This window comes from Lachnotalea glycerini (assembly GCF_003201285.1).
Classification (GTDB): domain Bacteria; phylum Bacillota; class Clostridia; order Lachnospirales; family Lachnospiraceae; genus Lachnotalea; species Lachnotalea glycerini.
In genome coordinates this window covers 1-57671 of record NZ_QICS01000014.1, presented here as the reverse complement: position 1 = coordinate 57671, position 57671 = coordinate 1, and the positions used below count along the sequence as shown (strand labels likewise).

Genomic DNA, 57671 nt, shown 5'->3' with positions numbered 1-57671 from the left:
TTTTTAAGACAGAAATTACGTACTTATTATTTGTTTTATCCTTTATCGTAAGTATTATTAACTCCTTTACTTTATTAAGTATTTGGCAATTTGTGCATTCGATTTTTGCAATATTTTTTATTTTCACTTCCTTATTTTCTATTTTGATACTTCTTTCTGCTTTTAAGTACAAAATATCACTCATAAATCATTCCAACTTCCCAAATCTGATTTTTAACCAGCGTTCCATCAGTAATCGTTGTCTCGCTATTTAAAAAGTATACGTAGTAAACTGAAATTGCTATTAGTGATATAATAAGTGTACAAATCAGCCATTTTCTTAATTTTTCATATTCCATAAAATCACTTTCCTTTACTATGTTTACCATTAGTATTACTTACACTAAATAAAATATACATAGTTTTAAAAAATAGTTTTATGCTTAAATCAACAGCGTCTGCCTCATTCTAAGCAATATTTTTTTCTCCATTCTACTAACCTGCACTTGACTGATTCCAAGTACCTTTGCTACCTCCATCTGTGTTTTATCCTGATAATATCTCAGTATGATTAGTTTTTTTTCTTTTTCATCCAATATTTCTAATAATTGTTCCAACAGCATATGGTCTAATAGCTTCTCCTGCTCATCATTTTTTTCTTCCAACTTGTCTACCAGACTAATCTGAGTGCCCTCACCCTGATAAACTGTTTTGTATATGGATTCTACCTCCACACTTGCATCCATAGCCATAACAATATCTTCTGCCGATAGTTCTGTAGCTGCTGCCAATTCTTCAATTGTAGCTTCTCTTCCCATTTCATGTGATATACTTTGCGTTGCTTGTCTTATTTTATAACCATTTTCCTTTAATGACCTTGATACCTTAACCATCCCATCATCTCTTAAAAAGCGTTTTATTTCTCCGCTAATCATTGGAACCGCATAGGTAGAAAATTTTACTTCATATGATGTATCAAATTTATCAATAGCTTTAATTAAACCAATGCTTCCAATCTGAAACAAATCTTCTTGTTCATGTCCACGCCCTACGAAACGTTTTACAATGCTCCATACAAGGCCCATGTTTTCCTCTACCAGCATATCTCTCGCCTTTTTATCCCCTTGGTGTGATTTCTCAATTAGCGCGATTGTATGCTCCATTTATATTCTTTCACATCCTATCCGTTTCTTCATGATTACAGTAGTACCTTCACCGACCAACGATTTAACATCTACTTCGTCCATAAAAGCCTGCATAAACATAAAACCCATCCCTGAATGTTCATTCTCAGACTTAGTTGTAAAGAGTGGCTCCATTGCCTTATTTACATCTTCTATTCCTTTTCCTTTATCCACAATGGTAATAGTAATTGTATCCTCCTCCAAAACGCTGGTTAGCTCTATATAACCTGCAAGCTTGTCATATCCATGAATTACTGCATTGGTAACAGCTTCCGACACTGCAGTTTTTACATCTGCAACCTCTTCAAGTGTCGGATTAAGTTGAGTAAGAAAAGCAGCCACGGAAACCCTGGCAAACCCAATATTATTGGTATTACTATCGAATTCAATCTTCATTTTATTCGTACTCTTCATTATGTTGTCCCCCTATTTAACTGGCATTTTTAATCCAGATACTTCATTTATGCTAATCAGCTTATGTATACCTGAAAGTGTTAACATCTTCTCTATCGTGGAATTTACATTTACTGCCGACACATTCCCACCCACTAATTTTATATTTTTATATCTGCCCATTATAACCCCGATTCCTGTACTATCCATAAAGTTAGTATTTTTAAAATCAAATATAATATTTTTAATATTTTCATTTTCCATTATTTTGTCCGATTCATTTCTGATTTTTGCAGCATTTTTACAGTCTAAATCCTCTGGTAATTTTACAAACATGCACGTTCCTTTTACAATGAAATTTTGATCCATTTTCTTAGCCCCCTTATTTTATATGTGAATAAAGATTTACGTTAAGATAGGTAACTTATATGTAAAAAAAGATATTCCTAAACTAATGTTAAGAATATCTTTTACTACCTGAGTAGTTTTACAATATTTCATTTATCGGTTGTAAATTACTAATGTTTATTAATCTTAGCATTTGCTGCCATTTCCGTATTTGGAAATTTCTCAATTACCTGTTCAAAATACTGATTTGCTGTTTCCTGATCTCCATTCTTTTGATAAGATCTTGCTAAAATATATAAAGCATTACCATTTGTCTCGTCCATTTGAACTACTTTAAGCAGATTTTCAATTGCTGTATCATAATCACCTGATTGATAAGCTTTCTTACCAGCATCATAAAAAGTCGTAGCCGCTGTGGTTGAAACATTACTGTATAGTGATTCATATATACTCAAACTTTCATCCTTTAAGGCAGAAGAATCAATCCCTGATAATGCATCGTAAGCCGTTAACTTATCATTATCATTGTAAGCTTTCTGTGCTATCAGCAACTTTTGATAAACTTCCACCACACCTGTATCTCCCACATATTGCTCCAATTCTTTCGACTTTTCATCTAGTTGCGAATTAGCGGTATCTAACTGTGCTTGCAAATCAGTGATGGTTGCAGTTTTTGCAGATATCTGATTACTATAATCAATAACAGACTGCTGTGCTTCACTTTGCATGGACTGAATTTTAGCCGGTAATATTAAAAATGCAGTTAGCGCCGCGCCAATTGCAAGACCAATGATTACATTAATCACAGTTGATATACCATTATTCTCTTTATACACAGTCGGTTGTATAATTGTCTCATTACCGCTAGTATAGCTTATTCTTTCTTCTCTTTGCTTAGCTTTTTGTGCATTATTGACAACAGGTTTTTCTACCATAAGCTCAATCTCACGCATATAACGTAACGTTGTTGTATTGGTAGTATCAATTTTAAGCGCTTTCTTTAATTCCCTGCCAGCTTTCTCATATTCATCATGTTTCATATATAATAGTGCTATCAACTGATGTCCTGCAACTAAATTAGGATTTAGCGACAGCACCTTTTTAAGTTGTATGATAGCCAAATCTTCACTTTCCTGCTTGCAATATAACAAAGCCTGATTATATTTCTTAATTGTCTGATTAATTGTCTCTAAACGGTTTGGATTCGATTGAATGGCTCTTATATAATCACCTGCAATATTTTTACTGCTCTCTAAATTCTTACTGATTACCCATTCACTTAAAGCACCAACTACTTCACCCATTTCATAATATACAAGCCCTAATAGATTTCTTGCCTGAGTATTGTTTTTATTCAACTTTAAGCTTTGACGAAGACTAATTACAGCACCTGATAAATCTCGTACATCCGCCTTTGCCAAACCATCATTATAATGCATATTTGAAATTTTAATAATTTTTTTAAATACCCTTACATCTTCACCGCAGCTTGTACAAAAATCTTTATCTGACAGCTCACAGCCACATTTAAAACATTTCATTTTTTCTCCACCTAACCTTGTTATTCACATACATCTATCTGTTACTGTCTGTTACTATCTTTTACTTCCTCTAACATAATTTTCAGAATATCTGTCATATCGGTTAAATCGTGGTTATATATTGCATCCTCAGCGTCTTCTACTTCCAAGCTTGGATGAAATTTTTTTAATTCTTCTTCAAAGTTAATCATAATTCATTCTCCTTACAATCTCTTTAATTTCTCCTACTAAATATAGTGAGCCAGCGCAAAATGCTATTTTATTCTGACTCTTTAGCTCTAGCAACTTGTTAAAAGCCTCTTCTATATCTTTTATCGCAAATACCTTGCATTTTGTGTGCTTTTCAAATTCTAACTGTAAATATTTTACTGGTATAGCCCTTTTATTATTCAGTAATGTTACTATGATAAAATCAAACTGCAACTCTTTACATAGCTTTTCTATCATTCGTTCATAATCTTTTTCAACTAATGCTGAAAATAATAAAACCTTTCCTACCTTTTTAAAGTGCCTCACTGTATTTATGAATTCCTGTATCCCATTTTCATTATGTGCTCCATCCAGATAAACATTTGGCAAAAGTTGTTCCATTCTGCCCGGCCACTTCGTCTGTTTTATGCCTTTTAAGATTGTTTCATTCTCAATACCTTCATCCAGAAGTTGTATTGCCCTGATTGCCAGTGAAGCATTTTTCATCTGGTAATCCCCAATCATACCAATCAAAACTCTAATACAACCATAATACCCATATTTAAGTAAAAAATCAATATTTTTATCACTAAATTCTTTCATTTTGTAACAAAACTCATTCTCATTTACATTTTGGTCGATAAAATGAACTAATTTATAATATTTGCATCTTTTTTTACTGGCAATTTCCTCAATGACTCGGCTGGCAGCTTCATTTGTCCCATCAAACACAACAACTACATTAGACTTAATGATACCTGCCTTTTCTTTTGCAATCTCTTCTATTGTATCTCCCAATATCTGCATATGATCCAAAGCGATTGTTGTAATAATAGTCATTACTGGCTTATCTATTACATTGGTAGCATCCAATCTGCCTCCCATACCTGTTTCTAAGATAGCATATTCTACTTTTGCTCTTTTAAAAATAACCATTGCCATTGCAAATAAAAATTCAAAAAATGTAGGGTGAGAGTATCCCTCTTCTATCATTTGATTTACACCATTTATAACTATATGAAAGGTTTCGGTAAACACTTCATTGGTCACTTTTTTTCCATTGATTTCGAATCTCTCATTTATTTCAATCAGATGCGGCGAAGTAAACATTGCATTGGTCTTACCTGCTTGTCTTAATATACTTGCCAAAAAAGCGCAAACAGAACCTTTTCCATTTGTTCCTGCTACATGTATCACTTTCATACTCTCTTCGGGATTACCTAATTTTTTCATTAATGTTTTAATATTATCCATTGGATTTTTTTTAGTAAACTTTGGTATATTAAGTATGTACTCTACTGCCTCTTCGTAATTCAATCGTTTCACTCCGTAACAATAATTTTATAGCTTGATACTCTATTATAGTATAAGTCTATTTATCATTATAATATACTGTTCACAATATGCAAGATAATTATGTCGCATTTATTAGCAAATTTCGTTTTTTTAATATATAATATTTAAAAAAGTATTAGATATGCTTAAACTTTCCTGTCAAATCTTCTTTTTACTTTCGTACGCACCGTGTTTTTATTTCAGGAATCAATACTTTTTTACGTTACCAAAGGTCTTTCCTATGATACAAAAAAAGAAAGCATTGCTGCTTTCTCATATTTCCGAATTCAACTTATCATAAATATCATACATCGCCACTTCTCCGCCCTCATAACGATATCTCATAGCATACTGCTTTTCCTGAATATGCATTCTGGCTGAATTAACTTTAATTGTAACACCTGGATATATGTACTTATTAATTTCGATAATAGCGCCTTTAGCCTTTTGATTCTTTTCCTCTAGCTCGGCTAACTCGTTTCTAAATTCTTCTCTGTCAGAAATGTATTTTATCTTTATTCTTAACAGTTCCATTGTCTTTTGCTTTACTCTTTCCCGGGCAAACTGTGGTCCTTCATTTTTCTTACTATCAAGCGCTATAAATTCTATGTTCATATTATTTAATTTACTATCAATTATTTGTATTGCAGTCTTAAGTTTAGAGATCCTCTCTTTCACAGCTTCGTCAACTCCTACAGCCAAAACAGTAGTAATTTCAGCAACATTGCCAACGATCGGAGCTTCAATACTTGCAACTGCCTTTACTGTACCACCAATAATAGTAGCCTTCTTACCGGAAATCGTTATACTTTCACCGGCAGATACCACACAATTCATCAAAACATCCGCTTGGATACTGCCCTTTGCATCAACTTTACTACCTTCGATAAACTTTGCGAATATGTTGCCTCCTGCCTTTAGAATGGCCTTTCCTCCGCCTTGCATCCCTTTTCTTAAGATAACATCCTTTTTTGCTTCTATACTAGTAGCTTCAACGCTTCCATCAATGGTAACGCTTCCCCCTGACTTAATATAACTCCCGCACTCAACATCACCATGTATGACTACATCTCCTCTAAAATCTATTCTACCATTGTTAAAATCCAAATCGCTACTAATTTCAAGCAAATTCGTAATCATGATTCTATTATTCTGAAATTCTACTTTCCCATCCATAGCAGAAATATAAGTAATCCTGTCTTCCGCACAAAAAAATCCTTTTCCTTTAAGTGGAAGTAAATCTTTTCCCCTTTTTGGTTCAAGCACTTTACCTGTTACTGTTTTTCCCTGAATTCCTAAAGTAGGTGGAGTATATACTGCTATTATGTCCCCTTCTGCCACTGTTTGAACAGCAAATACACTCCAATAATCAACTGACCCATCTTCTCTTATTGCTGGTTTTCCTGAAGGATTGGTATTAAAATTAAAGCTATAACGCCCTTCTACTCCATCTACTTGCTTATTCCCTTTTGCAATTAGAATTTCTCTATCATAAATTCTTTTTTTTACTATTTCTTCAAGCCTTCTATGAAATATTCCATATGTAATCTTATTTTCTTCCAGTAAATTAAGGAGCTCGGTTATTGAATAATTATGACCATCTTCAGGACATGTTAAATATAAATAAGCTTCCAACTCATCTTTACTGATTCTAACATATGTCTTCTCCGAAGTCTTATCAGTCATTTAACCACTCCCTCTCATTATTTTGCACATTTTACCATTTACCGACATTATACCATTTTTGTCTTTTTTTTCAACCAATTTCAATAAAAAAATATAAATTTTTTATTATTTTTCAGAAATGTAGATATTTGATGTACTAAGGCTGCCGTATGTACTGTTAATCTGACGGACTTTTATAACATCTCCCATCACTAAATTAAAATCATCGACTCTTAATGTATTACTGTCTATCATTGTTGTATCCTGTTCTTCATCATTAATATAAACCTTACTTGCTTTTGTAAAATTCTGACCTGTTATATAAACACTATTATTTAAACATGATACATTCGTAATTAGTATTTGCTTCACTCCCATTTTAAGGTCAACAGGTGCAACTGGCAGCTCACCCCCATAAATATACTTTTCACCATAAAGCATATCATACTGAAGTGCATCCAAATCAGCCAGATAATTAGAAGTTCCAATTCTATTTTGGTGAAACTTTATTAAAGTTCCTTCATGTATTCCAACACGGTCAAAAACAGATGCAGACAACTGATACGCAGTAATTCCCTTATCAACAACATCCAGTCCCATATTATCCCATATTACATATTCTGTCTGAAACAGAGAATGATTGACAAGTTGGGATGCTTCTAATCCCAACGTTGGAAGATGATCTCCATACATAACCAAAACAGTTGGTTCCTCTCTAGAAGACAGCTCCTCCACCAAATCCTTTACAAATTCATCCATCTCATGTATTTGATTAATATAATAAGTAAAGGAATTTTTTTCTTCCTCACTTCGACATCCATAAACTTCAATTTGAGGATTTGATAAAACCGGTTCATCTGGATATCCACCGTGTCCTTGTACAGAAATGGTATAAATATAATCCTTTTCCTCGGTTGAATCCAAGGCATCTGTAATCTGCTCAATCAAACAATCATCTTTCGCCCAGCCCATTGGGGTATAATCTTTTATATTCATATATTCCTCTGAGGTAAAGGTATCGTATCCCAAGTTAGCAAATACTGTTTTTCTGTCATAGAAGCTAGCCTCATTGTTGTGAATTGCATGTGTTTTGTAGCCTAATGACTTCAGGCTATACGCAGCACTTTCGCAAGGTGTAGACTTTAAGACCGTCTTATATGGATATTCGCCAGGTCCAAAATATCTAAGACTCATACCAGTCATAATTTCAAATTCTGTATTTGCCGTTCCTGCTCCAACTGATGGCACCGTTAAAAAGCCTGAGGAGTATTCCTCCTGAAGCTTTCTGAAATTAGGAATCGGATCTTCTGAAAATTTTAAATATTTTATGAGTTCAGGATCACAAAAAGATTCAAGCTGTAAAAATATTATATTTGGATTATCACTCGTATTTTGGTTTGTATCAGTGTCATTATCATTTGAATATGATTTTTTGATTTCTTGCATCAGCTCATCGGAATATTCATTAGGACAGTCAATTCCTGTAGCAAACACACTCATAGAAAAACAATAGGGAAAACCATAATCTTCATAAGCAAATGCTATATTTCCGAAATAGGTTGCTAAAATTCTTGTTGTCACATTCACCTTGGTAAATACAACTAACAAGGCTGCACTTGCTACGATTATCCCAATACTTTTTTTATAATTAATTTTCGTCGCATGCTTTGGCAGCTTGAACCATGCATAGGCTATGAACAGCAATACAATAACTGCAATAACCAAAATTAAAATCATTTGTTCCACTGAAAGATAGGCATTAATTAGGGATAGAGCATTTGCGGCCATGGTCAAATCGGTACCCGTAAATGGCGTTACACGAAGAGATAGTATAACGCCGTTTGCTATTCCCATTGAAAGCCATATTGTTGCAATTACTGTTGTCGCAAAAAGACGCCTTTTAAATAGGTATGCAATTGTAAATGTAGTAAAAATCATAAAAGCATTATAAAAGAATATAAGCGGACTTTTGGTCATAAACAAAAAAGCTTCCAAAAATGAATGCCTTGAAAAGGTTTCAATCAAGAAATAAACTCCAATTGAAAAAAGGCCATATGCAACCAGTGTAAATTTTTTTAATAAATTAAAAGCCTTCATAAAATATACATTTTTTTTAATAATTTCTTTAATTCTGTTCACTTTTTTACCTCGAATTAGTAAATACCTCTTTCTTAAAAAGAGGCACAAAACAGAATATTGTCTATTTCATGCCCCCTATTTATTTACACAAAAACACAGCACTTTCGTTTGATAACTATTTTTCCAGCTGCTCCAAACGAATCTTAACCTGTTCCATCATCTGAGTGTATTTTACTAATTTTTCTTTTTCTTCAATAATTTTTTCTTCAGGAGCCTTACTTACAAATCTCTCATTGCCAAGCATTCCATTTACTCTTTCCAGCTCCTTCTTTAAATGGTTTTCTTCCTTTTTCAATCGTTCTATTTCCTTTTCGATATCAATCAGTTCCGCAAATGGCATATAGATAACGGCATCAGGTATGACGGTTGAAACTGCATCCTCACTTATTCCTGTTTTATTGCTTTGCACTAAAACCTCACTTGCATAGCCTAAGGAAGCAAAAAACACCTTGCCATTTTCAAATGTTGAACGTATTATTTCACTTTCTGACACTACGAAAACCTTGGCTTTCTTGCTTGGAGGTACATTCATCTCTGAGCGGACATTTCGTATTCCCCTTACTGCCGCTTTAATCAACTCAACTTCATTTTCCTCTGTTTCAAAATTCCATACTTCATTATATTCCGGCCAAGAAGAAATCATAATCGATTCTTCCTCTTCTTGTATTGTTACAAATATTTCTTCTGTAATAAATGGCATAAATGGATGTAAAAGCTTCAAAGATTGAATCAGTACTGTTCTAAGCGTCCAAAGAGCTGCTTTTTTTGTCCTATCCTCATCATTATATAACCTTGGCTTCACCATTTCAATATACCAATCGCAAAATTCTTCCCATATAAAATCATAAAGTTTTTGAACTGCAATACCAAGCTCATATTTATCCATATTGGCTGTTACCTCTGCGGCAAGCTTATTCACTTTAGATAAAATCCACTTATCCGCACCGGTCAAAGTATTTAAGTCTACTTCCTCTGCCTTTGTACTGCTTATATTCATCATAATAAATCTGGAAGCATTCCAAACCTTATTGGCAAAGTTTCTGCTGGCTTCAACTCTTTCCCAGTAAAAACGCATATCATTACCCGGTGCATTTCCAGTTACCAATGTAAATCTTAAGGCGTCTGCACCGTATTTATCTATTACTTCCAACGGATCAATACCGTTTCCTAACGATTTACTCATCTTTCGACCTTGAGAATCTCTGATTAAGCCGTGAATTAATACCGTATGAAATGGTGATTGAGCCGTATGCTCAAAGCCTGAAAATACCATTCGAATTACCCAGAAGAAAATGATATCATAGCCTGTTACCAAAACATCGGTAGGATAGAAATAATCAAGCTCCTTTGTTTTTTCTGGCCAGCCCAGAGTAGAAAATGGCCACAATGCTGAACTAAACCAAGTATCTAAGGTATCCTCATCCTGTTCGAAATGGTTACATCCACATTTTGGACAAATCTTAGGAATTTCTCTTCCAACTATTACTTCCTTACAGTTTTGGCAATAGTAGGCCGGAATTCTGTGCCCCCACCAAATCTGCCTTGATATACACCAGTCTCTGATATTCTCAAGCCAGTTTAAGTAAATCTTATCAAAACGTTCCGGCACAAATTTTAATTCTCCTGTTTTTAAAGCATTAATAGCAGGCTTTGCAAGCTCCTCCATTTTCACAAACCATTGCTGTTTGATTAGTGGTTCTACTGTTGTTTTACATCTGTCATGTGTTCCAACATTATGGGAGTGCTCCTCAATCTTTTCTAAAAGCCCTTGTTCCTTTAACTCACTCACCATAAGCTTTCTTGCCTCATAGCGATCCATACCTGCATATTTGCCACCATTTTCATTTATCGTAGCATCATCATTTAATATGTTTATCTGTGGTAAATTATGTCTTTTCCCTACTTCAAAATCGTTTGGATCATGTGCTGGAGTAATTTTTACAACTCCTGTACCAAATTCCATATCTACATATTCATCAGCAATTACAGGAATTTCTTTATTTAATAAAGGCAAAATAACGTTCTTCCCAATTAAATCTGAATATCTTTCGTCCTTTGGATTTACAGCAAGTGCACTGTCTCCAAGCATTGTTTCAGGTCTTGTGGTTGCTACAATAACAAAATCATCACTTCCAACGATTGGGTATTTAATATGCCAAAAATGTCCTGCCTGCTCCTCATGCTCAACCTCTGCATCTGAAATCGTAGTCTTACATACCGGACACCAGTTAATGATTCTAGCTCCCTGATAAATATAACCTTTTTCATATAACTTAATAAATACCTCTTCCACTGCCTTAGAGCAACCCTCATCCATAGTAAAGCGTTCTCTGTCCCAATCACAGGAGGAACCTATCCTCTTAAGCTGAGATGTAATGGTTCCGCCATATTCTTCTTTCCATTCCCAAGTTCTTTTCAGAAAGCCTTCCCGACCCAATTCTTTCTTATCAATTCCTTCCTCCTTCAACTGGTTCGTAACCTTTACTTCTGTAGAAATTGCAGCATGGTCTGTTCCCGGAATCCAAAGTGCATTAAAGCCTTGCATTCTCTTATATCGAATTAGTATATCCTGCATCGCATTATCTAATGCATGCCCCATATGAAGCTTACCTGTAATATTTGGTGGCGGCATTACGATGGTAAAAGGCTTTCTACTTCGATCCATCTTTGCATGAAAATATTTTTTATTCATCCATTTTTCATATAATTTGTTTTCAATCCCTTGCGGATCATAGGTTTTTTCAATATTTCTTTCCATTATTAAATTCCTTTCTTATTACATTTCATTTTAAAGGTATTGTTTTTATTTGTGGTCGTTTTCCACTTGCATTCGTGCGTATTGTGTTTTTATTTCATAGGAATCAAAGCTTTTACACGTTAACAAACGCCCTTTGCAAATGCAAAGGACGTATAAACGCGGTACCACCTTATTTATATACTATTCGTATATCTCTTATATCCGATAACGCAGATTATGCGTGACAACCTATCTCTGACTTTTCAGTCGTCCGGTTCAAAAGCTACCTTCAAAAAACTTCTCCTAAAACAATCTTTCAGCCCAAGGATTGTTCTCTCTGTTAAGTCCGTTTTCTTACTCCTCTTTTTCAAAACCTTTTCTTATTTAGTCATTATAATAATACACTTAACATTTTGTCAAGAATTTTATTTGAACGCTTGACAGAATTTTATTTGAATTACTCTTAACTTATTTGCTTTCTGGCATCACTTCGAATTCTTGTTGCTGCCAGTGCACCTGCAAAAATTGCTATTGCAAAGAGAATTTCAATTCCAATATTAATTAGTATCTCATTCATAAGTGAACGATTGCTTTCAACGTTTTGAATCAATTCTATCACATTCACATACCAATAAGTAGGTATAAATTTTGAAAATATAACTACATTATCTCCCAGTACCTCACGAGGAACAAAAATTCCTCCCAAAAAGCTCATTCCAATTCCAAGTACATTCGAAATCATATTAAGAACATTTAAATTATTAACAAATACACTAATTAAATACCCAAGCCCTGTTACAATCGCAGCAAATGCAATAGCGTTTATCATATAAAACACTGCTTTTACTATATTTATGCTATTTCCATATATTCCGATTGCCACTGACATAAAGAGAGCAAAGACTGCCACTACAGTTATTATGCATCCTAATACAAGCTGAAAATTTTTCTTAATAATTGGCATAGAAGAACATAAATTCCGTTCATTTATTTCTTTTATGTTAAAAGTCATTAAGATTGAACCAATGCTTAAAATGATTACGGAAGTAAAAACATAAGGTAAATATAGAAAATAGTAATAATCATCTGATTTGCTCGTATTAACGCTTTGACTCAGAAAATTAACTTTGACTTCCTGCGACAAATCTCTAGCCGTATTTTCAACTGCCTGCTTTTCATCTATATTAGAGGAGACATAGATTGTTAAGGTTGAAATATACTGCTCTATTTGTGAATCCAAATATTTGCCTGTATAGGAGCTTGGTACCTTGACATTCTGGCACAGATTCTCTGATTCACCAATCTCGAGCTTCTTTGTAAAGTCATTTGGTATCAATAAGATATATTCCACATTTCTAAAATATAATTCATCCTGCAATATTTCTCGGTCATTTTTTAATTCAACTACATTATGGATTGTCCCCAAATAAGTTTTTAGTTCACCTCCAAGCATCCCTTCGTCCTCATTGATTACTGCAATATTTACTTTGCTGCTCGTAAACTGACTTATCTTACTTTGTTTTCCACTTCCAGACAGAAAAATGGATAATGAAAGAAATATTATAATATAAATAGACAGACTGGGCATTGTTTTCTTTAAAATCTTCATATATGCTCTAAATACTTGCATAGCGTTCCCTCCTGATGACTAAAAAGCTAACAATACACAAAAGCCCTGCAATCACAAGCATACTAACTAAATTCTTTGTATATCTTTCATAAGTGTCATAAATATTTAGACTGTAAAAAGCATCTACGATTAGAGCAGCCGGGTTGATTCGATTAATGATTGGAGCATGATGCTCTATTATGTCTTTCATATCTCCAAACATAAGACCGCTTAAAAAACATTCAACCATAGTAAACGTCAATATAATAGAGGACTTCATCTTTTCAGACTGCCGCCCTATGCTTCCGGCAAATAAACCACTGGCAATACCAATCATACATCCAACTAAAATGGTTACAACAATATAAGGCAATTTTCGCCCGAAATCTATTTTAAGTACAAACAGTAAATACAGTAATGTAACCATCGTACAGGCAAATTGTACGAGAACAGCTCCTAAAAAATCTCCCAGAATCAACTTCATTTTATTTGTTGGTGCGGCAATTCTTCTTGCTGCTAAAGTAGATAAATTAGCCTTAGCATCAACTGCGGAACTCATTCCTGCAAAGCAACCATATAAACAGCTCATTGCAATTAAAGAATAAAAATAGTTTGACATTGGATCAATAGAAGCATCGGTAAAACTGATTTCCTTAAGTGAATTGTTATTGGAAGACTCTGATTCAAGCAACTGTGCCAACTTTTCTGGAGAACTTCTTGCAATATTCATTATTGTTTCTCTCTTTTGAATATATTGATTTAAAAATTCTTTCAATATACTTTCATTGATACCCGAGTCATTTACCGTTAAAGATATTTCTTCCGTATTATAAATAATTCCTGAAATTTTTTTATTTAAAAGAAGTTCTTTCGCTTCATTTTCAGAGTTAGTTACAACCTGAACCATTTGGTCTTCTCCCTCCTCACTTAATACATTTAATACCGTTTCAAACTGTTCATCCTTTTTTGTCTGATCTTCAATATATGCAATACTGATGCATTGAAAAGACTCCTGTTTCTCCGATAATTTGCCAAAGCTTATATAAAACAAGGTTCCCAGTATTAAAGGAAAAGCCAAACACCAAAATAATTCATCCTTGGTACGAAACATTTTAATAATTTTATATTTCAATAACTGAATAAACATAATTTTCTCCTTTCGCTTGATCTGTGAAGTTGCACTCAAGTCAACTAATAAATCACTTGTCTCGTAGCTCTTTTCCTGTTATTTCCAGAAATACATCATTTAAGGTTGGAAGCTCAGAATAAACTCTTCCGAAAGCAATTTGATTTTGCTGCAAATAATCAAGAATTCGAATTAGATTGTGCTTACCCTTGCTACACTTTATATTCAGTTTATTATCTGCATAATCTACCTGATAGACATGATTTAATTTTCTAATCTCTTCCATATATTTATTCTCTAGCTCCAGAACCTCCATTGAGATTGTCTCTCCCGTTTTAATCATCATCTTAAGCTCTTCCTTTGTTCCAATTGCCAGATTTCTTCCCTTATCCATAATAGCAATCCTTGTACAAATCTGCTCTACTTCCTCCATATAATGAGACGTATAGATAATGGTTGCTCCCTTTTTATTCAATTCAAGTATCCCCTCTAATATTTTATTTCTGCTTTGCGGGTCCACAGCGACCGTTGGCTCATCCATAATAATAAGCTTTGGCTTGTGCGCGATTCCACAGGCAATATTTAATCTTCTTAGAAGACCTCCTGATAATTTTTTTGGATAAAATTTCTTGAATTCAGTTAATCCTGCGAATTCAATCGCTTCCTCTACATATTGTTTTCTAGTATTCTTATCCATAATATAAAGTCCGCAAAAATAATCAATGTTTTCATAAACGGTAAGCTCATTAAATACCGCCACATTTTGAAAGACAATCCCAATCTCTCTCTTTATTTTATATTTGTTTGGAGCCATAGTTTCTCCAAACACTTCGACTGTACCCTTATCAAAGCTTAATAATGCTAAAATGCAATTAATCGTTGTTGTTTTACCGGAACCATTTGGTCCAAGAAGCCCAAATATTTCTCCTTGTTCAATTTCCAGATTAAAGTGATCTAAGGCAACTAATTCGTTATAACGTTTTACTAAGTTTTCTATTTTAATTACCGGTGTTGACATTTTATCCTCCTCTAATTCTAATATGATTTTTCGGCGCAATCTACAGGCTCACTCTTTCTTTCATGCTCTGCCAAAAATAAATTTAAGATGTATTCTTATCATAATACTTTATCCTTCCCAAATTAAGTGTAGCGAATCATCTGTTTATATGACAAATGTAATTACTTTATATGTAAAAATGGTACACAAATAAAGAGAACCGTGAATATCTCACTGTCCTCTCAATAAAAGAATATTTAATTTTTATAATAAAATACGGCAAGCTGCGTTCTATCTCTTAAATCCAGCTTGTCAAGTATCAAACTTAAATAGTTTCTAACGGTGCCCTCACTTAAATATAGCTTTTTTGCAATTTCTTTATTACTTAAGCCTTTCGCAACCAATTCTATCATCTCAAATTCTTTCGCTGTAATACCATAAGCAGAAAAATCTTTGCCCTGTTCATTGTTCATAAATTGTGGTATTTTGGATACAATTTCATTTCCAAAAACGCTTTGCCCACTATATACCGCCTGAATCGCTGGCAAAATACTATCAAAATTCTGCTTTAGTATGTAGCCCTTAGCGCCAAGCTTTAAAGCCTGAATCACATATTCATCATCTGAAAAAGTGGTTAAAAATAATATTCTTGCCAAAGGATATTTGGAAAGAATATGTCTTGCTGCTTCTATTCCTGTCATAAAATCCATTCTAATATCCATTAACAACACCTCTGGCTGAAACTGATAATATAAATCAATTGCTTCCTGTCCGTTCTGCCCTAATGCCAATACTTCCACTTCCTGACTTGCCTCTAAAATGGTCTTAAGTGATAAGGCTACAAGCTTATCGTCATCTACAATTACTATTTTCATTTTGCCTCCATTATGTGCTTTTTAAATTTTAAATAAGAAAAATTACTGCCTATTTATTCTGCTTAACTTCCTTTTTAGGAATGGTTATAAAAATTTTAAAGCCTTCTTGCTTGTCAATGGTAATAGTTCCATTTAAATTCATTACTCTTGCTCTCATATTTTCTAAACCAATACCTGAATCAGAGATTTTCCTATTACCATTCCTGCCATTGTCCTGAAGCAAAAATTGATAAAAAACAGGATGCTCCCTTACTATAATATCAATCCTATCTGCATTACTATGCTTGGCTACGTTTGATAACCCCTCCTTTATAACCATGATGAAACAATACTTAATATTAATTGGTGCATCATCTGACATATCATAATCCAAATTTATTTTATACTCAGCAAATTTTTGAATCATGCTGCTTATGTTAGAATATAAATCAATGGAGTCGTCATGTAATCCATGTACGCTTTCTCTGATGCTGTTCATTGCATCATTTAAAGTCTCTTTTAGTAACAATAAATTGGAGGATATTACCTCTTCTTTATAAATTGTCATTAATGCACCAACCTGGAGCAATGATCTTGATAGCATATGACCTACGTTATCATGTATCTCTCTGGCAATACGGTTTCGCTCCTTAAGTGTTGCTAAATGTATTTCATAATCTTGATTTTCAATCAGCATTTTATTCTTCTTACTAAGATATAGATTAAGCTCCTGGCTGGTATCTCGCAATCTTTTATATTCGTAATTCAGACTGTTAAATTTTTCGGTTCTCACCTGCAATAGCCAAGATAATGCCACTGATAAAATTCCTATCAAAACAATCAAAGTCTCATTTTTGTACCAATATTTCAATGTGAAAAGAAATACTATGGCACCAACTATCTTTAGTCTGAATAATGCTATATCATATACGAACAAAGGTAAAAAAATACAAAATATAGGATTTACAATACAAATCCCCCCATACAAAAGTAATAACACAACTGTCACTTTTTTTGAATTAAAATAATAACAAAATGAACTTATTGATGCTGCAATCAAAACACAGATAACCGTTTCCGAATTAATTTCCCAAAAGAATACCGAAAGAAAGCACATGAAAAATATAATAATCTTATCCTGTAAAACTGCCATTATTTCACCTCTATAAATTAACATCTTGAATCGATTATATTATAAACATTTTCTATTTACAACTATTACAAGATACTTTCTTAGAGTATGTATGACATTTTTCCTCATAAACTATGCACATTATAACAAAATCTGTCATATTATATAATGAACGAACAAACAAATGGGGGATTATTATGTTAGAAAAGAGTATTTTAGATTATGTTGACGATGTTGTATCTAAAATAGATGCACCAATCAGCCAAAAAATGCAAATAGAAAATGAACTTATCAGACATCTTATGGAAAATGCAGAATATTCAAGTATTGATGAAGTAAAAAGCAGCTTGTCTTCCCCTGAAATACTAGCAACCCAAATCTCAAAAAAACTTGCTGAAAACAATATAGACTCTTACAAAAATGAATATAATCATCCGATCCAAGAACCTAATCACCCTCCGAAACCGAATCCAATATATGTAGGAGAATTTATGCAGGAACTTAATAATCTAAACCTAAAACTCCTTTATATTCCTTTAATACAAATAACTTCCAGAACATCTCGATTAATAATGCCACTTAGTAATGAGGATTATTATTAAAACAAGATGAAAGACATTTCTTTTACTTGTCATGAGAATTGCTTCGCTCCATAGCTAGCTTATTAGCTATGGAGCGAAGCTTATTTTATTTCATAGAAAAGACCTGGTTGTGGTAACGTATAAGCTTTGATTTCTCTATGAAATAAAAGCATAATGTGCACGAATGCAAGTGGAAAATGTCACAGCATGACAGCATTCGGCGCGGCAAAGCGGTTAAGTCCCTCATGAGTGAGAGATTAGGGAGCTGATGCGGACTTGTCCGCTTTGTTCTATAAAATATTCAGACCAGCGCCAAGGATTTTGCCGCATTCTTTATTTTAACTACTTCGTCGATTGCCTGATACAAATCCCTTTCATGAATAGATAAATTTTCCATATTATCATTCATACTCTCCAAATAACTGTCAATAGCATTCATCGCAGCCTTTTCACATACACTATAGATATCTGCACCTACAAATCCAGATGTTCTACTGACCAATTCCTCTATATTAATTCTCTCTGAAACTGGTCGATTCCTCATATGAATATTAAATATATCAAATCTTTCCTGCTCATTTGGTGCTGCAATTTCAAAAATCTGATCAAATCTACCTTGCCGCAAAAGTGCTTGATCAACTAATTCAATTCGATTTGTAGCAGCAAGAACAACAACACCTTTTAGTTCTTCTATTCCATCCAATTCCGTCAGTAATTGACTTATTACTCTTTTACCCACGCCTGAATCCGCATCGTCTAAAGCCCGCTGACTTGTTAAGGCATCAATCTCATCAAAAAATATTATACAAGGTGCCGCTTGCTTCGCCTTTTTAAATATTTCTCTCACTTTTTTTTCTGACTCACCAACCCACTTTGAGAAAAGAGCGGGCCCCTTTATTGATATAAAATTTGCATTGCTCATAGAGGCTGCTGCTTTTGCTATCAGAGTTTTCCCAACACCTGGGGGGCCTGTCAACAAAATTCCCTTTGGAGAATGAGCATTTAAATGATTGAAAAGTTTTTTATATTTCAACGGCCATTCTATTGCTTTTTTTAATGCTGATTTTATTTCCGATAAACCACCGATATCGTCCCACATAACGTTTGGAATCTCAACAAACACTTCTCTAATAGCAGATGGCTCAACTGCACCTATGGCATGAGTAAAATGTTCCATATTAATTTCCAGTGTCATCAAAGTTTCATAGGGGATAACATGATGATAAAAATCTATTTCAGGAAGTATCTTTCGAACAGCATACATTCCAGCTTCACGACATATTGCCTCCAAATCTGCGCCGACAAACCCATGGGTAATTTCAGATATTTTAACTAAATCTACATCATCTGCAAGTGGCATCCCTCTTGTATGAATCTTGAGAATTTCAACTCTTTCCTCTTGATTAGGAACACTGATAGTGATTTCCCTGTCAAACCTGCCCGGCCTGCGAAGAGCTGGATCTAATACATCAGGAATATTTGTGGCTCCAATCACAACCACCTGCTTGCGCTTTTTTAATCCGTCCATTAATGCCAAAAGTTGTCCTACTACTCTTTTCTCTACTTCCCCTGTTACCTCTGTTCTTTTAGGTGCAATTGCATCTATCTCATCAATAAAAATAATAGCAGGAGCCTGTCTTGCAGCCTCTTCAAAGACATCTCTTAGATTCGCTTCACTCTCTCCATAAAATTTGTGAATGATTTCAGGCCCATTCACAACGGTAAAATATGCATCGGTTTCTGTAGCTACTGCTCTGGCAATCAACGTTTTTCCTGTTCCGGGAGGCCCACAAAGTAATACACCGTTAGGCGGGTCTACTCCAATTTTTTCAAATATTTCCGGAAATCGAAATGGCAGTTCAATCATTTCTCTTACTCGCTTTATTTCGGCATGAAGTCCACCTATATCCTCATATGCTGCTCTGCCACCGATTTTTGCTTCATTTGTTTGATCCGTAAATTTAATAACTGTATCAGAATTTAAAAGCACCGTTTCCTTAGGATAAGTTTTGACTACTTTAAAATCTAAGACTTTTGCTCCAAAAAATTTTATTCTAACTTTATCTCCTATTATAACCGGAATGCCTTCTACACATTTTTTTATATATTCGACATCCCAGTCATCTACTTCTTCACCGTCTTTTAAAATAGGTGCTAATACTACAGTGTCAGCCGGAAAACAGACACATTTTTTTACAATTATATAATCCTCTAAATCGATACCGGCATTTTCTCTAATAATATTGTCTATCTGTATAATGGAATTGTGTCTGTAATCTTGATACAACGGAAGCAGTTTAGCAACCGTATCCTTTTTTCCTGACACATAAATAATGTCCCCTACCTCAGCACCTAATCGAGCCATATCATCCTGATCCATTCGTGCTATCCCACGACCAACATCTTTTGACTCTGCTTCTTGTACTTTCAAAGATAATCCATTTTTTCTTCCGATACATACATCCATCATATCGGCTTACTCCTCCTTTTATTATTGCTCCCTGTGACTCATCCAACCACATCGTGAACAGCCATACGAAAGCAAGCTCTCCCTTTTTTCCTTTTTGCCACATAGCGGGCAGGTCTCCATATTTTTCTCATTTTCATTTTCCTTATTTATTATTTGTTCTCCAATTACTTTTTCCCATTCTATCAAAGATTCCTGATTATCTGAAAAACACACTGCTTGATTATTCTGATCTTCCTTATACATTAGAACCAGCGATTTTTCTTCTACCGGTGCACTTCCAAATTGTACATCCTGTACTGCAATATGTACTAACGTATCTGTAGAAATATCGAAAAGCAGCTTTTTATCAAAATCATACCACCAGCAAAGTCTTTGATCGGTAAGATATAAATGTCCCGGTTTCCATTGGTAATGCGTGGTTCCATCCATGATATAAGAATAACGAAACCACATTTTACTGCTATGCGTTACCTCTTCTTCCGGTTGCAAGAATTCTCCCAGAACTTCTTTTTCCACCGGGAAAATAGGATTTTCTTCTAAGCTTAACCCTTTTGTAATCATGATGTCTTCTATGGCTTTTTTCAATGCATGAACATCTGTCGTATGCATGATTATCATTTCTTCTTTTAATAAAAGGCAAAGCTCCTCCCTTTTGCCATTGAAATGATCTTTTTCTTGAAATGCCATAGCTTTCACCTCTTCGTAATATATTTCCAGAAGAATTTCATAGGGTATTTTTCGAAACATAATCAGTCTCTTGTTTGTAAGGTATATCGTTCCTGCTCTCCAGTTATTATAAATTCCTTTGCTGTACCAATGAGTACCAAACACACTGAAAATAATGTACTCATCTCTTTCTAACTTTGGTTTTTGTTTTTCTGTTTCCTTCATTGCCACAGCGCGCTGTGCTTCATCCCAATCTTTCATAACTCCATATTCCAGCATCGTCTCCATACCAGCAAGAGCCAGTTTTAGATTAATACCAATTAGAGGAATCCCAGCTACTGTTACAATTAGATCTGTATTTAATAATATGCCCTTATCAAGTATTCTGTCTAACAGATCATTAAGAGTCGTTTGGGGACTCCGGTTTGGCTCCATTGTAACCCCGCCTTTCTATTAGCTTAAGTGCCATTGTTTTTTTTATAATGCTAACCCACTTCTCAGGTTCTGCCAATGCTAAGTAAATTTGTTGTTCTCCCTTTACACTATGATAGTCGATGCACAACTGTTTCACTTTGCATCCTAAAAGCCATGTTTTTTTTATAATGCAGATTTTTATAATTCTATCCAGCCCAATTTCAAACAAACACTTATTCATCTGCATAAAATATAAATTATTTCCAGTAAGATACAAGTGTCCAATCTGCCAAGCAGATCTTCTTTCAATGGTACCTTGGGACTTTAAGATAATATTATCTTTTCTATCCGTTACCATTGCTTATTGCTCCCTTCTCGGGAGTAACAAAACTGTAAGGTGCCCACGGTCCACTAAATCTTACTGTTATTCCTTCATGATTTTCAATTTCCTCTAATGCTTCTCCTAATGGTGCAACACGATCCTTCTTAACAAGGCACGATAAGTTCATCAGCATCTGCTGATTACCTCCTACCATTTTTACCTTTCCGATTACGATATCAGCAGGATATTTTTTAATCATTGCATAAAACTCTTTGAAGTATTGATCTGCTATTTCCTCAATTCTTTCCTTCACTAAATCTTTTAGTATTTCTCTCTCCATATAAGCGATTCCTTCGGGTTTTGAATCAATTTCTTCTTTCTTTTTTTTAATCTTTTCATCTTTTTCAAAAATAGTTTCACTTAAAGACCCAGAATCCAAAATGACTTGAATACCATATTCTTGACAATTCTCTATTTTTGACAGGGTTTCCATGAAACTCTCATAATTCTTATCTAGCCACTTGATTGCCGCTTCTTCAGGATCACTTCCACTTTTTCCTTCAATAATCATATCAAAGCTCATTGGAAGTACACTATCAAATTTTTCAGCTACAATATCCAAAACTTCTTGTTGTGTAAAGAGCCATTCCTTTACAACATTTTCATCTTCTGATTCATATGGTTCAGCTTGGCAGTCATGTACAACAATACATGCATCTTTATAAGGAATGGTATATACATTTGCTCCATCCAGTCCTATGTTTCCCAAACTCTCTCTTTCACCTTTACCAGCTATTCCATATACATATCTAGCAGGCTGATTCTGAGAATCACTCTGTTTTGCTTCTTCTGACAGATTATTTAAACTCTCTCTTTCCTCTACCGTTTTAAAATAATCTTCCTTTTCTTGCCTCGTCACAACCTCTCTCATTTGAACTATATTCTCAGGCTTTTCTTCTATCGGTTGAACTATATCCGAGAGCTTTTCTTCTTCTGGTTGATGCATATCCTCATGCTTTTCTCCTATCGGTTGAACTATATTCGAGAGCTTTTCTTCTTCTGGTTGAAGCATATCCTCATGCTTTTCTCCTATCGGTTGAACTATATTCGAGAGCTTTTCTTCTTCTGGTTGAAGCATATCCTCATGCTTTTCTCCTATCGGTTGAACTATATTTGATGGCTTTTCTTCTACCAGGCTGATTGATAGCCGTTCACTTTTGATATCTTCCAGCTTCTCCTTCATTGATTCGATAGAACTTTCCATATAGTCAAACCGTCTCTGCATCTTTGTAAATTTTTCATTAATGAGATTTACTTCCTTACCTATTTCTTTATTTTCTTCTTTTTTGATTTCTTTATCTGGTTTTTTACCCTCTGGAGACAAGATTACAGATAATGCTGACACAAAAAATTGTATTTTTTCATCCTCTACTTCTTTATCTAAACTTGATAAAATTTTATGTATATTTGAAACATTGATTTCTTTTCCATTTTCTTGTAAAAGCATAACAATATAAAGGTATTCCATTCTCCTCACCACCTTAACTTAAACGTTTTCTTCTGCATCCTCTGCCCATCTTTGGGGATTCACTAATCGGTCTACAACACTGTCTACAATTTCATCCAGACCATCTCTTACTCCTTTTACCGATTCCGTAATACCTTGCTCTTCCTTAATCCCTTCAATTGCAATATCAAGCTCCATTAAAGCATTCCCTAACTTTTCCATTTCCTCACTCGTTAATGAGCCACCCATCATCCTTTTACGGGCTTGATGCTTTAAAGAGTCCCTTATAATTTCCACCAAAGCCATAATTAGACCCAATAAGCCATGTTTTAAATTGTCTTCATCGATTTCTAATGCCATAAAATTTCTTTCCTTCTTTCTACTACTGATTTTTACTCAACGTGATTTGTACTATTCCATGCCGTTGCTCTATTTTTACCCTATCACTCAGCGTAATGGAAGAGGATATTTCAGTGATAATTACAATCTGATTCTCTTCATCAAAAACATCTACCAATGGCTTTCCACCCTCCCCTATAAATAACTGATTATCTGATAAATCATCTGATAACCACCAATGAAAAGGTATTTTTTTACCACTCATACGGTCCAGTCCAGATTCTCTAAATTCCAATATAGGCTTGCCAAAAATTTCAATAGCCGCAGGGTTAATAACCTCTCTCAGCCTATCTAATACTTCCATATCTGCCAAAGATCCAATAAGCTCTGTTAATTCAGCAATTCTGGCATGCCCATGACATCGAAAATACCAAAAAATTTTTCTGCTCTTCTCATCTAAGCTGTTTAAAAATATACTTAGGTTATCTGACTGAAATTGCTCTTCTCGCGTCATCTTTATCCTCCACTCACTGTTGTGAAAATTATCTATATATTCTAAGTTGTTTTAAGAGTTTTATAATTACTGCTGAACCGGTGCCGCAATAAGAGGCACTCCTTGGAGTTCTTTCTCTTTTAATCTCTTTTCCGCTTTAGCACTCATCCATCCGCACCATGGGCAACAATCATTTAACAATTCTTCCTTTGATACTTCCTTACCACATTGTGGACATGTCTCTACACCAGACTGTGCTTCTTTCCATGCTGCTGTTTCTAGATTCGTACCCGATGGAAACTCTAGACCATATTTTGCCGCTGTTGCAAAGGAGGAGAGTGCCGCTCTTACCTTTACCCCTAAGAGCTCAACTCCCGCTACTGAAACAACAATATCTGCATTTATTACCAGTCCTTTATCCAGAAGCCTGTCAATAACATCTACCAACGAACCCCTATCATTTTTATCTCGAGACGCTTCTATCATTTATCTCCCCCCTTTAACGAAATATTTTTTGTTGACATGCATTTTGACTCAATATCTAAAACTGTCACTCTTCATCATAATTCTGTTTTCTTTCTTTAATTTCCTGAAGCCGCAGCATAAGATGATCCTTAATCTCCTCATAATCATTTTCGCTGATTTCTTCCATTTCATATTTTAACCGTACCTCATACAACTCTTTTTGTACTTTACCTTCATCATTAATTTCTTGATCAATATAATCATGTATTAAAGATACAAAATTTATAAAATTTTCCAATATTGACATATTTCACACTCCCTTATCCTATTTAGATATTTCTACAAAATTATACGGTGGCCAAGGTCCGGTGAATTTTATCATATATTTTTCATCATAAGACGGAGTTAACTTATTTAATTCTTCAGTAAACAAATCCAATTTCTCTTTTTCAATTAAAAAAGAAGCATTGAGAACCATGTTTACCGTATTACACTCATTTGACCTTGCATGTGAACTAAACTTTTTTAATTTTAAAAAAATCTTGCTTTCAAGCTCTCCTTGCTTTTTCTCCAGTGCTTTTTTAACCATTCTGCCTAATTCCACTTTAAGGTTAACCGCCAGTTGTTCATTCATTCCTGCGATCTGTTTCTTCATTCTCCTAATATCATCATTCTCAATCACAGAATTCAAATACTCACTCTTTATAAATATTTTTAATCCTACTTCTATTTTACCTGTTACTTTTAAAATATTTTTCTTTAAATTAATATAAGTTGCTTTTAAAAATGAATTCAAATCATTTCTCGTCTTTAAAACGTTTCCATAGTTAAAGGGCAACACAGTATAGTAGTTCATTAAATCCTTAACAACATTTTCATGTATTTCAATATTTTCCATAGAAAAATCATAAACTTTATAAGGGACATTGCTAACTACAGCCAGAATATCTTTATATTCAACCGTATATAACTTTCCTTCCTCTAATCCTATGTTTTCTATCTTAATATTTTCTTGTTTTGGAATAATGCAATATAAATAAATTCCTTCAAGGCTTGTCATTAGAATACCTCCATTTTTGTCCATCTATTATCGATTTCAACAAGGATGTTGTAATTACTGCCTCTTCCAATTTTAATCCTTCCGTAACGCATTGCTTAGCTACCAATAAAGCCGCTTCATCACAGATATGTTTAATATCTGCTCCTGACAACCCAGCCGTATTTTCCCCAAGTTCCTTAAAACATAAGTCTTTTTCCAACGGTCTGCCTTCCAAATGAATTTTGAAAATTTCTTCTCGGGCGGGACAATCTGGTTTTCCTACTTCTATTTGTATATCAAACCTACCGGACCTTAAAAGTGCTTCATCCATAACTTGAATTCTGTTTGTTGCACCCATTACAATAACATCTCTCATTTCCTGTACCCCATCCATTTCTATGAGTACCTGACTGGTAATACGATCTTGCACATCGGATGATTCATTATGAGTTCCCCGTGCTTTCATCAAGCAATCAATCTCATCAAAAAAGATAATACTTGGAGCTGCTTCTCTTGCTTTCTTAAATATCTGACGAATATTTTTTTCAGATTCTCCATACCATTTTGACATTAATTCAGAACTTTTAACACAAAGAAAATTAAAGCCTAGTTCATTGGCAAGGGCTTTTGCAAGTAATGTCTTTCCTGTTCCTGGGGCTCCATACAATAAAATCCCTTTTGGAACATTCGCTTTGACATAATCATAAATTTCTCTGTATTGAAATGGCCATTCAATAATCTCTTTAAAATACTGCTTTACTTCTCCTAAACCACCTACATCTTGCCAAGAAACATCTGGCGCCTCAATTATGACATCTCGAATGACGGAAGGCTCTACTTGACAAAGTGCCCGCATAAAATTATTCATTGGAATACTCAGATGAAATATAATTTCATTTAGCTGATATTCATTGCTTAGCTCCTGTCCCTGAAACGCATCCCTTACAGTTATCATAGCTGCTTCTCTACATAAAGCATTTAAGTCAGCCCCAACAAAACCTCCTGTTAATTCTGACAATTTCTTGATATCTACGTCTGAGCCTAGAGGCATACCTCTGGTATGTATATTTAAAATATCCATACGGCATTTTACATCTGGTATCCCTATCTGAATTTCTCGATCGAATCTGCCTGGACGTCTAAGCGCAGGGTCTAAAGAATTTGGTATGTTGGTTGCTCCAATTACCATCACTCGTCCTCTGTCCCTGATTCCATCCATGAGTGTTAACAATTGAGCAACTACACGCTTTTCTACATCTCCTTTGGTTTCTTCTCTCTTTGGAGCAATTGCATCAATTTCATCAATAAATATAATACTTGGAGCATTTTTCACAGCCTTGTCAAAGATTTCCCGTAGCTTCGCTTCACTTTCTCCATAAAACTTATGTATTATTTCAGGACCATTGATACTAACAAAATAAGAATCTGTCTCATTTGCAATCGCTTTAGCAATTAATGTTTTTCCAGTTCCGGGTGCTCCATGCAAAAGAACTCCTTTTGGCGCATCAATTCCCAGCTTTTCAAACAAATTGGGATGCTTTAATGGCCACTCTATCATTTCTCGTATCTTTAACATTTCATTTCCAAGACCACCAATATCCTCATATGTCACTCTAAGATTAAAGTTTCCCTGCTCTTTACTGTTTATGATTTTTATTTTTGTATCATGGGTTACAATAACCGCTCCCTCTGGCTCTGTACTTTCTACCATAAATTCATAAAATAAGGATCCCATTAAATTGGCTCTGATTTTATTACCTTTTAACAATGCTAGTCCGTCAATTAATCGACTTATGTAGATTCCTTCTTCTTCATTGGCATCTTTAGTTTTAGCATTAATTTTAAGTAAATTTACTCTTTTTGCTTTCTCGCATTCTATCTTTTTTACAGAAACATTTTCACCTATGGTAACTCCTGAGCTCTCCCTTGTATAACCGTCAATCTGAATGATTGACATACCTCTTAAATCGGATTGTATTGGCATTACCTTAGCAATACTTTTTTTTATACCCTCAATTTCAACAATATCTCCAATTCCTACCTCTAACGCACTCATCGATTGAGGATCTATGCGCGCAATGCCATGACCTACATCCTTTGATAGTGTCTCTGTTACTTTTAATACTAAATTATTATTTTCTTCCATATTTCATCACTCCACTTATATGTAAAATTACAAACCTTTTTCAAATTGTTTCATATTTATATTTATTTACAAATTGTAATTTCGGTAACACCGTTTTTATAGGTCCATGAAAGTTTTTGGTTATCTATAATACAAGGTACCGTTATTTCTTTATAATATATTACCTCTGCATTTTTTGCTTCAAATGTAAGACGGTTATCTTTACCGAAAATTTTAATATCTTCCTCTTCGATATTACTGGTAAGAACAATAATCTGGTATCCTATTTCTTCCGCATAAATATCTATACTAGGTTCTTTCTTAATTTGATCATTTTTGATTGCTTTTCTATCTGAATGCATTTCATTCAATCCTGTCTTTATTGTCACGTCATATTGGGTTTTGATTTTATTTTGGGTAGGCAAATCAATTTCTCCGGATACATTTTTGAAATTCTCTCCGGTTACAATCAAATCATCCACCATGCCCAAAATACCTTCCAACCCTTTCATGAGGTTATTGAATGGTCCTTTCACATCATTCCTTTTATCATCGTATGATCCCATTTATATCTCTTCCTAACTTTATATTATTTTATTTCTCTTGCTCCATAAATAAGGTTGGATTTTATATTGATTTTTCCAATATCTTACCACGCTCTCTTATCTCTTCTCTAGAATAAGATAATACCTGTAAATTCAAGTCCATATATAACTTATACACAGAAATCAAATCTTTTTTTGCATGTATTTTAGTATAATCATCATCCGTAATCACTTCTACCATCAGTTCCCAACCCTCGTCGCAATGACTTACTCCTACAACAGTTGCAGTACTTTCGTAAAGATCTTCAAAAAATATTTTTGCTGCTTCGATAACTTTTTTCATGAAACTCACCTCACTTTTTCAAATTCATAGTAAATCAATTGATACAAACAGTAATCTTTTTGTTCACAGTTCACAGAAGCAAGTGATGAAATTACCTTAGACTGTGCACTGCGAACTATAAGCTTAAATAAAAACATACATTTAAACTGTATTTTTACTAGGTTTTGCCAGTAATCCTACAGCATCAGCATAACATAACCAGGTTTCTACACTTGCTATTACAATTCTGGCTTCAACTGCAAGCAGCTCAATTCCAACAAGAGAAACTCTGGCCCATACATCTATTACAATACCTTTATCCAAAATTCGATCAATGACCTCTGCCAGACTTGAAGCTTCTATGGAATGTTTCATTTATGCCCCTCCTTGTAATCTTTTTACATATATATTCATAATTATTTTAAATATATCTGTTTTGGAATATTTAAAGATCTAAATTTAAATAATAAAATCTATAGAAATACCAAATCACAAAAGATTTTTTAAATTATTATATCTATTTTCCAGCAATTCCAGCCTTTGATTTGCCATATCAATCTTATTCAGACAAGACTCTTTCGTGTTTTCCAGCCTTTCCATCTGACTTGCAATAATATGCAGCTTAAGGTATATAGACGCTCCACTCATAATTGGCTCTGGTCTAACGTAAACATGACTTAGCGTTTTTATTTTTTGCATTATCTTTTTCCTCCATAATATCTGGTTTGTTCTTGTGATACCATATTTCTAGTACGCTCTTGTAACACCATTTTCATAATAGTATCCAATTCTTCTTTTATCTTTGCTCTGTCGACATGTGTCCTTTGAACGCTGATTCCGGAAGTTAATACATCGATACAAACTTTTTTAAATATTTCATTATCATAAGCAACATTTATTTTTCCTTCTTTAACAATTTTGCACAATTTGATAGAGTCTCTTAAAGATACTAAAAACTCAGATCGATTATTTTCTCTGAATTTTCTTACAATAAGCACCAGATTTTTTGCTAATTCCTCAGTAATTCCACTATTAGCAATTGCAATACTAACTTCACTATCATAATCTGGAAAATCTAATTCCAGTGTAATAAACCGATCTACTAATGCATCCTGAGATTTATAAACTCCTGTATACTCTTCTGGATTACTTGTAAAAATAATTTTAAAATCCGGATGTATTTTAAGTAATTTGTTGTTTCCATAATAATTGATGGGCAGTTCAAGTACTTTTTCTTCAAGCACAGATAAAAGAATGTTATTTGTTTCAGGCCTGGATCTGGTAAATTCATCATAAATTAGAACATACCCTTTTTCGCAGGCATTGATAATTCTGCCATCAATCCATTTTTGCTCATAATCTTCCACTGTTTTACGAACAGAATGTATATAATTATCTTCTACTAACTTTTTTGTAAATCCATAATCTGATCCCACAATATCAGATGTTTCAACTGCTTCATTTCCAAAAATCATGGTAGTAGGTTTTCCGATTAGTTGCGCAATATACATGGCCAATACAGTTTTACCTGTTCCAGCCGGCCCTTTTAAATGAATTGGATATCTTGCATTTAGATATAAAAGAGCTCGATTCGTAATTTCTTCTATATATGGAGTCAATGTAAAAGCTTTATTGTACGCCATTGCAACATCATCAAAACTTTTAACCCCTTCCCTCGACATGAATTCCCAACCTCCCTATACATATTTTCAATTTTTATAAATACACTCAATAAATTCTATATGAAATTATTTTATAGGAACGAACTATAGACAATCTATAGTATGTAACTAAGTAAATATATAACACATAAAATCATGGGAAATTAATTAACATTTAAATTTTTATTTAAATAATTTGAAGAACCTTTCACTATCTTCAGTAATATTTTCTTCTGAACCTAAAGCTAATTTTTGATAAATATGAAATACTTCAACGACATTTTCCTCTTTTTCCTTTTTTATTTGAATAAAAATTCTGCTTTCTGATTCAAAGGAATTTTTATATATAATCACTATACGTTTACTTTCGAGTGCTGATTGTATTTCAAGATCACAATCCTTGTACTCTAACGCAATTTTCCCTCGATATATACTCTCTATTTCAACTCTCTTTTTAGTAAATCGTAATATCGCATCACTTTCTTTGGTAATATTAGGATGTCCTCCCAAGTATTTTATAATATATGACCATTTAGATGGAATACGATGTGCCATTTATCAACCCCCTTTAATTTTTGTATTTATTTCCATAGTTTTTATAGTTTTATCCTTATAAACTTTACCAATTTTCATAAATTTTTTACCGCACACGGCCAATAATAGTTATGTTACAGTATCGTATTCGTACACGAGATAATGACTATCTCACATCCTTTGTATGTTTTCACCGTGTGCAGTATTTCACTCTGTGGTATTTTTTAATAATGATACACTTATTTTATTTCCCTAGGATGATGTTCTTCTTTCAATAGTCCAACAGCGTTAGCATAGCATAACCAAGTTTCTACACTAGCTATAACAATTCTAGCTTCTACTGCCAAAAGTTCAATACCAACTAATGAAACTCTAGCCCAAAGGTCAACAACGATTCCCTTGTCAAGGATTCTATCAATTACTTCTGCCAAACTTGAAGCTTCAATTGAGTGTTTCATGTATAAACCCCCATCAACTTTTTCTTTATATGATATTCGGTAATTCGCAAAATGTTTCTTACTAAATTGGATTAATACAAAATATTTTCTTTTAATCGTGTTTTTCATTAATAAAACATCTGAAAAACAGGTGTCCGTTTTGTATTTATTATACTTTTTATGTAACACAATTTTTGCCCTTTCATATATTATTATTAGAAATAATTAATTATTAAGGAGGTTTCATTTATGAAACATTCAATTGAAGCGTCAAGCTTGGCAGAAGTAATTGATAGAATCCTTGACAAGGGAATCGTTGTTGACCTTTGGGCTAGAGTTTCATTAGTTGGTATTGAACTTTTGGCTGTAGAAGCTAGAATTGTTATAGCTAGTGTAGAAACTTGGTTATGCTATGCTAACGCTGTTGGACTATTGAAAGAAGAACATCAGCCTCATCCAAGACCTATGTAATAGAATAAGTACAATTATATTATTTCATCCAATTCATATATTTTTAGAGAACATTATCAGTAAGGGGCTTATTTAGAAAGTACTCAATGAAAACTTCAAGTTTACAAAACATTATCGATAGTATCTCTGGTAATGTTATTGTTGTTAACCTTTAGGCTGTAGACGCATATATTATTAGCGCTACCGTAAAAACTTGAGTATGTTACACTAAGCAGTTTGAGCATTCGCAAAGAAAAAAACTTGTTAATTATTAAATTTCATAAAGCAGCATAGTATCTAATAAATTTATTAGCCTCTTTATTATGATCACAAGATTATAGGAAGTTATGTGTTAAAACACAAACTTCCTATTTTTGATTTGAAAATTTATCCTAAGTTAATAATTTGACCTTTTCTTTTTAATTAAAATAGTTTACAATAATTAATAATGAGTTTATGAAAGGAGCTATTTATGGCAAATAAAAAATTAAGTAAGCTGTTAGCTTTTGCAGCAATTTCCGGAGCTGCTATTGCTGCCGGTATTGCATATTTTAAACGTAAAAATGAAGCTGAACTCTGGGATGATGATTTTGATGATTTAGACGACGATTTTGATGATGAGGATTTTGATTTCCCACTTCCAGAAGAGGACAAAGAAGATTCAGCAAAAAGGGAGTATGTTTCTCTTAATCTTGATAAAGAGTCTAATACGGAGGAAACCACCAAGATCGATGAAACCCCCAAGGTTGAAGACGCAATACAAGCAGCTTCCAACTCCAATGAAACAAAAGAAACCATAGTAGAGAATGAGCAGACCAAAGAGGTATAGAGGTATATTCCTCTTTACACGCTTCATAAACAAAGGAGCTAAAATACTGATGTTAGTAAACTACAGTATTTAACTCCTTATCTTCTCTTACTAAAATTCCCATGCATTTCTGAGTCTGTCTACCGCTTCTTTTATATCCTTTTCTGCCAGACTGGCATAACCTAATAGGATCGTTGTATTTTCATGCCTATCATCTTTAATATAATAGTCAGATAAGCCATATACTCCAACATTTTGTTGCTTTGCCTTTTCAATCAACAGACTTTCTTTCACTTCCTTTGGAAAATTAGCCAATACATGCACGCCTGCATTCTCCCCTGTGATGCTTATTATGTTTTTTATTCTCTTTAATTCATTCAATAATATGTCATGTTTATTTTTGTAAGTGGCTCTCATCTTATTTAAATGCCTTTCATAATAACCCTGGTTAATAAACGTATTTAATATTGTCTGGTCAATTTTGGATACGGTAGATGCATAGAATCCCTTTTGGTAATAGTCTTTTATTAGATTTTGAGGAAGTACCATATAACTAACTCGAATTGCAGGAGCAATTGATTTAGAAAAAGTTCCCATATAGATTACCTTATCATTGACGTCATAGCCTTGCAAACTTGGAATAGGCTTTCCGATATAACGAAATTCACTGTCATAATCATCCTCTATGATATAGCGGTTCTCTCTCTTCGATGCCCAATTTAGTAGTTCCATTCTGCGCTTTATGGGCATGATAATACCAAGTGGAAATTGATGAGAAGGCATAACATAGGCAATATTGGAGTCGGTAGCCTCAAGCTGTTCTACATTCATTCCGTCCTTATCAAGTCCAATACAATTGACCCTGATTTTCAGGTTACAAAAGGTCTTATAGGCTTGTTTATAGGTTGGATCTTCCATAGCTATGATATGGTTGGTTCCAATAATCTGACTTAAAATCATTAACAAATAGTCATTTCCAGCACCAAGAATAATTTGACTCGGAGAACAGTTCACTCCTCTGGCCTGATGAAGATAAGTGCTAATCGTTGCTCTTAAATTAGGCTCTCCCAAAGGAAAACCTAATTGAAATAATTCTCTGTTATCCTCCATCAACGTATTTTTCATGATTTTTCTCCATATGCTATATGGAAAATTCTCTGTATCAATTCCATTTGGTGTAAAATCATACTGGATATTTTCTTGCTTTTTCTCAATATCGTAGGCGTTCATTTCTTTCGTTTTATTAATATGATACAAGCCTTCAATCTGACATACATAATAGCCCTTGCAGGCAACTGGCAAAATATAACCTTCCGAAACCAATTGCTCATACGCTAAATCTACCGTACTCCGGCTAATTTGCAGGTTCTTAGCAAGAATTCTGGTAGAGGGAAGCTTATTATGAAAGGGTAATTTTCCCTCTTGTATTTCTCTTTTAATATATTCATAGATTTGTTCATACAAAGGCTTCTTACCATTCGAATCCAGTTCTATCATCAATTCATACATTCACTCACCTGCTCCTATAGTTCTTCTTATATGCCTTAAATATAATTTATGGAAAGCATAATCTGCTTTCCATAATATAATACGTTGATATACACAAACCCTTATAAAAGGTCTTTGTTATTAATTTTCTTTTCTTTCTTGCAAAATAACTGTCTTTAGTTCACGAGCCTTTTCTTTCAAATTATTCTTTGCCACTCTGGAAGTAATTACATTAGATACCAATCTGGAAGCCATATCATATTGCTTGCACTGACAAGCCAAAGCGGCAAGCAAATAGTCCATCGTTGATTCATCCATACCACACATTGGAAATTCTTCTTTCGCAACTGCTGCACTAAAGCCTTCGTATGCATTTTTAATAAACTCCAACTCTTCTGTCTCCGACTTAGTTACTAAATCCTTATAATCATTTGCAGTCTCGTCCAAATCTTCTCTCTGTCCTCGAATCAGCCATGCAATTTTCAAGCATATGTATGCTTTTTCACTTACTCTGCATTTTTTCACAATTGCGTTTACCAACGCTAACTTATGTGATTCAATTGCTGCTTCATAAGATATCGTGGATTCATTGTTCACAGAAGCCTTATAATTCCTGCTGATTTTTTCTCTTATTAAGCTGGCTTGCGGACTGGTAATTAAATTAAAATACCTGGTTACAGTAGTATAACCGCATTTTGGGCAAGACACAATGTCGTACTTAAGCGGATCAATTCCCTGATACTTTGCTCTTAAATCAATATCAGTACCAAGTAACTTTGCCTTACCAGTTCGTACCGTCTTTGATTTAAATTCCTTATCACATACAGGACACTGATAGGTCTTATCAAATAGCAAATCTTCCTCTGCCGTTTCTTTTACTGCCGTACCCTTACTAATTGCTTCCGCTTTTTTCTCATCTTCAAAAATCTTCTCATCTTCGAAATTACCTAAACCAAACTTTTCTAAACCTGATAATAAATTCGCCATTTGTCATACCCCCTGCTATTTAAGCTTAAACGAACTCTTTAATGATACAATTCTATTAAAAACTAACTTCTCTGGTGTTGAGTCCTTTGAATCAATACAGAAAAATCCATTTCTTACAAATTGGTAACTGTCATAGGCTTTAGCTTTATCAAAGCTTGGCTCTAAATAACATTCCCTTAATACAGTAAGTGAGTTTGGGTTGAGATTAATACTTCCATCCTCGTTATAAACTCCTGCTTCTTCATTTACAATGTTTTCATATAACCGGACTTCACACTTAAGAGCATATGGTGCTGGCACCCAATGAATCGTACCTTTTACCTTTCTTTCGCTAAAGCCCGTTCCACATTTGGTCACAGGATCATAAGTACAATGTACCTCAGTAATCTTCCCTTCACTGTCCTTTACAAAGCTTTCACATTTCACAAAGTAAGCATTCATTAAGCGCACCTCATTACCCGGAAATAATCTAAAATATTTCTTAGGTGGCTCTTCCATAAAATCATCTCTTTCAATATACAATTCTTTGCAAAATGGTACTTGTCTTGAACCTAATTCTTCATTTTCCATATTATTGGCGACATCTAAATATTCGACTTCGCCATCCGGATAATTGTCTATGATTAATTTAATTGGATCTAAAATAGCCATCATTCTTGATTTTTTAAGCTTTAAATCCTCTCTTACACAATATTCAAGCATTGCATAGTCTACAGAACTGTTTGCCTTTGATACTCCACATAGTTCAACAAACATCTTAATCGATTCAGGTGTAAAACCTCTTCTTCTAAGGGCAGCAATTGAAACGAGTCTTGGATCATCCCAACCATCTACAACCCCATCCTCAACCAGCTTTTTAATATACCTTTTTCCAGTTACCACATTCGTCAAATATAGTTTCGCAAATTCAATCTGTTTTGGCGGCTTATCATACTCAAGCTCTCTAACTACCCAGTCGTATAAAGGTCTATGATCCTCAAATTCCAAAGTACAAATGGAATGTGTAATTCCTTCTATCGCATCTTCAATTGGATGTGCAAAATCATACATAGGATAGATACACCATTTATCCCCAGTATTATGATGTGTCATATGTGCCACACGATAAATAATCGGGTCACGCATATTGATATTGGGCGAAGCCATATCAATCTTAGCTCTCAACACCTTTTCACCATCTTGAAATTTATCGTTTTTCATATCTTCGAATAATTGCATATTCTCATCTATAGAACGGTTTCTAAATGGGCTGTTCTTACCTGGTGCAGTAAGAGTTCCTCTGAATTCTCTGATTTGTTCTGCTGTCAAATCACAAACGTATGCTTTTCCCTTTTTTATTAACTTTACAGCAGCTTCATACATCTGGTCAAAATAGTTGGATGCAAAAAACAATCTGTCTTCCCAATCTGCTCCAAGCCACATAATATCTTCTTTAATCGATTCTACAAATTCCGTTTTCTCTTTTGTTGGATTGGTATCATCAAATCTCATATTAAATTGTCCATTATATTTTTTAGCTAAACCATAATTCAATAAAATTGATTTAGCATGTCCAATATGAAGATATCCATTCGGCTCCGGAGGAAAACGAGTATGCACCATATCATAATACCCTTCTTCTAAATCCTTGTCGATTATTTGTTCAATAAAATTTTTGGAAACCGCAATTTCTTCCATAATATTCCTCCTAGTGCACTTCATATTAATAATTTATTTACTAATCATTAATATCCAAAAATACTGTAACTATTCAGTACTTTCTAGTAACCGTTACACAATACAAAACGCAGCAAGACTGCATTTTCCTTTACTAAACTAGAGATTTGTTTCGCAAATCTCATCATACATTATGGGTACCGAATTGTTACAAAATACTTACATAAATAGTATCATATCATATATTTTTAAAAGATTAAAGTATTAATAGGATATTAACAGATATCGCATGACAAAACAAATACATACGTTCCTTCTTTCATCGATATTTCGTAGCTGTTGAGAATTAAATACCCCCTTGCCTTTGCCAGCTTATGAACCGTTTCCTTATCGTGGGAATACAGAATGAGGATTGCATTCTCATTCAAGTGCTTCTTAATCTTTACAAAAAAGCGGTCATATATTTCATATATTTCATCTTTTGTTATTCTGCACATTGCAAAAGGCATATTTGTAATTACCTCATCAAATAGATATTCATGCGTAAATTCAAAAAAGTCTTTATTAATGTAGTGCGCTATCAGATGTGCCTCCTCTGTATTGATTCGGGCTCCTTCAATTGCTTCTTCCAGAATATCAATTCCATACATCGTGTTAGCTTTTACTTTTTTGTGTCTTTCTATGAGCATGGTACCAACACCACAAAACGGATCCAGCACAGTGGCATTTGGTTTTAAATAGTCCTTGACCAATTCCACCACCAATGCAGCATTGACAGGCTTTATACTGTTCGCTATTACATTTTTCCGATATACAAATCTATCGTCTGGTATTGTATATAATTTAACTAATAGATTATAATTTCCTTCTTTATTTTGAATAACTCTTATTTCAAATTCATAATTTGAGGTATTATTGATAAACTTTCTCTCTGATAAACGTTCAATTTCCAGCGCAAGCTTTTTCGCGAATTCACTCTTTTTATCAAGCGGAAGCTTGCTTTTTACTTCTACTCTAAAGTAAAAAGGAAGTTTTCCAATATGACTGTTTGTTAAAAATTCCAGTAAATTAGAATCTACTATTGTTTTTGCAGCTTCATGCACATCTGCAGGACATGTTTTCATTCCTGCAATACTAAAAAGAAGTTCCTGGTAAGTTCTTATTGTCAATACCTCTTCAATTCGATTTGTCTGCAGCATTATTCCCGCATTAAATTCCTTAGCTTTCATTCCCTCTAGTTGAGCTAATGTGACACTGGTGTAATTTCGATTCGTCAGCAAAATAATATTAAATTGCTCCTTATAACCAATAAATTTATGACTTGTAATTCCTTCGCACTGAACTATAATGGCCGTTAATTCTCTAAGCTCCTCTAAAACATGCTTTGTATTCTCCGGCGTCAATTCTATTTTTGATAATTCTTTTACCTGATCCTTGAAAGCTTCAATATATCTTTGACAGTTTAAATGCCCCATTGCCACAATATAAGAGCTTCGAATAAATAAGATATCTTCCTTTATATACTTATTATAAAGGAAATCCAGAGCCTCCTCAATGCCAAGTTCTCCAATTAGCAATGCAGCACTTTTTCGAACCTTTGCATCTTCATGTTCCAGCAATTGAAACAGTACATCATAATTATTTCCTAATTTATAAAGCAATGAAAGCTTATTTGCTCTATCCTTAACTTCTTTTCTCAATTCACTTAGATTCTGTCTTAAATCATTTTTAGTTACAATATTATTAAGTATCTCTTCTATCATATCTTCTCCATATCTTCCTGATAAAAAAAAGAACTGTTGCAAGATTTACCAACAACAGCTCTTCTTATTTTTAGTTAGCATATTTTCGCAAATCGTCTGCCATTCAATAATTAGCATCACATTTATACCTGTTGTATTGAAACTGTTGACAATAAAATAAGCATCATCACTAATGCTATCATACTTACAGAAAATCAGCTTTATCCGCTCTTTTATATTGCTGTTCTATCATAATTAATTCACCTTTCCACCATCTAAATTATTAGTTCAATCTTTTATTATTCACTAATTTTTGTCAATCTAACAATATACTATCATAAAACAGAATTTTTTAATATCACTATTTCAATTATTTATCTTTCTATTATGACTTTATCATATGATATTCGACATTGCCAAAAAGGATTAACACTTTTTTCATCATAGCACAAATTTATTAAACATTAAAAAACTTTATATAAATTCTTTATAATATTACTACCCTTTTTGAATATACTGTTTAGAGGTGATTATTATGGATGAATGTGAACTTGTTGCTTTTATCAGTGCAATTGCTTGCTCCATATCAAAATGCTATACAACTGATGAATTATCCCTATTTTCTTCCATGTTCTCCCAACTGGGTGATTCTTTGGGAACTATAGCTGCGAGAAGAGACCTTTGTGAGACTGGTTCGAGTACTGATAACAATAATAATATTGATAATGAATAGTTCTATATAACGTTAGCCTTATGAAATAACTTTATACTTTATAATAAGATTACCACACCGCCGCAGCTCTGACAATAAGCCTTTAAGCGGCGGGTATCTCGTTTTGTTGATTAGCTTCTTTTTTTCCTGGCTCTTTCACTTTTGATTCCTTTCATTAAACCGTAGTGAAAAATACAAATAGATATGTAGAGTCGGCCATGTTTCGAATATAGGTCTGTAACCAGATTAATGAAATTAATATCGTTTTGGTTGGGTATTGGTTGATATTTTAATAGCTCAAGCATCTTTAAGTAATCCAATGTTTCTTCTCGTTCTTTCTTCTCTTTATCCGACTGTTTCACAATTTTTTCCTCTCTATTCACTTATTCTGTTGCATAATATTATTTTTTCTGCTATATTTTTATTGTATTTGATTTTACATTTTCTTTTTGTCCATTATTGGTCTTGTCATTCTATTTATATTTGTACTTCTTCTACTGGTATTCCAACCCTATTGCATATTTTAAATAATCTTCCTATCTCTATTTTGGAAATATCATTTTCATACATTTTATATGTATTATATGGTATTTCAACAAACTTTGAAAATTGTTCCTGTGTTAATCCAGTGTTCATTCTTATTTCCTTCAGTGTCATTCTTTTTGCAAATTGCGTATTATTTTCCATTGTTATTTTCCTTTCTTTTCGTTGTCCGTAATTGGTCGTATACAAATAGTAGCACAGTAAAATGTTTAAGTCAACCATTTTCGGTCATTCATTATAAATTTTATTTGCATTTTGTCCACTTTAAGGTTACAATAGAATATATTAAAAGGAGAATTGATTATGAGTGAAAAAGATTTTGAGCTTTATTATGAAATTGGAGAAAAGCTGCGTGAGGTTCGTTTGGAGAAAAGTCTTACTTTAGCGGAAGTTGCTGTTCAGCTTGATATTGCTTCTAAAACACTTCAGCGCTATGAATGTGGTGAACGTAAAATAAAAGTGGAAGCCTTACAAAAGCTTGCTTCCATTTATGAATTTAATTATTATAATTTTGTAAGGGACGTTAGATTGGATTCGATTAAGAAAGATTATAATATCGATCTGATTTATAAGGACAATAAAATACAAATGTTGGCTGAGTCCTCCTCTTATCCTGAGACAAAACCACTTGCCTTTGAAGATTTACGCGAGTTTATTACTGTAAATGCAAAGGCTTTAAGAAATGACCAAAAAATTGAATTAATTAAAATTTTATCTCAATAAATAATATTTATGCCTATAAAGGACATTAAGGTCTATGGATTATATCCACAGGCCTTAATCTGATTAATTTTTTTATTCGTACTTATCTTTTTTGTGTGTATTAAATTCTTCCTGACTTAATTCCCTTATTTCTTTTAATGTACCGTTGCCATCTTTACTCTCTTTTTTCCTATCTATATTTCATATTTTCACATGAATTCTTTTAATTTGATTGACATTTATCAAAAAAACTTGCAAAATATAAGAACATACGTTGTATGTGTGAGATAAACTAAGAGGGGAAACCATGTATGAACGAAAAAAATGTATCCTTAAAGCCAATTGAAAGAAAATCCTTGTATCTAAAGATTTCTGATTCAATATACAGCTACATAAAGGTAAACAGATTACAGCCAGGAGACAAGCTGCCTTCCGAACGCGATATGTCTGCTATGCTTCAGACCAGCAGAAATTCTGTAAGAGAGGCACTGCGGATTTTGGAGGATCGAGGTCTTATTTATGTTAAAACGGGACGCGGTGTTTTCATTAAGGATCCTTATGGTGAGAAAAGTACCCTTTCTATCCGTTTAGACAATTGTTCTATGGCGGATATACAAGAGCTGCAATATACTTTAGAGCATCAAGCCATACTTAATGCAATCAACCATGCCACCAAGGAAGAGAAAGAAGAATTAATAGATATCGCTTCTGAAATGGTAAAGCTGTCACAGGAAAATATTTACAGCCACACACTCGATCATGGATTTCATAGCAAATTATACGAAAGTGGAAATAACACTGCCATTTATCAAATAATTATAAACATTCGTGAAGATCGATTTGTACGTCAACAAGATTCTAAATCCGGTAATGATTCAATATGGCTTCCTACCGTATCAAAGCATCTGGAACTTGCGAATGCTATCTATCGCAAAGACATTAAAGCTGCATTCCAAGCCGTTGATGAGATTAACGACTATGGCTTCAATCTGAAATCAGAACAATAAACTAAAAAGCGGACATGTCTGCATCTGTCTTTCTTATGAAATAAAATAGGAGATGTCCTTTTTCAATTTCATGAGAAAGGGACATCCCCTGATACAGTGATTAAAACATTTATTCTATATGTATAATAAAATCTTTCAAATCTTATATCATTATTAAAGATTTAATTCTTTATTTAGCTCTAAATATTCTTCGTAATTGTCGCTGCCTTTCTTAATCTTAGCAATTCCAAATCCCGTAAAGCCCCATATAATGGCAAAGATTACTCCAGTATAACACAAGCATGCCCAAGGTGCATACTCAATGGTAGCTACACCCAGTGTAGATGTCATATAAACTCCGGCAAGTGACCATGGAACCAATGGTTCTACTACTGTAATACTATCCTCCAGCGTGCGCGAAAGATTCTTTGTCTCTAAACCTCTCTTTACATATTCTTCTCTGAAAAGACCTCCAATCATGAGGAAAGTTACAGATGCTTCCCCAATGACTGTAATAATAATCACTCCCAGAATAGTAGTAATGGTAATAAGTTGTCCTGTTCCATGAACATGCTTCATGATACGTTCTAAAATGACATCTAAGCTTCCTGAAACAGTCAAGGCACCGATAAAACCAAAAGCACAAAAAGCCATTAGTGCAGTATTCATCATAGAGGACATACCACCACGCTGTAAAAGATTCGGAACTTCTTTTACAACGCTGTCTAAATCAACAGCAGGATTCACAAACATATCCATTTTAAAGCCGCTTACCATACTGGTCGCACAGGTTGAAAATGAAAATCCCTGAACAGCCATTGCAATAATAATGGCTACGGCTGATGAAATCATCATAACCGGAATGGTAGGTTTTTTCTTAAGTGAGCCCATAACTACAATAACAGGTGGAACAAGAAGTAAAATTCCTATTGGCATACTGAAATTAAACAGCTTAGCCAATGTCTGAATAATGTCATCCACCTGTCCAATCTCTCCGCTGCTTGCAAACGACATACCTGCAATAACATAAACCACGCAGCTTATAATAAAACCAGGAACGGTGGTATAAAACATATGCCCAATATGTTGATACAAATTAGTATTTGTTGCAATTGCTGACATATTGGTACTATCAGAAAGCGGAGACATTTTATCTCCAAAGTATGCTCCCGCTACAATGGCTCCTGCTACTGCCGGAAGCGGTGCTCCCATACCTGCTGCCACACTCATAAGTGCTGCACCAACAGTACCTGCTGCCCCCCATGAAGTACCCGTACTGACAGACAAAATTACGGTAACAAGAAATGAGGTTACTATAATAAATTTGGGACTAATGATTTGCAAACCAATATATACTAAAAACGGAATCGTACCACTTACAATCCAAGCCCCAATCATAAGGCCGACACATATTAAAATCATAATTGCTGGAAACGCTTTTGCAAGCTTTTCTACAATTTCACTCTCTATTTCTTTCCATGTATGACCCAATAACAGACAGATGCATACTGTAAATGCCGCACAAACCAGCAGCAGAATCTTAATGTCAACACTAAATAAAATCAATCCAGTAAAAAGTACTACCAGCATAAATGCCAATGGAAGAATTGCAACTCCAAGGCTTGCCTTTCTTATTGTTTTATCATTCATCATCTTCTCCATGATACACCTCGTATTTTAGATTTTATTCAAAGCCTGCTTCAAATCCTGAAGCAAATTCTCACTACCTTCCAGCCCGCAGTGCAGTCTAACTATGTTTTTGCTTAAATGATGGAATTCCAATTCTTTCTCACTCCAATTATAAGTATAAGCAATTGCCAAACTTTCAAAACCTCCCCAAGAGCAGCCCTTACTAAATAATTTCAAGCTGTCTACAAAGGTTTCTACATCTTGTACATCTCCCTCGACTTCAACACTAAGCAGACCACATTCCCCCGACTGCTGCTTACGAGCCAGCTCATACTGTGGGTGAGATGGCAGTCCTGTGTAGAATACACGCTTAATTTTGGGATGATTTTCTAAAAATTTTGCTATCTCCATTGTAGTTTCATAATGTCTTTGCATACGAACATCTAGTGTACGAAGTCCTCGAATAGCCAGCCACGCCTCCATAGGTCCAATTACTCCTCCAAACCAATCTCTTTGAACCATTATCTTTCGCATAAACTCTTCATCCTTAGATATTAATACTCCACCAATCAGATCGCTGTGTCCACCTATATATTTTGTCATAGTATGCATAACGATATCAATACCCATATCAAGAGGTTTTTGGAAAATAGGTGTTGAATAAGTATTATCAATATAAGTTTTAATTCCATGCTCCTTTGCCAGTTTAGCAACCCCTTCCAAATCCACTACAGAAAATACAAGGGTTGTTGGACTCTCCAGTATAATCATATCCGTCTCGGGGCGAATGGCTTGTTCGAATTCCTTTAAATCTTTACCTTCTACATAAGAAACTGAAATGTTCATTTTCTCTCCCAGAAACTCATCCAGGAGATGCTGTACAGGTCCATAACACTCACGAATGCAAATAATATGACTACCTGTTTTGCAAATTGCTAGTATTGCTGCTGCACAGGCTGCCATACCCGCTGAAAAAACTACGGCTCTTTCACCATGCTCTAGTGCTGCCAGTTTTTTTTCTAAAATTGTAACGGTAGGATTGGATGCTCTTCCATAATAATATTCATCATTGAATATATCCACTGCAAAATAGTCCTTTACGGAATCAAATACATGAAGGGAATTCATAAACACTGGCGGTGTTACTGATTTCATATATTTTTCCGGTGTTTCACCCATATGGGTCAATGCTAGTAAATCCTGTTTGTCTGTCATAAAGTCCTCCTCTGGTCAAGTGATTGAGTTTTTTTGAGTGGTTTAACGGTTCAGTGGTTCAACCACTCAATTTAAATGTATTATAGTTTTTTTATATACTATTGTCAATGAATGCTTAATAAATAATATTTTTTTGTGTTAATTATATAATTTTGTTCATCATTATTTATGACTTTTTTACAAAAAATGCTGCGAATCAGCCTATTTCTTAGCTCTTTCGCAGCGGATTTTAAGTTATGGCATGTAAATGATTCATCATATTTATTTCTTACCTTTATTCTGAAAGCTCATATTCCATTAGCTTACGATAAAGTGTAGCTCTTCCAATTCCAAGTCGCTTGGCTATTTCTGTTTTACTTATTCCGCTTTGTAGCAGCTCACTGATTCTTTCCTTTTCCAACCGGCTCAAGGATGCTTCGTTATCCTGATATAACTCCATATCCATTAAATCCTGTTCTGATACCACACCGTCGCAGCGCCTCACAATTGTTTCAATTGTAGCTTCTAACAGATTTAAATCCTCTTTGATATTACACTGGTATAAAAATTCTTTCGCTTTATCGTCTAATTTTATATTATGCTTGTCATACACTGTTGCATAATAATATAATCCAGTGCGAAGCATATTATAAAACAGCGCCTGATCCTCTTGTATTCCGGATACCTCTATACTATACTCTGCAATACGATAATATAGTTCCTCCATAAACAGACCTTTATCTACATAATCCTTAAGATTCTTTGTGGTCGCAAATATAAATCTTACATCGGATTCTGCACTCGTGTCATTATTTAATCCAATTTTTCCTGTTTTTAAGAAATGAAGAAAGCGCTTCTGAATATGAAGGGGAAGATTTTCTACATCTTGGACAAGCATCGTTCCCATATTGGAATCTCTTAATTCGCCAAACTCATCAAATAAAAAAACCTCTAACAAATCCCGATACAGGTTATCGCAATACAGTAGTTTAAGCCCTTTAAGACTACGCTCTGAATAGTTTGTAATTCCTTTTGCCAAAATCTCATTTAAGTTTCTGTTTCTACCTAATATCAAAATATTATTATGTGTAATTGCAAGCGACTTTGCCTGCTTTAATATTTCACGCGGAAACATCCATTCACTCCAGTTAAAAGTGACAAGAGAACCTTTCTCTGAAAGCTGTGCATTTCTTAGCACCTCGTTTACCGTCCTGAAAGAAAACATAGTACCGTAGTCTTTTCCGTTGATTCTGACATATTTACTGGAAATAAAACCATAAAATTCTACATTTCCCCATGCAAAATGGATTCTGATATTTTTAAATTCTTTCTGGTTTTCATAGGACTCTTCAAAAATAGCATGAGGTATAAATTCCTGAAGCTGCTTTCCAATACAATCCTGCGTAACTAAAAAAAGATTCTGAAATAATTTGTTGTAATGTCTGATATTTCCAAAGAAATCTGTAAAAACTACCGCATCACTTAACAGATCCATCATAGCTTCCTGCTCTATGATAATTTGATTTAATGATTTATTTTCATTAATGGCATCAATTTTGCCTGACAACAATTCTGCCATATTTTCTAAAAATTCCACAGATGAGTCTATGTTTTCAAAAAGAGAGTTAACTCTATGCTGCGGCAATATTAATGCAATTGCGCCTGCTATTATATCATTATGGAATATCGGAACGCCTACAAAACCAAATAACTTACATTCATCAAAGTGGAGACATTTCAGGCATGAAGCTCTGCCCGCTTTATCCTCTACAATTAATTTTTTCCTGCTCTTTACTACCTCTGCGATTAAGGAATCAGCATCGACCTCATCATATACGGTATAATACCGGCTTGTATTTCCTACAATTTTAAAATTATTATCTGCGATAATGACATCAGCATCTATGGTATTGGATATGATATCTGAAAACCTGATTACAAATTCTTTTACGGTTCCCAGTAAAGTTTCAACTGGCATTCACAATTCCTCCCTTTATTAATACTTCTTTTATTTTAACTCTTCCCAGTACAATTACAAGCAAAATGGGGAAACTATAAAATTTATACTTTATAGTAACCCCTTTTATTTTCTATCCTACTTACTTGTTTACCTTTTTAAAGCAAACTTCGCAGATAGAATCTCCTTTTGCTATAGTTTTTCCCAATTGAAATTCAAAATTAGGGAAAGTACTTGCAATTCCTCTGTCTCCGTCCATTGCTATATCACATAACATAGCAATTTCTTCTTCATCCTCTGTCAGTTTTCTCCAAGCTGCCACTAATGGACAGTAATGAAATTCAATGTTAAATTCATCCTCGCTAAGCGTAGTATCCATTTCGAAAATATTACGAACATTTTCATTGATAAACTCAGGTGCAAATACAGCTAAATCTTCTGTCTTTGTATATTTAGTGTCTCCATGAAAACAGCCGCAGGCTTTAATTGCATCTCTTGCAAAATCATAATCCAATCCTTTTTTCTTAGCCTCTTGCAACATGTAATAAAACCAGGTAGCTCTATGCTCTATCGCATCACGTAAATCCTTAATATGTTCTCCTCTGTCACTTGCTTCATTTTTAATCATCGTAATATCTCCTTTTATATCGACTTATTTTATTATTCTGTTAATATGTATTTGTAATTATAGTTTTTCAAGAACACAATCCATCAATGTTGCAATCTGATAGGACATAGTAACTGCTCCTGGATCAAGATGTCCGACTCCTTTGTTTGCCTGATAGGTTGCCCTTCCTCTGACAGCCTCCATATCCTTTGTACTTTCCGCTCCGTCAATTGCCGCCTGCTTTACCCTACTCAAACATGTCTTTTCATCCACCTGATTTAGAATGCAATCCTTATAGCATTGTACCGCAGGTGCAAGACTGTCTATCATTGTTTTCCAGCCTGGTTGAGCATTCCCTCTGGACATGATGGCTTGGAGCATAGCATCCAAAACCTCACATAAATTTTCATTTTGAATCGTTTCCTTTTCTTTTAAGGTCTTAGCTGCTGCCAAATATGCACTTCCATACAACACGCCGGAAGAGCCTCCGATTACTGACATCATAATGGTTCCGATTTTCTTAAACTCTTCAAAAACTGTCATTTCTTCTAATTCATTTGCCGCTTCTACCAATTTCTCAAAGCCCATATTAATATTAATCCAATGATCTCCATCGCCTGTTGCACTGTCTAATTCTGTAATGTAATCTCCTTTTTCATGTATGAGCCGGTATGCTTTTCTGATATAGTTAGCGTAGTCCTTACTTGTTAAATGAAATCCCATTTCTTACCTCCTATCCAATTTTAAGACCCGGTGTGTTGCAAGGTGCATCTAACAGCTTTTTTAATTCTTCGTCAAGCTTCATTAAAGTAACCGAGCATCCACTCATATCAAGTGCTGTCATGTAGTTTCCTACAAAGGTCTTATAAACCTTGATTTGCTTTTCCTCTAAAAGCGTTTGTATTTCATTCTCTAATATATAAAGCTCCATAAGAGGAGTGGCACCAAGTCCATTTACCATTAGGGCAACTTCACTGTTTGAATAATCATAATCCTGAAGTATTTTATCTAATAAAATTTCTGCTGTTTCCTGTGCCGTTTTCATTGTGGTTCTCATAACTCCCGGCTCGCCGTGAATTCCCATTCCTATTTCTACTTCATCTTCACCAAGTAAGAAACCTGGCTTTCCAACTGCCGGAAGGGTGCATGGTGTCATTGCCATACCCATACTTCGGATATTTTCAATTGCTTTTTCGGCTGCTGCTTTAACCTCTTGTAAGGATGCCCCTGTTTCCGCTTTTGCACCAGCTATCTTATGTACAAATACAGTTCCTGCAATTCCTCTTCTCCCAGTCGAATAGGTGCTGTCTTTTACTGCCACATCATCTCTTACTACAACACTTTCTACTTGAATATCCTCTAATTCTGCCAAATCCTTTGCAAGACCAAAATTCATGATGTCACCCGAATAATTCTTGATGATCATTAAAACACCCTTACCTGCATTCATTTTAGTAATCGCCTCTATAATACGGTCAGGACTTGGGGAAGAGAATACATTACCCGTTACTGCTGCATCAAGCATACCCATTCCGACATACCCTGCATGTGCAGGTTCATGGCCTGCGCCACCGCCTGATATCACAGCAACTTTATCACTTTTTTCTCTTCTTGAAAGCACCTCAAGTTTTTCTGTATATTCTAGCTCCGGATGAGCTTTCTCCATACCCTTTAGAAATTCTGACACTACTTTTGTAGGTTCATTGATAATTTTCTTCATGCTTTTATCTCCTTTATGCTTGTCCCAAATACGCCTTTTTTACTCTAGGATCGTTTGCAATCTGCTTGGCATCACCTGACATTGAAACAGTACCATTTTCAAGTACGTAGGCGCGATTAGATACAGAAAGTGCCATATTTGCATTCTGTTCAATCAAAAGAATCGTAATACCTTGTTCATTGATGGAACGTATTAAGTCAAAGATTAGTAATACGATATTGGGTGCCAGACCAAGTGATGGTTCGTCTAGCAATAAAAGCTGCGGATTACTCATAAGCGCACGCCCTATTGCAAGCATCTGCTGCTCTCCACCAGACAACGTACCAGCAGTTTGCTTATATCTTTCCTGTAATCTGGGAAAAAGCTTGTATACTCTTTCATAACCTTCTTCTATCTTTTTCTTATCCTTTACAATGTAGGCACCTAAACGTAAATTCTCCTCTACAGTTAAGGCTGGAAAAACTTCTCTTCCTTCCGGTGAAATACTAATACCGGTATTTGCAATATGATAAGTTGGTATATTAGTAATATTATTGCTTTTGAATGTGATGCTGCCCGACTTAGCATGAGCCACACCTGTTATGGTACTAAGCAGAGTTGATTTACCAGCTCCGTTGCTTCCGATTAAGGAAACAATTTCCCCTTCCTTTACTTCTAAATCAATGCCTTTAAGAGCGTGTATATTGCCGTAATATGTGTGTAAATTTTCTATTTTAAGCATTAATATTCACACCTCCTAAATAAGCTTCAATTACTCTTTCATTATTTGCAATTTCACTCGGAATACCTTTTGCAATTGGTTTTCCATGATCGATTACATAAATCCGATCTGAAATATTCATTACAACACTCATATCATGCTCAATCATAATAACGGTATAGCCTTGTACTTTCAAACTTCTGATGAATTGCAAAAGCTCTGCCGATTCTTGCGGATTCATTCCAGCAGCCGGCTCATCCAGTAACAGTACTTTCGCTCCTGTCGCTATTGCCCTTGCAATTTCCAGCTTTCTTTGATCTCCATAAGGAAGATTCTGCGCATAGTCATCTCTTCGATTGTCAAGTCCTATCGATTGTAGAATACGTATTGCATTATAGACCTTATCATCTTCTTCCTTTCGAAATCTTGGTGTACGAAAAACGGAATCAAAAAAATTATAATTTGTATTGATATGTGTACCCACCAAGACATTTTCCACTACTCTCAGGTCATAAAACAATCGAATGTTTTGAAAAGTTCTTGATATTCCTACTTTTACGATATCCTGAGGCTTTTGATTATGAATTGGTTTCCCATCAAAAACAATCTCTCCTTCATCAATCGTATAAACACCGGTTAACATGTTAAAAACGGTTGTTTTACCAGCTCCGTTTGGGCCTATAATGCTTACAATTTCTCCTTTGTTTACTTCAAAGCTTACCTTGTCTACGGCAACAATTCCGCCAAATCTTTTTGTAATTTCATTTACCTGTAAATATGCCATAATTTTTCCTGTCACTTATGACAGTCTGCCCTCCCTTCGCATTATTGTGATAAATTTTCTTGTTTATCTGACCTTGCCTGCTCTAATTTCCTGGTAATGCTTTTTGATAACTTATAAGGCATCTGAGACTTCCAGCCCAGTAAACCCTGAGGGCGAAAACGCATCATGAGTACTAGAATCAGACCATATACTACAAACCGATAATCCATTAAGGATCTTGACAACTCCGGAAATGTAATAAGAATAATGGAGCCTATGAACATTCCTCGTATGGTACCCATACCTCCCAGAATAACAATACTTAATATCATGGTTGATACATCAAAGGTAAAAGTATTCGGATCAATATAGCCAATTAAGCTTGCATACAACGCTCCGGCAGATGCACAGATACATGCGGATAATACAAATGCTAAAACCTTATAGTAGGTAACGTTGATGCCCATCATGATGCCCGCCATCTCATCTGTCTTTATGGCTAAGAATGCTCTGCCTGTACGTGATTTGTAGGTTACGTAGCAAAAAAGTGTGACAATCAGCAGCATCACCAGCATAAGATAGTAAAATCCGCCGTTTGCAATGGTAAGCTTAAGTCCAAAAATGGATGGACTTGGAATATTTTTTACTCCTAGTGTGCCATTTGTAACCGAATCCCAGTTCATGGCAATTGTTTTTATAATTTCGCCAAAGCCTAGCGTTACAATTGATAAGTACGTACCGGATAACCGAAGAGTGGGCAGCCCGAGTAAAATTCCTGCAATTCCTGCGCAAATCATGCCGCATAGCATGGATAGAAAAAAACCTAGTCCAAGTCTTGTTGCCAGCAAGGATGCAGTATAAGCTCCGATTGCAACAAAGCCTGCATGCCCTAAGGATACCAATCCTACATATCCTGTCAAAATATTAAGTCCTAACGCTAATATAATATAAATTCCTACTTTTACCACAATGGTCAGAATGTATTGGTTGGTTAACAAATGCGGAAATATTAATAATAGTACTGCCGAACTCACTGCCAATGGGAGCTTAAAGCGGTCAATGAATTGTTCAAGATACAGTATGATATTAAAATTTTTTTTCTGTTTTATATCATTCATATTATTACACCTTTGTTATTCCTTTCTTGCCAAACAAACCATTCGGTCTTACAATTAGCACAATAATTAAAATGATGAACGCCATACAGTCACGATACGTAGATCCTAAAAAGGTTGCTGCCATACTCTCGGATACACCTACCAAGAGTCCTCCGATCAAAGCACCGGGTAAACTGCCAATACCTCCTAATACGGCTGCTGCAAAAGCTTTTAAGCCAGCCATATATCCCATGTTTGGATATACAATCTGGTAGTAACCGCTGATTAATGCACCTGCAATTGCTGCAGATACGCCTCCCAAAAAGAAAGTAAAGGATATAATAAAATTTACATTGATTCCCATCATGCTGGCTGCTTTTGGGTTTTGCTCACAGGCACGCATTGCCAAACCAATTTTTGTTTTATGAACCAGTAATACAAGAACTAACATAAGCATTAATGATATGATACACATACAAATCTGTGTCCATGAAATCTGTAGCTTTCCAACTGAGATCACACCAAAATCAAACAATGCCGGGAATGCTTTTTTCTGGCTGCCAAAGGTAGCCGTTAACATGTTTTGTATTATGTTTGATATACCTATGGTTGTAATTAGTGATGCAATAGGCATTGATTTTTTCTTGCGGAGAGGCTCAAGTGCTGTTTTATCAATTAAAATTCCAAGTACACCTGTAAAAATTAAGCTCATTAATATTGCTGGAAAAATCCCCAGTTTCATACCGACAAATAATAAGGCGGCATGCGCTCCAAACGCATAAACGGAGCCATGAGAAAAGTTTACCAGACGCAAGATTCCAAATACCAGAGAATATCCTACAGCAATAAGTGCATAGGCCATTCCAAGTGTCAGACCGTTAAATATTTGTTGTCCTATCATCTATACACCTTATCTGGGCTTTTATGCTTCTAACTCATAAAAGCCCGCTACCTTTCTCACTTAATCCATTTTTACAAAAGTGCCATCCTTAATTGTTACCTTTATGAAATCTTTTTGAACATCGCCATTTTCATCAAATTTGGTATAGCCAGTCACCCCATCATATCCCAAATCTGCTAAAAATTTACGAACCTGCTGTGAATCGGTCGTACCTGCCTGTTCAATTGCAGTTAACAGCATACCGACTGAATCATATGCCTGAGATGATAAAGCACTTGGTGCAGTACCATATGCTTTTGTAAATGCATCTACATAGGTTTTAATTTTCTCATCTTGTGATTCTGAGAAGAAAATTACAGGGAAGCATACGCCTTCTACAGAATCTCCACCAAGCTCAATCAATTGTTGACTGTAAGCATTTGAGAAACCAACAATTTGTATGTCAGGATTAATCTGCTTATACTGTTTTGCTACCGGTGCCACTAAATTATACATTCCTGCACAGATTACAACATCAGCACCTGCTTCGTTTAATTTGGTAATTGCCGGACTATAATCATCAGAGCCTTCTACTACTTCTTCATGAGCCACTACCTTAACATCACTGCCAAGCTGCTCTACTAAATCCTTTATAACCTGTGATGTATTAGTTCCCCAATCTGTCTTGATTGAAATGATGCCAATGTTTTTCTTACCTAAATCCTGCGTTGCAATATCTATGCTTGCCGCTGCCTCTGATTTGATTACCGTATTATTTCTGAAAATATAATCACCAACCAAGGAATAGTCAGGATGAGAAGCAGATGGAGATATTTCTATTATTTGATTTTGCTGATAAATTGGTGCTGCTGTCAGACAGACTCCGGAAGAAAAGTGACCGATTACTCCGACAATATCACCTTCGCTTACAATTTTTTGTGCTATAGTTGCCGCTTCTTCCGAGGAATTTTTGTCATCATAAGGCACGATTTCTATTTGCTGTCCTAATACTCCTCCATTTGCATTCCATTCATCTGCCATTAACTGTGCTGCATTTGTAAAACCAATTCCATATTCAGCCGTATCACCTGTCATTGGAGCAGCAACTGCAATTTTGATTGTCTCTGTACTTTCACTGCTTTGTGTACTTTCAGTTTCTTTTGTGGTGCTTGTACTATCGGATGTGCTCTCACTTGAAGTGGCAGAATTATTTGTACAACCTGTAAACCCTGCTGTCATTGCCAATACTAAACCTAAACCAACCCACTTTTTCATTTTTTTCATAAAATTTTCCTTTCATTTTGTGTTCTGATTTCTCATTAATTTGTTTTATCTTTGGCGGTTCTTTTTATAGTTTCTTATTGCTTTTGCTATCCCTCATTCATCATAATTTTAAGTATTACTTCATCGGTCTCTTTCATTCCCTCCTTTGCTAATGTAACAACTCCATCAATTGTTTTTTGAATGGTATCCTTTACAATACCGTCTCCCGCCACAAAACCTTTACCTCTAAGACTTATCATTGTAGCAACGATTGCTGCATCCACAGCAGAAGCAATTTTAGCTGCGCATGAAGATTTTGCCCCATCACATACGATGCCTGATACATTAGCCAAAGTATTTACTAATGTTTGGGTTATTTCTTCTTCTTTTCCCCCATATAAATATGCTATTCCAGCTCCTGCTCCCGCTGCTGCACTTACAGCACCGCAATACGCTGATAATCTTCCTATTTGATATTTCTGATATATTGCAATCAGATTACTAATGCATAATGCCCTTAATAGCTTGTTTTCGTCTACATTTAACATGTTCCCAAACTCTATAACCGGTAAAGAAACTGTCATACCCTGATTGCCACTTCCCGAGTTTATAATTACCGGAAGCTCACATCCATTCATTCGGGCATCCGAGCCGGCAGCCGGCATTGCTTTTGCACGTATTTTAACATCATCACCATAGATATCAATTAAAGCAGCTCCTACGTTAACACCGTAAGTATGATATAAACCTTCTTTCGCTATTTTAGTATTGTACTCAATCTGTCTTACTAATATTGGCTTTATTTCTGTAATCTCAACATTTTCAGCAAAATTCAGAATGTCAGCAATGTTGAGCACGTTATAATCAACTGCATTTATCGCTTCTTCCGTTACCTCATCAATAAATATAACCTTATCATCTTTTTCTATTTTTATAATTCCTGTATGTGTCTTCACCAATTCAACCAGGGCAGAATGCTCTCCCTTTTTCATATGTACTATAATATGCAGCTTCTCCTGAGTATCTAACAAACTTGTTTTGCAATATTTTCTCTCCAGAAGTCTTTTGGCCTCTTCTATGTTATCCTCTGTCACAGTTGTTAATACCTCTAGCTTTTTATCCGGATTGCCTCCTAGCATTCCTACAATAGCTGCTGCTTCAATACCTTTTAGATTTTTAGTTCTTGGAACGATAACGCTCTTTGCATTTTTAATGATATTACCACTACATTCTACATACAGCTCATCTGGCATCTCTCCCAGTACCTCTCTTGCCTTAGCTGAAGCATATGCAAGTGCAATGGGTTCGGTACATCCAAGTGCCGGAACTAATTCTTGCTTTAAAATATCAATCATTGTTTGGTATATATGATTCATCTTTTTTCCCTTTCGACAATTACTTTCTTTGTTCTTGTGTATTAATTTGATACATTGATTGTATCCTAAAACAATAATGATTACAATATATTTTAGGCAACTTTGTATATATAATCGCATTTTCGTGATATTATATTATACACATTGTATATTCAATTTAATTTTTACTTATTTATGTACGTTTTTTACATGATTGTGTATCATTTTGATACATATCTTTTGGCGTATCACATTCCACTTTTATAATTTCTGATTCTTGAATCAATTTTTACTCTGGTTTCAAACTAATACTCACTTCTTTGGAATTGCAATATGTATGTATCAAATATTAAAACAGCTAGATAATAGCTCCAACCCCTTTTAGAATTGAAGCTATTATCTAGCTGCTTTTTTGTGATGTAACATGAAATATCTATCTAATTTACTCGATTACCAAGTTTTGCTTTGCTTTCCATAACTTATATATTACATACTTGTTACAAATGTGTTACAATTATTTTATTCTTAAGAAACAAAAAAGTAAAGGAGGATATGTTCTATGTGTTTCAACTTTAGCTCATGTAACTTAAGCGAACTTCTTAAATTAATTTGTAAAAGCTGCGGATAACGCTTGCAAGGTTCAGCCCTGAGGGGCTGAACCTTTTAGTTTACATACCTAGGAAATTTCGATAAATTTCCTAGTATAAAACCCTCCGTGGGAATTGCAGCGACGCAGAAAAGGAAGTAATTGCTTCGCAAACTATTTTATTCTACTCTAAATACTTAACAACTCTGCCGTATTTAGTTGCATAAGCATCCATAGTTGAGCCTTTATAACAGCGAATGAGCGGCGCTGTACTAATTGTTTCCGCGTTGTCATATATTTGGACATTTTTATTCAAAACATATAATGAACCTAATCCGTCGCATTCATAAAACGCTCTGCTACCAATCGTTGCAACGTTGCTTCCCAATATCACTTCCCTTAAATAAGTACAATAAGCAAAAGCACCGATTTGAATAGCCTTTATAGAATCTGGTATCGATATTTTTCTCAGTGTAGTGCACCTATTAAAGCAATCACTTGGTATTTCTGTTACCGTATTTGGTATTGAAACACTTGTCAGCGATGCACAAGACAGAAAGCAATAGGCCGGAATTGCAGTGACTCCTTCTTGAAAAATTACGGATTGTAATTTAGAAGATTGGCATAAATTACCACCCAAAAAGGTAACGCTGCCCGGAATTGTTAATTTAGTAAAGCAATTATTAGCAAAGGCATATGCTCCAATATATTTTATCGAATTTGGCAAACTTAGGGAGGTTACCTGATCCATATTTGCTAATGCATAAGCTCCGATTTTTGTAACGCTGTTTGGAATATTAACAGATGTAATATTATCTACATTATATAAAGCGTAATCCTTAATTTCTTCTAACGTATCCGGAAAGATTACAGCAGTAACCGATTTTCCATAGCTTTGAAGAAAGGTTACACTAGTGTTTACACCAGCAACAGAGGTAACAGGGTATCCGTCTAGTGTACTTGGTACCGTTAATGTACCTGAAGCAGAACTAGCTAATCGTACATCAGTAGCACTTCCTCCGTATAAGGTAAATTCCCATGTAATATTATTGCTGTCAACAAACTTAAATCTAGTTGCTGCATTAACTGTTGAAGCAGGCCAAATCAGAGCTATTATCAATAGATTTAATATTGATAATGAAAGTAAAATATTAAGATATTTTTTCATAATTGAATACCACCTTTCGTTTAAATTGTAAATTTCAATTTGCATAGTAGATCTGCGACATTAAATATCGCCAATAAACTCTCTCCATTCTAGTCTATTTTTATAGACTTATTATAGGACATAAGTACCAAAAAGTCAACCTTAGATTTATCAATATCCTTTTTACATATCAAAATAAATAACAAAAAGGCTGTTATTTTCACTTTAACAGCCTATTACCTATACTAAATTAATTATTTCCCTGAATTTATCTCTAACTTCTCAAACTCTAACAAAGCTAAGCCTAAATGATCATTAATTTTTTTTGTATCCTCATATTCAAGACCTTTATATTCTGCTAAATCTTTTAAACTTGTTATTGCATTTTCAATTTTTGTCTTAAGGTCATAAGATGGTATATATTTTTTTAATACTATTGCATCATCCTGTGCATAAATCTCAACGGGATCTCCGTCTTTTATTTCAAAAGCTTTTCTTAATTCCTTCGGTATCACAACTCTTCCTAAATTATCACAATTTCTTATAATTCCAGCCACTTTCATATGCCGGTTTCCTCCTTTGTTAAATTCAAAATATAATTCAGGAATATAATACCATATTATCAAATATTAATCCTTGGAAAATATTGTTAAAAACGTTATCGTATAACTGTTTACTATGAATTACCCTTTCATTATTCTATTACCGGCAATTAGTGACTGATAGAAAACAAAGCTTTTATACACAACAAGGTCTTTCCTATGAAATAAAATAGCTTCAAACCCTTACTATTAAAGGATTTGAAGCTATTTTAAACTAATTTTCACTAAGCTGTTAACGAGAGTCGAACTCGTGACCTCAACACTACCAATGCAACCTTAAACCTTGTAAACACTGGATATCAAAGGGTTTTGACTAACTTTTGACTAACTCTAATACGAATTATTTCTCCCTAATATAATACATTTTATAAAAATACATATTTATATTTATGCATATCTTTTTTCAAAATCGTGTAAAAGATTATACTTTCTTTGTATAATCCAAACAAATCCAACCTGCACCACTTTTAAGATATCCCCAGTTATCAGAGGTTTTTGTTATGGTATAAACACCTTTATCTCTTATGCTGCCAACTTGAGCATAGCTTGTACTAGGTCCTTTTCTAATTCTTAAACTATCTGCTGTTACTTTTACTTTGAATATGTCAGCAACTTTACTTTTATCTGCTTCAATAGTTGTTTCGTTTGTTTTTAAAGTATTTGTACTGGATGTATTGCCAAGATTTGTATAGCAATGTGAAATATCTACATTCCCGCTAATCCCTGCCATACTCCCTTTCGAAGTATATTGCCACATATCCGTTCTGTGCGTTGCCGTACAAGTACTTGCATACTGTGCTACCCATACATAATAATCCAAAAGCTGTGACACATCCAGGTTACTCTTAAACCAGCTCGTAGAAGCATAAACACCTGACTGATAACCTAACTCTTCTATTCGATTACAGAAAGCTTTACAAATAGCGGTGCGCTGCACTTTATTGAGTTG

General features: G+C 34.5%; 60 protein-coding genes and 1 other annotated feature (1 of these 61 running past the window's edge). Of the genes, 6 read left to right on the top strand and 54 right to left on the bottom strand.

Going from position 1 to position 57671, the window contains the following annotated elements:
• From C8E03_RS18675 to C8E03_RS18610, 16 genes are all read right to left on the bottom strand, one after another.
• Positions 1-184, bottom strand: the 5' portion of a protein-coding gene (locus tag C8E03_RS18675; protein WP_094376545.1) for a stage V sporulation protein AA. Its footprint begins 440 nt before the window's first position; only the first 184 of its 624 coding nucleotides appear in the window; the start codon lies at positions 182-184; its stop codon lies beyond the left edge, outside the window.
• Positions 177-338, bottom strand: coding sequence for a hypothetical protein (locus tag C8E03_RS22105; RefSeq protein WP_170123066.1), 162 nt, complete (start codon positions 336-338; stop codon positions 177-179). Before C8E03_RS22105 ends, C8E03_RS18675 begins: the two co-directional genes overlap by 8 nt.
• Positions 339-422: 84 nt before the next feature.
• On the bottom strand, positions 423-1142 hold the full coding sequence (gene sigF, locus C8E03_RS18670) for an RNA polymerase sporulation sigma factor SigF (RefSeq protein WP_094376546.1): 720 nt from the start codon (positions 1140-1142) through the stop codon (positions 423-425).
• Positions 1143-1577: an anti-sigma F factor gene (gene spoIIAB, locus C8E03_RS18665; RefSeq protein WP_094376547.1), complete on the bottom strand. Its 435-nt coding sequence runs from the start codon at positions 1575-1577 to the stop codon at positions 1143-1145. It lies immediately after the preceding gene.
• Between the two features lie 12 nt (positions 1578-1589).
• On the bottom strand, positions 1590-1925 hold the full coding sequence (locus tag C8E03_RS18660) for an STAS domain-containing protein (RefSeq protein ID WP_094376548.1): 336 nt from the start codon (positions 1923-1925) through the stop codon (positions 1590-1592).
• A 149-nt stretch (positions 1926-2074) separates the two neighbouring features.
• Positions 2075-3445, bottom strand: a complete 1371-nt coding sequence (locus tag C8E03_RS18655) for a tetratricopeptide repeat protein (protein WP_110291819.1) — start codon at positions 3443-3445, stop codon at positions 2075-2077.
• A gap of 41 nt (positions 3446-3486) precedes the next feature.
• Positions 3487-3636, bottom strand: a complete 150-nt coding sequence (locus C8E03_RS22100) for a hypothetical protein (protein ID WP_170123065.1) — start codon at positions 3634-3636, stop codon at positions 3487-3489.
• Positions 3629-4951 carry a bifunctional folylpolyglutamate synthase/dihydrofolate synthase gene (locus C8E03_RS18650; RefSeq protein ID WP_094376550.1) on the bottom strand — a complete coding sequence of 441 codons (1323 nt, stop codon included), beginning with the start codon at positions 4949-4951 and terminating at the stop codon, positions 3629-3631. Before C8E03_RS18650 ends, C8E03_RS22100 begins: the two co-directional genes overlap by 8 nt.
• A 291-nt stretch (positions 4952-5242) precedes the next feature.
• Positions 5243-6655, bottom strand: coding sequence for a DUF342 domain-containing protein (locus C8E03_RS18645; protein ID WP_094376551.1), 1413 nt, complete (start codon positions 6653-6655; stop codon positions 5243-5245).
• 105 nt (positions 6656-6760) lie between these two features.
• The gene (locus tag C8E03_RS18640; RefSeq protein WP_094376552.1) at positions 6761-8773 is read right to left on the bottom strand and encodes an LTA synthase family protein; all 2013 of its coding nucleotides are present in this window, start codon (positions 8771-8773) and stop codon (positions 6761-6763) included.
• 115 nt (positions 8774-8888) lie between these two features.
• A complete protein-coding gene (locus C8E03_RS18635; RefSeq protein ID WP_110291818.1) occupies positions 8889-11531 on the bottom strand; it encodes a valine--tRNA ligase in 2643 nt (880 codons plus the stop codon).
• 141 nt (positions 11532-11672) lie between these two features.
• Positions 11673-11890, bottom strand: a binding site (T-box leader).
• 83 nt (positions 11891-11973) lie between these two features.
• On the bottom strand, positions 11974-13140 hold the full coding sequence (locus tag C8E03_RS18630; RefSeq protein ID WP_110291817.1) for an ABC transporter permease: 1167 nt from the start codon (positions 13138-13140) through the stop codon (positions 11974-11976).
• Positions 13127-14266, bottom strand: coding sequence for an ABC transporter permease (locus C8E03_RS18625; RefSeq protein ID WP_094376555.1), 1140 nt, complete (start codon positions 14264-14266; stop codon positions 13127-13129). The genes C8E03_RS18630 and C8E03_RS18625 overlap by 14 nt, the downstream gene beginning before the upstream one ends.
• 52 nt (positions 14267-14318) lie before the next feature.
• A complete protein-coding gene (locus C8E03_RS18620) occupies positions 14319-15263 on the bottom strand; it encodes an ABC transporter ATP-binding protein (protein ID WP_094376556.1) in 945 nt (314 codons plus the stop codon).
• A 236-nt stretch (positions 15264-15499) separates the two neighbouring features.
• The gene (locus C8E03_RS18615; protein WP_094376557.1) at positions 15500-16117 is read right to left on the bottom strand and encodes a response regulator transcription factor; all 618 of its coding nucleotides are present in this window, start codon (positions 16115-16117) and stop codon (positions 15500-15502) included.
• Positions 16118-16166: 49 nt separating this feature from the next.
• On the bottom strand, positions 16167-17249 hold the full coding sequence (locus tag C8E03_RS18610) for a sensor histidine kinase (RefSeq protein ID WP_170123064.1): 1083 nt from the start codon (positions 17247-17249) through the stop codon (positions 16167-16169).
• 176 nt (positions 17250-17425) lie between these two features.
• Between C8E03_RS18610 and C8E03_RS18605 the strand changes: the two genes are divergently transcribed.
• Complete coding sequence (locus tag C8E03_RS18605; RefSeq protein WP_094376559.1) at positions 17426-17830, top strand: hypothetical protein; 405 nt, start codon at positions 17426-17428, stop codon at positions 17828-17830.
• 280 nt (positions 17831-18110) lie between these two features.
• Here C8E03_RS18605 and C8E03_RS18600 read toward each other — a convergent pair whose 3' ends face one another.
• From C8E03_RS18600 to gvpA (C8E03_RS18520), 17 genes are all read right to left on the bottom strand, one after another.
• Positions 18111-20279 carry a CDC48 family AAA ATPase gene (locus tag C8E03_RS18600; protein WP_242993647.1) on the bottom strand — a complete coding sequence of 723 codons (2169 nt, stop codon included), beginning with the start codon at positions 20277-20279 and terminating at the stop codon, positions 18111-18113.
• Positions 20280-20300: 21 nt separating this feature from the next.
• A complete protein-coding gene (gene gvpJ / locus C8E03_RS18595) occupies positions 20301-21380 on the bottom strand; it encodes a gas vesicle protein GvpJ (protein ID WP_094376560.1) in 1080 nt (359 codons plus the stop codon).
• Positions 21346-21717, bottom strand: a complete 372-nt coding sequence (locus C8E03_RS18590; protein WP_110291815.1) for a hypothetical protein — start codon at positions 21715-21717, stop codon at positions 21346-21348. Before C8E03_RS18590 ends, gvpJ begins: the two co-directional genes overlap by 35 nt.
• Entirely contained in the window at positions 21704-23209 is a 1506-nt protein-coding gene (locus C8E03_RS18585) for a GvpL/GvpF family gas vesicle protein (protein WP_110291814.1), read from the bottom strand. Before C8E03_RS18585 ends, C8E03_RS18590 begins: the two co-directional genes overlap by 14 nt.
• Before the next feature lie 18 nt (positions 23210-23227).
• Positions 23228-23548 carry a gas vesicle protein GvpK gene (gene gvpK / locus C8E03_RS18580; RefSeq protein WP_094376563.1) on the bottom strand — a complete coding sequence of 107 codons (321 nt, stop codon included), beginning with the start codon at positions 23546-23548 and terminating at the stop codon, positions 23228-23230.
• A 22-nt stretch (positions 23549-23570) separates the two neighbouring features.
• Complete coding sequence (locus C8E03_RS18575) at positions 23571-24041, bottom strand: hypothetical protein (protein ID WP_094376564.1); 471 nt, start codon at positions 24039-24041, stop codon at positions 23571-23573.
• 66 nt (positions 24042-24107) lie between these two features.
• Positions 24108-24506, bottom strand: a complete 399-nt coding sequence (locus C8E03_RS18570) for a gas vesicle protein (RefSeq protein WP_094376565.1) — start codon at positions 24504-24506, stop codon at positions 24108-24110.
• A 64-nt stretch (positions 24507-24570) separates the two neighbouring features.
• Positions 24571-24792 (bottom strand): gas vesicle protein GvpG, encoded by a 222-nt coding sequence (locus C8E03_RS18565; RefSeq protein WP_094376566.1) that lies wholly within the window; start codon positions 24790-24792, stop codon positions 24571-24573.
• 18 nt (positions 24793-24810) lie between these two features.
• Positions 24811-25545 (bottom strand): GvpL/GvpF family gas vesicle protein, encoded by a 735-nt coding sequence (locus C8E03_RS18560; protein WP_170123063.1) that lies wholly within the window; start codon positions 25543-25545, stop codon positions 24811-24813.
• Positions 25532-27670: a CDC48 family AAA ATPase gene (locus C8E03_RS18555; RefSeq protein WP_094376568.1), complete on the bottom strand. Its 2139-nt coding sequence runs from the start codon at positions 27668-27670 to the stop codon at positions 25532-25534. The genes C8E03_RS18560 and C8E03_RS18555 overlap by 14 nt, the downstream gene beginning before the upstream one ends.
• Before the next feature lie 62 nt (positions 27671-27732).
• Positions 27733-28215 (bottom strand): Hsp20/alpha crystallin family protein, encoded by a 483-nt coding sequence (locus C8E03_RS18550; protein ID WP_094376569.1) that lies wholly within the window; start codon positions 28213-28215, stop codon positions 27733-27735.
• A gap of 61 nt (positions 28216-28276) precedes the next feature.
• Entirely contained in the window at positions 28277-28537 is a 261-nt protein-coding gene (gvpO, locus tag C8E03_RS18545; RefSeq protein WP_094376570.1) for a gas vesicle protein GvpO, read from the bottom strand.
• Positions 28538-28678: 141 nt separating this feature from the next.
• Entirely contained in the window at positions 28679-28891 is a 213-nt protein-coding gene (gene gvpA / locus C8E03_RS18540) for a gas vesicle structural protein GvpA (RefSeq protein WP_094376571.1), read from the bottom strand.
• Between the two features lie 114 nt (positions 28892-29005).
• A complete protein-coding gene (locus C8E03_RS18535) occupies positions 29006-29215 on the bottom strand; it encodes a hypothetical protein (RefSeq protein WP_094376572.1) in 210 nt (69 codons plus the stop codon).
• Complete coding sequence (gene gvpN / locus C8E03_RS18530; RefSeq protein ID WP_094376573.1) at positions 29215-30198, bottom strand: gas vesicle protein GvpN; 984 nt, start codon at positions 30196-30198, stop codon at positions 29215-29217. The genes C8E03_RS18535 and gvpN overlap by 1 nt, the downstream gene beginning before the upstream one ends.
• Positions 30199-30360: 162 nt before the next feature.
• The gene (locus C8E03_RS18525; protein ID WP_094376574.1) at positions 30361-30732 is read right to left on the bottom strand and encodes a hypothetical protein; all 372 of its coding nucleotides are present in this window, start codon (positions 30730-30732) and stop codon (positions 30361-30363) included.
• A 218-nt stretch (positions 30733-30950) separates the two neighbouring features.
• Positions 30951-31169 (bottom strand): gas vesicle structural protein GvpA, encoded by a 219-nt coding sequence (gene gvpA / locus C8E03_RS18520; RefSeq protein WP_110291813.1) that lies wholly within the window; start codon positions 31167-31169, stop codon positions 30951-30953.
• A 228-nt stretch (positions 31170-31397) separates the two neighbouring features.
• Between gvpA (C8E03_RS18520) and gvpA (C8E03_RS18515) the strand changes: the two genes are divergently transcribed.
• On the top strand, positions 31398-31619 hold the full coding sequence (gvpA, locus tag C8E03_RS18515; protein ID WP_110291812.1) for a gas vesicle structural protein GvpA: 222 nt from the start codon (positions 31398-31400) through the stop codon (positions 31617-31619).
• Positions 31620-32070: 451 nt separating this feature from the next.
• On the top strand, positions 32071-32427 hold the full coding sequence (locus C8E03_RS22095; RefSeq protein WP_094378267.1) for a hypothetical protein: 357 nt from the start codon (positions 32071-32073) through the stop codon (positions 32425-32427).
• A 90-nt stretch (positions 32428-32517) separates the two neighbouring features.
• Here the strand turns inward: C8E03_RS22095 and pdxR are convergent, their stop codons facing one another.
• The 4 genes from pdxR to C8E03_RS18490 form a co-directional block, all read right to left on the bottom strand.
• Positions 32518-33915, bottom strand: coding sequence for a MocR-like pyridoxine biosynthesis transcription factor PdxR (gene pdxR / locus C8E03_RS18505; protein WP_094378268.1), 1398 nt, complete (start codon positions 33913-33915; stop codon positions 32518-32520).
• A gap of 120 nt (positions 33916-34035) precedes the next feature.
• Positions 34036-34881 (bottom strand): DUF2225 domain-containing protein, encoded by an 846-nt coding sequence (locus C8E03_RS18500; RefSeq protein ID WP_110291810.1) that lies wholly within the window; start codon positions 34879-34881, stop codon positions 34036-34038.
• A 15-nt stretch (positions 34882-34896) separates the two neighbouring features.
• Positions 34897-36558: a glutamine--tRNA ligase/YqeY domain fusion protein gene (locus C8E03_RS18495; protein WP_094378270.1), complete on the bottom strand. Its 1662-nt coding sequence runs from the start codon at positions 36556-36558 to the stop codon at positions 34897-34899.
• Between the two features lie 254 nt (positions 36559-36812).
• Complete coding sequence (locus tag C8E03_RS18490) at positions 36813-38300, bottom strand: methyltransferase domain-containing protein (protein ID WP_094378271.1); 1488 nt, start codon at positions 38298-38300, stop codon at positions 36813-36815.
• 514 nt (positions 38301-38814) lie between these two features.
• Here C8E03_RS18490 and C8E03_RS18485 point away from each other — a divergent pair.
• The gene (locus C8E03_RS18485) at positions 38815-39012 is read left to right on the top strand and encodes a DUF6774 domain-containing protein (protein WP_094378272.1); all 198 of its coding nucleotides are present in this window, start codon (positions 38815-38817) and stop codon (positions 39010-39012) included.
• 110 nt (positions 39013-39122) lie between these two features.
• On the opposite strand, the gene C8E03_RS18480 is transcribed toward C8E03_RS18485, so the two are convergent.
• Positions 39123-39353 carry a hypothetical protein gene (locus C8E03_RS18480; RefSeq protein ID WP_094378273.1) on the bottom strand — a complete coding sequence of 77 codons (231 nt, stop codon included), beginning with the start codon at positions 39351-39353 and terminating at the stop codon, positions 39123-39125.
• A 115-nt stretch (positions 39354-39468) separates the two neighbouring features.
• Complete coding sequence (locus C8E03_RS18475) at positions 39469-39678, bottom strand: helix-turn-helix domain-containing protein (protein ID WP_170123062.1); 210 nt, start codon at positions 39676-39678, stop codon at positions 39469-39471.
• Between the two features lie 159 nt (positions 39679-39837).
• On the opposite strand from C8E03_RS18475, the gene C8E03_RS18470 reads away from it, so the two are divergent.
• Both C8E03_RS18470 and C8E03_RS18465 read left to right on the top strand, forming a co-directional pair.
• Positions 39838-40257, top strand: a complete 420-nt coding sequence (locus tag C8E03_RS18470) for a helix-turn-helix domain-containing protein (protein ID WP_110291809.1) — start codon at positions 39838-39840, stop codon at positions 40255-40257.
• Positions 40258-40547: 290 nt separating this feature from the next.
• Positions 40548-41243 carry a FadR/GntR family transcriptional regulator gene (locus tag C8E03_RS18465; protein WP_094378276.1) on the top strand — a complete coding sequence of 232 codons (696 nt, stop codon included), beginning with the start codon at positions 40548-40550 and terminating at the stop codon, positions 41241-41243.
• A gap of 153 nt (positions 41244-41396) precedes the next feature.
• Here the strand turns inward: C8E03_RS18465 and nhaC are convergent, their stop codons facing one another.
• The 15 genes from nhaC to C8E03_RS18390 all read right to left on the bottom strand — a co-directional run.
• Positions 41397-42884, bottom strand: coding sequence for a Na+/H+ antiporter NhaC (nhaC, locus tag C8E03_RS18460; protein ID WP_181899241.1), 1488 nt, complete (start codon positions 42882-42884; stop codon positions 41397-41399).
• Between the two features lie 15 nt (positions 42885-42899).
• Positions 42900-44066: a trans-sulfuration enzyme family protein gene (locus C8E03_RS18455; protein WP_094378278.1), complete on the bottom strand. Its 1167-nt coding sequence runs from the start codon at positions 44064-44066 to the stop codon at positions 42900-42902.
• A 274-nt stretch (positions 44067-44340) separates the two neighbouring features.
• A complete protein-coding gene (locus C8E03_RS18450) occupies positions 44341-46023 on the bottom strand; it encodes a sigma 54-interacting transcriptional regulator (protein WP_094378279.1) in 1683 nt (560 codons plus the stop codon).
• Between the two features lie 121 nt (positions 46024-46144).
• Positions 46145-46630: an L-2-amino-thiazoline-4-carboxylic acid hydrolase gene (locus C8E03_RS18445; protein ID WP_094378280.1), complete on the bottom strand. Its 486-nt coding sequence runs from the start codon at positions 46628-46630 to the stop codon at positions 46145-46147.
• Positions 46631-46687: 57 nt separating this feature from the next.
• On the bottom strand, positions 46688-47332 hold the full coding sequence (gene dhaL / locus C8E03_RS18440) for a dihydroxyacetone kinase subunit DhaL (RefSeq protein WP_110291808.1): 645 nt from the start codon (positions 47330-47332) through the stop codon (positions 46688-46690).
• A 10-nt stretch (positions 47333-47342) separates the two neighbouring features.
• Positions 47343-48329 (bottom strand): dihydroxyacetone kinase subunit DhaK, encoded by a 987-nt coding sequence (gene dhaK / locus C8E03_RS18435; RefSeq protein ID WP_094378282.1) that lies wholly within the window; start codon positions 48327-48329, stop codon positions 47343-47345.
• A gap of 13 nt (positions 48330-48342) precedes the next feature.
• On the bottom strand, positions 48343-49050 hold the full coding sequence (locus tag C8E03_RS18430) for an ABC transporter ATP-binding protein (protein ID WP_094378283.1): 708 nt from the start codon (positions 49048-49050) through the stop codon (positions 48343-48345).
• Entirely contained in the window at positions 49043-49813 is a 771-nt protein-coding gene (locus C8E03_RS18425) for an ABC transporter ATP-binding protein (RefSeq protein ID WP_094378297.1), read from the bottom strand. Before C8E03_RS18425 ends, C8E03_RS18430 begins: the two co-directional genes overlap by 8 nt.
• 41 nt (positions 49814-49854) lie before the next feature.
• The gene (locus C8E03_RS18420; RefSeq protein ID WP_094378284.1) at positions 49855-50910 is read right to left on the bottom strand and encodes a branched-chain amino acid ABC transporter permease; all 1056 of its coding nucleotides are present in this window, start codon (positions 50908-50910) and stop codon (positions 49855-49857) included.
• A 4-nt stretch (positions 50911-50914) separates the two neighbouring features.
• Positions 50915-51790 carry a branched-chain amino acid ABC transporter permease gene (locus C8E03_RS18415; protein WP_094378285.1) on the bottom strand — a complete coding sequence of 292 codons (876 nt, stop codon included), beginning with the start codon at positions 51788-51790 and terminating at the stop codon, positions 50915-50917.
• A 60-nt stretch (positions 51791-51850) separates the two neighbouring features.
• On the bottom strand, positions 51851-53053 hold the full coding sequence (locus tag C8E03_RS18410; RefSeq protein WP_110291807.1) for an ABC transporter substrate-binding protein: 1203 nt from the start codon (positions 53051-53053) through the stop codon (positions 51851-51853).
• 86 nt (positions 53054-53139) lie between these two features.
• Entirely contained in the window at positions 53140-54408 is a 1269-nt protein-coding gene (locus tag C8E03_RS18405; RefSeq protein ID WP_201798233.1) for an L-cysteine desulfidase family protein, read from the bottom strand.
• A 749-nt stretch (positions 54409-55157) separates the two neighbouring features.
• Complete coding sequence (locus C8E03_RS18400) at positions 55158-56141, bottom strand: leucine-rich repeat domain-containing protein (RefSeq protein ID WP_170123061.1); 984 nt, start codon at positions 56139-56141, stop codon at positions 55158-55160.
• 233 nt (positions 56142-56374) lie between these two features.
• Positions 56375-56683, bottom strand: coding sequence for an AbrB/MazE/SpoVT family DNA-binding domain-containing protein (locus C8E03_RS18395; RefSeq protein WP_094378288.1), 309 nt, complete (start codon positions 56681-56683; stop codon positions 56375-56377).
• 460 nt (positions 56684-57143) lie between these two features.
• Positions 57144-57671, bottom strand: a 528-nt coding sequence (locus C8E03_RS18390; RefSeq protein ID WP_278321199.1) for a GH25 family lysozyme, incomplete at its 5' end; no start/stop codon positions are given.

Coding starts and splice junctions, on each gene's coding strand:
- gvpA (WP_110291812.1), top strand. CDS start 31,398: ATGAAACATTCAATTGAAGCGTCAAGCTTGGCAGAAGTAATTGATAGA.
- C8E03_RS18475 (WP_170123062.1), bottom strand. CDS start 39,678: ATGGAAAATAATACGCAATTTGCAAAAAGAATGACACTGAAGGAAATA.
- C8E03_RS18405 (WP_201798233.1), bottom strand. CDS start 54,408: ATGAATCATATATACCAAACAATGATTGATATTTTAAAGCAAGAATTA.
- C8E03_RS18560 (WP_170123063.1), bottom strand. CDS start 25,545: ATGACAAGCCTTGAAGGAATTTATTTATATTGCATTATTCCAAAACAA.
- gvpA (WP_110291813.1), bottom strand. CDS start 31,169: ATGAAACACTCAATTGAAGCTTCAAGTTTGGCAGAAGTAATTGATAGA.
- C8E03_RS18420 (WP_094378284.1), bottom strand. CDS start 50,910: ATGAATGATATAAAACAGAAAAAAAATTTTAATATCATACTGTATCTT.
- gvpJ (WP_094376560.1), bottom strand. CDS start 21,380: ATGGAGCCAAACCGGAGTCCCCAAACGACTCTTAATGATCTGTTAGAC.
- C8E03_RS18615 (WP_094376557.1), bottom strand. CDS start 16,117: ATGAAAATAGTAATTGTAGATGACGATAAGCTTGTAGCCTTATCACTT.
- sigF (WP_094376546.1), bottom strand. CDS start 1,142: ATGGAGCATACAATCGCGCTAATTGAGAAATCACACCAAGGGGATAAA.
- C8E03_RS18600 (WP_242993647.1), bottom strand. CDS start 20,279: ATGATGGATGTATGTATCGGAAGAAAAAATGGATTATCTTTGAAAGTA.
- gvpK (WP_094376563.1), bottom strand. CDS start 23,548: ATGGCATTAGAAATCGATGAAGACAATTTAAAACATGGCTTATTGGGT.
- C8E03_RS18555 (WP_094376568.1), bottom strand. CDS start 27,670: ATGGAAGAAAATAATAATTTAGTATTAAAAGTAACAGAGACACTATCA.
- C8E03_RS18630 (WP_110291817.1), bottom strand. CDS start 13,140: ATGCAAGTATTTAGAGCATATATGAAGATTTTAAAGAAAACAATGCCC.
- C8E03_RS18485 (WP_094378272.1), top strand. CDS start 38,815: ATGGATGAATGTGAACTTGTTGCTTTTATCAGTGCAATTGCTTGCTCC.
- C8E03_RS18660 (WP_094376548.1), bottom strand. CDS start 1,925: ATGGATCAAAATTTCATTGTAAAAGGAACGTGCATGTTTGTAAAATTA.
- C8E03_RS18655 (WP_110291819.1), bottom strand. CDS start 3,445: ATGAAATGTTTTAAATGTGGCTGTGAGCTGTCAGATAAAGATTTTTGT.
- C8E03_RS18570 (WP_094376565.1), bottom strand. CDS start 24,506: ATGATAGAAGCGTCTCGAGATAAAAATGATAGGGGTTCGTTGGTAGAT.
- gvpA (WP_094376571.1), bottom strand. CDS start 28,891: ATGAAACATTCCATAGAAGCTTCAAGTCTGGCAGAGGTCATTGATCGA.
- C8E03_RS18395 (WP_094378288.1), bottom strand. CDS start 56,683: ATGAAAGTGGCTGGAATTATAAGAAATTGTGATAATTTAGGAAGAGTT.
- C8E03_RS18565 (WP_094376566.1), bottom strand. CDS start 24,792: ATGTCAATATTGGAAAATTTTATAAATTTTGTATCTTTAATACATGAT.
- spoIIAB (WP_094376547.1), bottom strand. CDS start 1,577: ATGAAGAGTACGAATAAAATGAAGATTGAATTCGATAGTAATACCAAT.
- C8E03_RS18400 (WP_170123061.1), bottom strand. CDS start 56,141: ATGAAAAAATATCTTAATATTTTACTTTCATTATCAATATTAAATCTA.
- C8E03_RS18415 (WP_094378285.1), bottom strand. CDS start 51,790: ATGATAGGACAACAAATATTTAACGGTCTGACACTTGGAATGGCCTAT.
- C8E03_RS18535 (WP_094376572.1), bottom strand. CDS start 29,215: ATGCAAAAAATAAAAACGCTAAGTCATGTTTACGTTAGACCAGAGCCA.
- gvpN (WP_094376573.1), bottom strand. CDS start 30,198: ATGTCGAGGGAAGGGGTTAAAAGTTTTGATGATGTTGCAATGGCGTAC.
- C8E03_RS18610 (WP_170123064.1), bottom strand. CDS start 17,249: ATGGCAGTTTTACAGGATAAGATTATTATATTTTTCATGTGCTTTCTT.
- C8E03_RS18590 (WP_110291815.1), bottom strand. CDS start 21,717: ATGGTAACGGATAGAAAAGATAATATTATCTTAAAGTCCCAAGGTACC.
- C8E03_RS18525 (WP_094376574.1), bottom strand. CDS start 30,732: ATGGCACATCGTATTCCATCTAAATGGTCATATATTATAAAATACTTG.
- nhaC (WP_181899241.1), bottom strand. CDS start 42,884: ATGGAGAAGATGATGAATGATAAAACAATAAGAAAGGCAAGCCTTGGA.
- C8E03_RS18445 (WP_094378280.1), bottom strand. CDS start 46,630: ATGATTAAAAATGAAGCAAGTGACAGAGGAGAACATATTAAGGATTTA.
- C8E03_RS18465 (WP_094378276.1), top strand. CDS start 40,548: ATGAACGAAAAAAATGTATCCTTAAAGCCAATTGAAAGAAAATCCTTG.
- gvpO (WP_094376570.1), bottom strand. CDS start 28,537: ATGAAAAAAGTTATCGAAGCAGCAAAAATATTTTTTGAAGATCTTTAC.
- C8E03_RS18625 (WP_094376555.1), bottom strand. CDS start 14,266: ATGTTTATTCAGTTATTGAAATATAAAATTATTAAAATGTTTCGTACC.
- C8E03_RS18425 (WP_094378297.1), bottom strand. CDS start 49,813: ATGGCATATTTACAGGTAAATGAAATTACAAAAAGATTTGGCGGAATT.
- C8E03_RS18470 (WP_110291809.1), top strand. CDS start 39,838: ATGAGTGAAAAAGATTTTGAGCTTTATTATGAAATTGGAGAAAAGCTG.
- C8E03_RS18410 (WP_110291807.1), bottom strand. CDS start 53,053: ATGAAAAAAATGAAAAAGTGGGTTGGTTTAGGTTTAGTATTGGCAATG.
- C8E03_RS22095 (WP_094378267.1), top strand. CDS start 32,071: ATGGCAAATAAAAAATTAAGTAAGCTGTTAGCTTTTGCAGCAATTTCC.
- pdxR (WP_094378268.1), bottom strand. CDS start 33,915: ATGTATGAATTGATGATAGAACTGGATTCGAATGGTAAGAAGCCTTTG.
- C8E03_RS22105 (WP_170123066.1), bottom strand. CDS start 338: ATGGAATATGAAAAATTAAGAAAATGGCTGATTTGTACACTTATTATA.
- C8E03_RS18575 (WP_094376564.1), bottom strand. CDS start 24,041: ATGACGCGAGAAGAGCAATTTCAGTCAGATAACCTAAGTATATTTTTA.
- C8E03_RS18645 (WP_094376551.1), bottom strand. CDS start 6,655: ATGACTGATAAGACTTCGGAGAAGACATATGTTAGAATCAGTAAAGAT.
- C8E03_RS18490 (WP_094378271.1), bottom strand. CDS start 38,300: ATGATAGAAGAGATACTTAATAATATTGTAACTAAAAATGATTTAAGA.
- C8E03_RS18550 (WP_094376569.1), bottom strand. CDS start 28,215: ATGGGATCATACGATGATAAAAGGAATGATGTGAAAGGACCATTCAAT.
- C8E03_RS18500 (WP_110291810.1), bottom strand. CDS start 34,881: ATGGCGAATTTATTATCAGGTTTAGAAAAGTTTGGTTTAGGTAATTTC.
- C8E03_RS18635 (WP_110291818.1), bottom strand. CDS start 11,531: ATGGAAAGAAATATTGAAAAAACCTATGATCCGCAAGGGATTGAAAAC.
- C8E03_RS18605 (WP_094376559.1), top strand. CDS start 17,426: ATGTTAGAAAAGAGTATTTTAGATTATGTTGACGATGTTGTATCTAAA.
- C8E03_RS18450 (WP_094378279.1), bottom strand. CDS start 46,023: ATGCCAGTTGAAACTTTACTGGGAACCGTAAAAGAATTTGTAATCAGG.
- C8E03_RS18620 (WP_094376556.1), bottom strand. CDS start 15,263: ATGTCAACACCGGTAATTAAAATAGAAAACTTAGTAAAACGTTATAAC.
- C8E03_RS18455 (WP_094378278.1), bottom strand. CDS start 44,066: ATGACAGACAAACAGGATTTACTAGCATTGACCCATATGGGTGAAACA.
- dhaL (WP_110291808.1), bottom strand. CDS start 47,332: ATGGGATTTCATTTAACAAGTAAGGACTACGCTAACTATATCAGAAAA.
- C8E03_RS22100 (WP_170123065.1), bottom strand. CDS start 3,636: ATGATTAACTTTGAAGAAGAATTAAAAAAATTTCATCCAAGCTTGGAA.
- C8E03_RS18430 (WP_094378283.1), bottom strand. CDS start 49,050: ATGCTTAAAATAGAAAATTTACACACATATTACGGCAATATACACGCT.
- C8E03_RS18495 (WP_094378270.1), bottom strand. CDS start 36,558: ATGGAAGAAATTGCGGTTTCCAAAAATTTTATTGAACAAATAATCGAC.
- C8E03_RS18585 (WP_110291814.1), bottom strand. CDS start 23,209: ATGGAATACCTTTATATTGTTATGCTTTTACAAGAAAATGGAAAAGAA.
- dhaK (WP_094378282.1), bottom strand. CDS start 48,329: ATGAAGAAAATTATCAATGAACCTACAAAAGTAGTGTCAGAATTTCTA.